The sequence below is a fragment of the Muricoprocola aceti genome (genome assembly GCF_025567005.1).
GTDB classification, from domain to species: Bacteria; Bacillota; Clostridia; order Lachnospirales; family Lachnospiraceae; genus Marvinbryantia; species Marvinbryantia aceti.
This window is the reverse complement of the sequence record NZ_JAOQKE010000017.1, coordinates 1-57671: the sequence shown is the minus strand read 5'-3', so window position 1 is coordinate 57671 and position 57671 is coordinate 1. Positions and strand designations below refer to the sequence as shown.

Genomic DNA, 57671 nt, shown 5'->3' with positions numbered 1-57671 from the left:
AAATAGCAGGCTCTGTAATCCCCAGTGCTGCTGATATACTGGCCGGAAGCGCCACTGCTTTTACTTTTCTGCTTCTGGTTTTGAAAAATACAGCAAGACATGCCATACACATGGCAAAATTTGCTGAGGAAGATACCTGTATCCACATATTTTTTCCGGTCTCAGCCAGCATGCCGGTCTCCAGTACACCAAACATATGATGCGTACCAAATACGACGGTAAGAGGATACGCCGCTCCACATAAAAAAGCTCCGATACCAAGTGGCAACCGCAACGTAAATCTGGTAATATCCACAATCAGATTTTCCATTTGCACAAAAAATGGTCCGATCATTGCCATCGTCAGAAACGCTGTCACAATTATCGTAACTAGAGGCGTCACGAACAGATCCAGTATTTCCGGTACATGGCGATGCATCCATTTTTCGATTTTACACATCAGCCAGACAGCAATGATCACCGGTATCACATGTCCCTGATAATTCACTCTGCGGATATGGAATCCCAGTATATTCCAATAATTGACCATGTTCGGTGAACTGGCTGCGCTCCATGAAACCAACAGTTCTCTGTGCATCAGTAATAATCCTAATGTACCGCCCAGATACAGATTGCCACCAAACAAACGGGCTGCACTGACTGCTACCAGCACCGGAAGATAGGTAACGGCAGTATTAGCCACCAGATTCAGCCAATTGTAAAAATCACTGGTGGTATAGTCCGGAACCAGTCTGCTCATGGCACCCAGGATCCCCATTAATAATCCGGATGCCACAATAGCCGGCAAAATTGGAATGAATACATTTCCCACTACCCGAATTATTCTGGTCACTGCACTGACTATGCCTTTTTTTTGTTCTTCCCTGCTCTCTGACAGCTCGGATAATCGGATAAAACGGTGCAGTTCGTGATAAACTTTATTTACCGTCCCGGCACCGATAACAATCTGCAGCTGACCGTTTCCCTCTATGACACCCTGCACACCTGGGATCTGTTCCAGTTTTTCCCGGTTCACTTTACCGATTTCTCTGAGTCGTACTCTCAGTCTGGTAGCACAGTGCTGTATATTGATCAGGTTTTCATTCTCTCCCAGAGCACTGTAGATACTTCCCGCACATTCTCTGTAATTTAGTGCCATTTTTTATCCTTCTTCAAATATATCTTTTTTCGTCCAGTTCTCAGGTATTCTGGTCAGCACTGCATCCTCGATCATCTCTTTTTCGAATACATCAAAGCTTTTATTCACGATTCCCATCTGAATCGCCTGCAGTGGCGAAAGGCCGGAACGCATCGTCCTGATTGCACCTGTCAGCCCACGGAAATCCAGTGATTTCGTGGATATCTCACCATTGGATGCTTTCGTCTGCAGATCCTGAAACAATCCTGCGAATTGTTCTGCCGCTGCTTTCTTCAGATCCGGGAAATATTCCGACAACAGGACATGCAATGTCTCTGCATCCAGTGGCGGCATATCAATCACCATAAATCTGGAGATCAGTGCCTCATTCAGTTCTTTCGTTCCCGCATATCCATAATTCATCGTACCAATAAAACGGGTCGCCGGGTGCAGCACGATTCTGGAATACCCTGGTACATCAATGCTTCTGCGGTAGTCCAATGTCGCATGCAATACCGATACCGCATCATTCTTCGCCATATTAATCTCATCCAGAATACCAAATCCACCATACTGAGCACACTCATAGATCGGTCCTTTTCGAAGCTGTACTTCGTTATTTTTAAATGTATCTGTTCCTATCAGTGCCGCACTGTCTGTGTTCACATGGAAAGAAACATTATAGGATGGTCTTCCAAACAGCCATGCTAAAGTCTCACAAAGTACATTCTTTCCGGTTGCCTTGGCTCCAGAGAGGAGAATGTTCTCTCCGTGAAGCAGTGCGGCAATCGCCATCTCCAGAATCTCTTTTCCGTAGAACAGCATCTCTGGTCTGCTGATCCGCTCTTTTACTGCCTCATCTGTCTCATACTGTTCCCGAAAGGCCAATAATTCTGCAACCAGTTCCCCGCCAATCTGCATCCCCTTCAGATACTTTGTAATCATCTGCTTTTCTGTCTCCATATTCCCCATCCTGTTATTTTTTCTTAAAGTGTGTGAATAAATCTCATAAATGCTTCTCTGCCCTGTGGTGTCACCTTGTACACACCGGCATCTTCCAGAACCTTCACAAATACTTTTCCGATCTCCTGTTCCAGAATACTGTCAATATTCTCTGCATTAATCTCCTGATAAGATGGCAGGAATTCTGCGACCCATTTTGCATGCTTTTCCAGTGTCTCATTGGATGCAATGTCTTTGCCTTCCAGAATATATTTTTTCAGCAGCTCCATCTCACCCTTTAAACGCGCCGGAAGAACAGCAAGTCCCATTACTTCAATTAGACCAATGTTCTCTTTCTTGATATGATGCAGTTCTGCATGTGGATGGTATACGCCAAGCGGATGTTCCTCTGTAGTGATATTGTTACGCAGAACCAGATCCAGCTCGTAGTTTTCTCCATTCTTACGGGCAATCGGTGTAATGGTATTGTGTGGTTCTCCATTGGTCTCGGCATAGATAAAGGCTGCCTCATCCGTATAGTCTCTCCACTGCTGCAGAATATGATCTGCCAGATCAATGATACGTTCTGTACTTCTTCCGCTGAGACGAATCACAGAAAGAGGCCACTTTACAATACCTGCCTTCACGGTCTCATAACCTGGTATGCTGATCTCCTTCTCTATTGGAGCTTTTGCCATAGCAAAGGTATAGTTTCCACCCTGGAAATGATCATGTGTCAGAATAGAACCGCCTACAATCGGTAAATCTGCATTAGATCCCAGCATATAATGTGGAAACTGCTTTACAAAATCAAACAACTTGATGAAGGTTTCTCTGTTAATCTTCATCGGTGTATGCTGCCCGTTAAAGACAATACAGTGTTCATTATAATATACATACGGAGAATACTGAAATCCCCACTTACTGTCATTGATCGTAATCGGGATAATCCGGTGATTCTCCCTGGCCGGATGATTCAGACGTCCTGCATATCCCTCGTTCTCAAAACAGAGCTGACACTTTGGATATGCGGTATTCACTGCCGTTCTTGCTGCAGCGATAGCTTTCGGATCCTTTTCCGGCTTAGAAAGATTGATCGTAATATCTATCTCACCATATGGACTGTCTGCCTTCCACTTCTGATCCTTCTTAATGCGGTAACGACGAATATAGTCATTATCCTGACTGAACTTATAAAACCAGTCAGTGGCTTCCTTCGGAGACACTGCATACTTGCTGCGAAATGTCTCCTGCACCTGTGCAGGTCTCGGTGTCAGACAATTCATCAGTCTGGTATCAAACAGATCTCGATAAGCGATACTGTCTGGAATCAGTTCCCGGCACACTGCTTCATCCAGTAAATCCTTCAATATCTCTTCCAGTGGACGTTCCGGTACTTCTTCCGGTTCTTCATAGCTGTCTTCCTTAAAAATATCCAGTAACAGATTGGTCGTATAAATGCGTTCACACTCTGGAACCAATCCTGTTCTGATTCCATATTCTACTAACTCGGCAATGCTTTTTGATAACATAGAGTATCCTCCCATCGGTCTGCGCTTCGATACATTTTCGCAGTTCTGTTACCATTTTAACATTTCCTGTACATATGTCAATAAATCTCTTTTATTCTCCTCGTTCTTCCCTGTCCTGATATTCTCGCTTCGTAACCAGTGACTTATAAGCCGGACGAATGATCTTATCCGTAGTCACCAGTTCTTCGATTCGATGTGCACTCCAGCCCACTATACGTGCAATTGCAAATAATGGTGTATATAATTCTCTTGGAATCCCCAGCATCTCATATACAAATCCACTGTAAAAGTCCACATTCGGGCTGACTCCTTTGTAAATCTTCCGCTTCTCGGCAATGATCTTCGGTGCTATTTTCTCGATATTATTATAAAGAGCCATGTCCTCATCTCGACCCTTTTCCTCTGCCAGCTGTTCTACGAAGTTCTTAAATACCACTTCTCTTGGATCAGAAAGAGAATAAACTGCATGTCCCATTCCATAGATCAGTCCCTTGTGATCAAAGGCTTCTTTCTCAAGGATTCTGGTCAGATAGCTCTCCACTTCTTCTTCATCACGGTAATCAGATACATGCGTACGGATATCATCCATCATCTTCATCACCATCAGGTTCGCCCCACCATGCTTGCGCCCCTTCAGAGAAGACATCGCCGCTGCGATTGCAGAATAGGTATCAGAACCAGAGGACGTCACTACTCTTGTGGTAAAAGTCGAGTTGTTACCACCTCCATGCTCCATATGAAGAAGCAGTGCTACGTCCAGCACTCTCGCCTCCAGCTTCGTATAGGACATATCCGGTCTGAGCATACGCAAAAAGTTTTCTGCTACCGACAATTCCGGATCTGGTCTGTGGATATACATACTGGAATCATTGGCATAATGATTGTACGCATGATAGCCATATACTGCCAGCATCGGAAATGTGCTGATCAGCATCATGCACTGCCGAAGGACATTGGATAATTCCAGATCATCTGCCTTCGGATCATAAGATGCAAGAGTCAGGATACTTCTTGTCATGGAGTTCATGATATCTGCACTTGGAGCCTTCATGATCACATCCCTGGTAAAATTCGTTGGCAAACTCATCTGGTCGGTAAGATTCGCCCGAAACTCTGTCAGCTGCTTCTCTGTAGGAAGTTCTCCGAATAACAGCAGATAGGCACCTTCTTCGAAAATATATTTTTTTCGAAAGCTTTCTCTGGCCAGTTCCTGCACATCAATCCCACGATACAGCAATTCACCGTCACATGGGACCTGTTTTCCATCTATTATGTCAAATGCTCTCACCGAAGAAATATTGGTCAGTCCTGTCAGGACACCATGACCATTCTCATCGCGCAGGCCCTTTTTTACCCCAAGCTCGGAATACAGCTTCAGATCAATGTTGTCATATCTGCGGCATACTTCTGCCTGTCTTACCGTATAGTCGTCTATCTGTCTCATGCGTGCTCCTCCTTCTTGCCATCTGTTTTTCTTTTCCATTTTTTCACCATTATATTCTTTGCAGACATTCCCGGTCAATTAAAAAAAAATAAACATTTCTTAAAATAGTATGCAAAACCGGTGACATTTATACAGGAAAAAAGACCCCGAAGGGTCTTGCATCATATATAATACATATCCTGTGAACTGGCAAGTTCCTGTTCATAAGTCTCCAACAGTGTCTGTAAGGTAAGATGCTCCAGGAACTGACTCATCCACTGATTCATCGGTTCAATCATCTTTTCCTGAATGACCCTGGATGCCAGATTCTCTCCATTCCCTGGATCTTCCTTTTCCAGGAGATAGTCGCCATCCAGTAGACGAATCACATCGGACAGAAAGATCTCTTCCGGTGTCCTGGCCAGAAGATATCCTCCCTGTGGTCCCTTAATGCTCCGAATCATGCCTCCCTTTCGCAGAGACATAAAGATCTGCTCCAGATATTTTACAGAAATATCATTGCGAACCGCAATGTCTCCCAACTGTATACAAGATTCTCTGGCATTCACCGCCAGATCAATTAGTGCTCGAATGCCATAGCGGCTGCGACTTGATAAATTCATGACAGATACTCCATTTCTTCTTACTTTTCCTGGTACTATACCAGTATTATATCATGTTTTCCTACTAGGTCAATAGGATATTGATTCTCCCGTTTGACATCTCTTTTCATTGGCTTATAATAAGTGTAGCTAATTTTCAAAGAAAAGAGGAGTTCTTATTATGAATATTATGATACGTGCCTATCAGACATCTGATTTACCGGATATGATCCGTATCTGGAATGAAGTCGTAGAAGATGGAGCAGCTTTTCCACAGGAAGATTTTTTAAATGAGCAGACTGGTTCCGCATTTTTCGCAGAACAGACCTGTACAGCAGTTGCTGCCGATTCTGATACCGGTAAAGTATATGGCTTGTACATTCTTCATCCCAATAATATTGGACGTTGTGGACATATCTGCAATGCCAGCTATGCAGTCAGCCGGGATTCCCGTGGACTCCATATCGGAGAAAAACTGGTTTCCGATTGTCTGAAACAGGGTGCTGTACACGGTTTTAGGGTGTTACAGTTTAACGCTGTTGTCGCATCTAATATCCATGCCAGACATCTGTATGAACGTCTGGGATTCCAGCAGCTTGGCGTAATCCCTGGAGGCTTTCGTATGAAAGATGGCCATTATGAGGATATCTGTCCATATTATCATACGTTATAATCATACTGGTCTACTCAATCCAGGTATACGAATTGACATAATATTTGTGTATAACAGAAGGCAATGCTGTCAGGAATTTCCTGACGGCACTGCCTTTTTTTACATATATCACGCTTTTGACCTGTTTTACTGTTATTTTTCCACGCTTTTCAAAAATTACTCTGTAAACAGTGGTGTTGAGTAGTATCTGTCTCCGCTGTCCGGAAGCAGTGCCACGATCACTTTTCCTTTATTTTCCGGTTTCTTTGCATACTGGATGGCTGCATAAAGGGAAGCACCGGAGGAAATACCCACCAGAATTCCTTCTTTGTGTGCCAGCAGCTTGGCTGTTGCAAATGCGTCCTCATTTTCTGCCTTGAAGACTTCATCGTATACCTTGGTGTTCAATACATCCGGTACGAATCCTGCTCCAATACCCTGAATCTTATGCGCGCCTGCTTTGCCTTCTGATAATACAGGAGAAGTTGCCGGCTCCAGTGCTACGACTTTCACATTTGGATTCTGTTCTTTCAGATATTCACCGGTTCCTGTTACGGTTCCGCCTGTACCTACACCTGCGATGAAGATATCTACTTTTCCATCTGTATCTCTCCAGATCTCCGGACCTGTGGTTGCTTTATGTACCGCCGGGTTCGCCGGGTTCACAAACTGTCCCGGGATGAAGCTGTTCGGGATCTCTTTTGCCAGTTCATCTGCCCTGGCAATGGCCCCTTTCATACCCTTTGCACCTTCTGTCAGAACAATCTCTGCACCATATGCTTTCAGGATGTTTCTTCTCTCAACGCTCATGGTCTCCGGCATCGTCAGAATGATGCGGTATCCTTTTGCTGCCGCAATGGATGCAAGACCAATTCCGGTATTACCAGAGGTCGGTTCGATGATCACAGAACCTTCTTTTAAGAGGCCTTTACTCTCTGCGTCCTCGATCATCGCCTTTGCGATTCTGTCCTTTACGCTTCCTGCCGGATTCAGATATTCCAGTTTTACCAGAACAGTTGCTTCCAGTCCCAGTTCTTTTTCAATATTGGTAACCTCTACCAGAGGTGTATTACCGATGAGATCCAGTGTTCCTTTGTAAATGTTTGCCATGTCATTCTCCTCGCTTTCTATTTTGTCCAGGTATTTTTTCACTTCCTGTTTTACTCGGTTTCTTAACTTGGCATCATAGTATCATTATATTCCTACTATGTCAATAGGTTTTTAGTAAAAACTAGGAAATATTTTATTATAAAGCATCTTCTGTCGATGATACGGACTCCACAGCCATCATTGGCGGAGCCGATGGGCCGACTAGTATCTTCCTTGCCGGAAAGCTTGACTCAGAGACAGAAGCCGAAGTGGGAAACTAAGCATCAGGGGGCTGTCCGAAAACAGCCCCCTGACTTTTTTATTCCACTATTCTATGCCAAATTCTTTCATAAGCTTCTCTCTGAATTCATCATCTTCCGTAGATCTCTGAAGATCTTCCAGCCTGTGTTCTTTCAAAAGCCTGGATGTCAGTGTTGAAATTCGCTGAGCTTCCTCTTCACGCCCTTTCTTCAATCCATCATCATACAGCATCTGTCCTAATCTCGTCATGGATAACGCCTCCTTCACTTCTTCTAATTCACCAGCACTTAAAAATTTGTCTGCCAGAGTATACAACATTGCCATCGTCTTTTCAGCAGTGACCTGTTTTTCCTGTTTGACTGTTTGTATTGCTTTTTTGATTACATCTTTTCTGCTCATCTTACTCTTCATCAATGGCGTAAGTGTCAGGTTTGCAAAATCTTCTTCACTTAACCTTTCTCCTGCTTCCAGCTTAACTTTTACCGTTCGGAAAATTTCATCTGCATCATGCCCTGTTAGATATATTGGATTCACCCTGTATGTATAAATTCCACAATCCAACTCAGTTTTTGCATTTTCAATTTCTCCCGAAAAGATAACATAAGTGATAACTTTCTTTTTCTCTTTTCGTGCCAATAAAGCTTCATATACCCGAAATCTCAGTAGGTCATCTATGATATGATCATTTGTTGTCTGAAACTCAATATGTACAATACGGTCTTCAGTCGTCAGAAAATTATAATCCATATACAAATTATCTATATGAATTTCTACTACTTCTGTTGGTGTACCATCAACAAATTCATAGTTGATATTTAAGGTTCTCAATATTCAAACCCCATTTTCATCACTGCATCTTCGTGTTTTGCTACGTTTGTCATAAGAATCTCCTTTCTGTTAATTTTGCTTTCCATCTCATAGACCAGAAAGGTTCTCTTATGTGTCTTTATATTTTATCTTCTGTAAGTTATTTTTGTGTCCTCCTGTTTATTAATTGTAACATATACTTGTCCAAATGGTATATATTATTTTTTTCATTTCATATCATTTACATTCTAAATTCTGAAACTTTCCAAACATAAATCAGGAGACAGAGATTCTTATTTCTTCTCTGTCTCCTGAAATTTATGCATCTACGATTTCTTTTACAAGTTCTTTCTTCTGGCTGCTGCCAAAAAAAGCACGCCCCATAATGATTCGGTCTGCACCGTTTCTGATACAGTCCAATGCTCTTTCCAGATTCAGCCCACCATCCACACTTAACATTGTGTTTCTCTCTTGCTCTGTTATCAGATGTTTGATACACCTGATCTTTTCGTATGTACTCTCTATAAATACAGATCCTTCTCTCCCTGGTACGGTACTCATCACCAGTATTTCTTCTGCTTCTTCCAGATAGGGCTTTATTTCTTTCCATTCACTTTCCGGTGATATGGCAATTCCGGCACGTATACCTTTTTCTTTTATTTGCTGAAGTATTTCCAGATTTTCTTTTTTCTTCCCTGCTTCCAGATGAATGGTGATTCCTACCGGTTCCAGTGAAAAATAAGGATCCAGCATTTCTTTTGTCATATATGCCATAAAATGAAAATCCTGATCAATGGAATAGACTTTTTTTATCTGTTTCAGCCAGACTGGATTCAATCCAAATAATGGTACAAAATGTCCGTCCATAATATCCACATGCAATGATGTAATTCCTGAACTTCTGGTCTGCTGCAGATCCTCATTCATTTGCAGAATATCTGCTGCGAACAGGGAAAGCGACAATTTTGCCATATTGTTCTCTCCCTTCTTTAATTTCCTGTCTGTGCGAAAAGTCTTTCTCCCACCTCTCCGCCCGGATGGATCACCAGAAATTCTTCTTTCGTATAACCATTATGATTTGCCAGAGTAATGGACATTGCATCAAATACTGCAATTACAGCCAGGGTACTTGCAGTTGCGAGCATATTGAAAGCATCTGGCTCTCTTTCAATCTTTATCTTTAATAAAAAATCACTTTTCTGTGCCAGATTACTTTCCTCCGTCTCCGTAACAAGTACCGTTCTAAGCCCCTTCTTTTTACAACTGTCTATCATTGATTCAAGTTCCACTGTATGCCCACCCTTTGAGAAAAGAATGATCAGATCATCTTCCTGAAGTACTCCCATACCGCCATGTAATGCATCAGAAGGAGAAAGAAAAAATGCAGGTCTGTTAATGCAATTCAACGTATGAGCTATTTTTTTTGCTGCAGCCCCGGAAGTCCCACATCCACAGGTAATTACTTTTCCATTGCATTCATTTAACAGTAACAGCATTTGGTTCACATCATCCTGATTCAAATGATCTGCCAGTTTCTGTATTTCTGCCGCTTCTTTTTGTAATACTGTTTTTACACTGTCAAATCCTGTTCTATTTTCTTCCCTGTCCATAGTATGCGTCTTCTCCAAATTTCCTGTTATAATGCTTATTTTTCAGTTCTTCCTGTATTCTGGAAAGCTTTCCGTCTGACATCGTATAATTGCAATATGCCATTTTCGAAATATATTCTAATACCTGGCTGTTTAATACCGCTCCCTTTGGTGAAGTTCCCCACACAAACGGTCCATGACTGTGTACCAGAACTGCATTCATTTTTCTGCAATCCAGTTCTGCAAACCTTTCCAGAATGACATCTCCGGTATTCTTTTCATATTCTCCGGCAATTTCTTCCGGCGTCATCAATCTGGTACACGGAATATCCCCATAAAAATAATCACAGTGAGTTGTTCCGTAAGCAGGTATGTCCTGACCAAACTGCGCCCACATCGTTGCATACTGAGAATGCGTATGCACAATTCCCCTGATACCATACTTTGCAAATGCCTTATACAACGCCACATGGGTTGCAGTGTCCGTGGATGGTGTATATTCCCCCTCAACTATTTTTCCTTCCAGATCCACCACCGTCATATGCTCCTGTTTCATTTCATCATAATGAACACCGCTTGCCTTGATTACTACCAGTCCTGTCTCCGGATCATACCCCGAAACATTTCCCCATGTGGAAATCACCAGCTGTTTTGTTACCAGATCCAGATTGGCTTCCAGTACTTCCTGCTTCAGTTTCTCTAACATATCATTTTTCCTCCGTTTCCCGAATACACTGATTCATACGTTTTTTCAGCCGTTTCATAACATCATTCTGTCCTCTTCCAAAATAATCATGCACCAGTTCGTATTCTCTGTATAATCTGTCATATTCTTTTTTATTTTCGGCATTTGGAAAATACGTCTTATCCTGAAGATTTCCCATCCGTTCTGCCGCTTCGTCTACACTGTCATAGCCACCGGATTCCTTTCCTGCTGCCAGTGCTCCCCAGATACAGGAAGATAATGCTGCGTTCTGTCTGGAACCGGCAATTCTGATCGGCCGTCCTGTTACATCTGCATAAATCTGCATCATAAACGGATTCTTCTGAGCAATTCCTCCTGCCACAATGATCTCATCCACTGGAATTTCATATTCTACGAATGTTTCAATAATCTTCTTTGTACCAAACGCAGTTGCTTCTATCAATGTCCGGTACATGTCTTCTATTCTGGTATTTAATGTAAATCCCAGCATCATTCCGGACAGGCTTCCATCCACCAGCACACTTCTGTTTCCATTCCACCAGTCCAGTGCCAGAAGTCCCGTTTCTCCCACTTTTTTCTTTGCGGCCAGTTTGTTTAAATATTCATAAATATGGATTCCCTGTTCATTTGCTGCTTTTTCATAAGACGCCGGGAGAAAATTCTCTGTCAGCCATGCGAAATGATCCCCTACACAGCTCTGTCCTGCCTCATATCCAAAATACCCAGGTACAATCCCATCTTCCACATAACCACAGATTCCTGGCACCATTTTTTCTTCTGTACACATCAGTTCATGACAGCTGCTGGTTCCCATCATAATCAGCATACGTCCTGGACCTGTTACTTTCGCTCCCACGGTCGCACCGTGAGCGTCAAAATGACCTACCGCCACCGGTGTTCCCTCCGGAAGCCCGGTCAGTTCTGCACTTGTTTTTGTCAAAACTCCTGCTCTGGTGCCAATAGACTGCACCGGTCCCCAGAATTTTTCCTCTATTACATGTTCCAGTCTCGGATCCAGTGCTTTAAAATAATCCGAAGATGGATATCCATCCTGTTTATGCCAGCAGGCTTTTGCGCCGGCAGCGCAGCTGTTCCGAATCAGCTTTCCTGTCAGCTGCATCACAATCCAGTCTGTCACTTCAAGAAATGCATCCGTATCTTTATAGATCTCCGGGCTTTCATCCAACACCTGCCATACTTTTGGAAACATCCATTCACTGGATATTTTTCCACCGTAGCGCTGAATAAATTTTTCATTTCTCGCCAGTGCTGCCTCTGTCATTTTATCTGCATAGGGTTGTGCAGCATGATGTTTCCACAGCTTCACATAAGCATTGGGACTGCCTTTCCATTTTTCCAGAAAGCAAAGCGGCGTTCCGTCCTTTTTTATTGGCAACATTGTACAGCCAGTTGTATCGATCCCGATTCCAATCACCTGTTCCGTCCTAATCCCTGCCTGTTTTATTACGTCCCTTATGGTAATCCTCAATACATCCAGATAATCTCCTGGATACTGTAAATGCCAGTCCACTCCAAGTCTGGTGCCATCCGGTAAAGTTTCACTCATCACCTTGTACTTGTATTCCAGTACACTGGTGGCTGTTTCCTCACCAGTCTCCACATCGGTCAGAAGACATCTCCCAGATAATGTTCCAAAATCAATTCCGATGGTATATTTTTTCAATATAATCCCTCCCCCTACTTCTGAACCATTCTCTGATTCCGCACCTTACCGGAGAATTCAGTAAATGCAACCGCCAGAATCAGTACGATACCTTTTACCAGTTTCTGTACATAATCATTGATACCACACATAATCATTCCGGTTGATAATACTCCCATCAGAACTACACCAATCATTACCTGGTTAATTCTTCCCTCACCTCCCGAAAGACTTACACCGCCAAGTACAACTGCCGTAATCGCATCCATTTCATATCCATCTCCGGCAGATGGCTGACCACTGCTGGTTCTGGAAAGTAATACCAACCCCGCAATACCCGATAAAAATCCGGCAAAAGCATATACAATCAGTTTTACTCTCATGACATTTACACCGGAAAGATGGGATGCTTCTTCATTTCCACCAACACCGTATACATAACGTCCAAATGTGGTTCTTTCCAAAATAAACTTTCCAACCAGAAATACCAGCAGCATCAGAAGTACCATAAGTGGAATTCCGGCTATGGATGTTTTTGCGAAATTACCATAGGTTTTGCTGAAACTGTGAACCGGTAATCCATCTGTAACGATATATGCCAGTCCTCTTAATGCTGTCTGAGTACCAAGTGTTGCAATCAATGCCGGCATATTTAACTTTGTTACACAAAATCCATTGAGCGCTCCTACTGCAAGCGCAACCAGTAAAGCAACAAGAGATCCTATGACGCCCGGTGCTCCAGCCTGCATTACAAGTGCTGCAATTACCGCACTCAGGCCCGCAATGGAACCAACTGATAAATCAATTCCTCCCGTAAGAATTACATAACACATTCCCACTGATGTAATTCCGGTAATGGACACCTGTTTTAAAATTGTCATACAGGTATTAATGCTGAGAAAATTGCTGGATGCAACAGAAAAAAAGATAATCAGAATTATCAGAACCATCAGGATTCCATAGTCCAGCATTTTTGTTAATACATCATTCTTCTTACTCATGTTCCTCTACTCCTTCTTTCTCTGTAGACGCCAGTTCCAGAATTCTTTCCTGTGTGTACTCTGTTCTTTCCAGCTCTCCTACAATTTTTCCATGGCTCATTACCAGAATCCGGTCTGACATGCCTATCAATTCCGGCATTTCACTGCTGATCATGATGATTCCTTTTCCCCGTTTTGCCAGTTCTGTCATCAATGCATAGATCTCCTGTTTCGCGCCCACATCAATTCCTCTGGTAGGTTCGTCAAAAATCAGCACATCGCAGTTTGTTGCCAGCATTTTTGCCAGAACAATTTTCTGCTGGTTTCCACCAGACAGGTTCTTTGCAATCTGTTCTCTGTTTGGTGTTTTTATTTTTAATTCTTTTATATAATCATCCACCAGACTTTCTACTTTTGATTTCTGTATGACTCCCACATTTGTACATTTATCATAGATGCTGAAAACAGTGTTCTCCTTTACTGACATTCCCAGAATCAGTCCCTGCCTCTTACGGTCTTCCGGTATCAGACCGATTCCATGCTTCAGACCATCTCTCGGACTTGCCGGACAGAAGGCTTCTCCATTCTTTTTCAGTCTCCCGGAAAGTATCCGGTCTGCACCATATATGGCTCTTGCCACCTCCGTACGTCCTGCTCCAACCAGTCCGCCAAATCCCAGTATTTCTCCTTTTCTCAGCTGAAAACTGATCTCTTTTATTCTCTTATTGGTCAAATGATCTGCTTCCAGCAGCACTTCTCCTTTTTCAGCGGTATTCACCGGGTAAGATTCCGTCAGTTCACGTCCTACCATATAAGAAATCAACTGCTGCTTAGTTACATCTTTTACATCTTTTGTAACAATATATCTTCCATCACAAAATACCGTCACACGATCACATAGTTCAAATACTTCCTCCAGTCTGTGCGATATAAAAATAATGGTAACTTTCTTTTCTCTGAGTTTTTCAATGATGTCGAAAAATATCTTTGTTTCATTGATGGTCAGTGGTGCTGTCGGTTCATCCATGATGATAAACCTGGCATTTTTCGATACAGCTTTCATAATTTCCACAATCTGCTGATAAGCCACTCCCAGTTCACATACTTTTGTTTTTACATCCAGATCAACGCCCATTTCCTTACACAGTTCTTCCGCACGCTGATTCATTTCTCTTATGTTCCTGATTCCATATTTCTGAATTTCTCTTCCATAGAAAATGTTTTCTGCAACTGTCAGATATGGAATCAGACTGAACTCCTGATAGATAACCGATATTCCCAAATCCATGGATAACTTCGGTGTCATTTTTTCATACGCCTTATGTTCAAATTCAATTGTTCCTTTTGTCGGTTCATAGGCACCCGTCAGTAATTTTATAAATGTTGACTTACCTGCTCCATTTTCTCCACAGAGCGCATGAACCTCTCCTCTTCGCACATCAAAAGAGATATCATCTAACGCTTTTACTAATGCAAAATATTTGGACAAATGATCTACTTTTAATATTATATCGTTCATTTGCGTCTCCTCTTTTTTAGAGAGAAAGGGGTATGCACCCTGGCATTTCCCCTTTCTCCGGATATATCGTTTTTTACTTTTTATTTTCCATCCCACTCATAGGTTCCGTCCAGCACATCAGCCTTTGGTACCTTCACATATGGAAGATATACGGTTTCCTGTTCTTCCGGGACGCCTTCTGTTGCGTATTTATATAAGTAGAATGCGGATTCATAACCACCCTTATACGGGAACAGATCTACGGTTCCCCGGTAGATGCTGTCTTCTTCTGCAATATAAGTCAGAGCTTCATCTGTTGCATCTCCGGAAAATACAGCATATTCTTCTCCTTCTTTTCCTGCATTTACCATAGCCTGGTATCCACCGATTGCACCGGAATCATTGGTTCCAACTACAACATTCAGATCCGGATACTGTGCCAGAACAGATTCTACAATCTTCATACCGCCTTCCAGCGTATCTCCAGCCTGTCTTGCAACAATCTCAACGTCCGGGCAGATCTCTTTTAACGCTTCTTCCACACCATCACCACGCGGAATAACGGATTCTACATTGTCCTGTGAAATGATACATACCTGTGCTTTTCCATCCAGTGTATCTTTAATCCATTCTGCCGCCTGTTCCCCAATGGTATGTCCATAATCATATTCGTCCAACGTATAACTGAGCTTTACATTTTCCTGTGTCTGAGCAATGCATGCAGTTGCAATGCCGCTTTCGTTAGCTTTATCTACAATTTCCATAGTTGCCTGTGTATCAATCGGAGTAAAGGTAAATCCGCTGTAACCATCATTTACCAGACTTTCCAGTGCATTTAACTGTGTGTCAACATTGTATTCCGAATCAATAACCTGATAAGTAACACCAAGATCCTCGCATCCTGCCTCGAATCCCTTCTTTACCATTGCATTCCATGGATTCGCAAGATTCATACTCACATATGCCAGTTTAATATCTTTGTTGTCTTTTTCAGCAGCTTCTTCTTTCATTGCCTCTACATCAATGGTCCAGTCATCATCTGCAAATGCTACTGCTCCCATGGATAACATCATACTTGCTGAAAGACCTGCACATAACAATCTTGATACTACATTTTTCTTCATCATAAAACCCTCCTGATCTCATAATTTGTTCAAATCAATTGCATTTTGCACCATTCGCATATGCTTGTTGTATTCTTTTCCTTTTCTCAAAGTCATTCCAAGAAACAACGCATCCAGTATGGCCTGATCTGCCACACGCCGTGCCACTTTGTCTCTTCCGCGAGTCAGATCACTGGTTGAAATAAACAGTGGGATGTCAGTCACTTTTAATAACGGAGATTTGTTCATCTTGGTGATACATATCGTAGTTGCACCCTGTTCTTTTGCAATACGCATTGCCTGCACCACATTCCTTGATCTGCCTTCATAGGATACAGCAAATGCCACATCTCCGGGTTTTAAGTTTGCTGCCGTCATTAACTGCATCATTACATCACTGTACGCAGAACAGTTGATACCCATTCGGCTGATTTTCGTATCCGTCAGCTGACACACTGCATAGGCATCTCCAACACCGAAAAAATGAATAGATTTTGCATTTGCCATAGCGTTTAATGCTTTTTCGTAATTGGGAGTTACCAATGACAATGTATCTGTCAGCGTCTGCATATTGCTGTGAAATACTTTCTTCAGTATCGTCACCATATCATCCTGTACTTCTATTTTTTCAGGACTTTCTGAACTTTCTTCATTTGCCACTGACATAAATGCCTGCTTAAATTCTGTGTATCCACTGTACCCCATTCTTTTACAAAATCTGACAATAGAAGCATCACTGCTTCCTGTTTCATGAGCCAGACCCGACAGTGTAAAATTGGCAATTGCTTCCGGATTTTCCAAAAGTGCTTCTGCCACAACCTTTTCTGCCCGAGGAAGAGATGGGAGTTGAAATCTGATGCGCACCATTATTTCATTCATACTTTTTCCTCCACATTTTCAGTAAGTTATTGATTTCTTACTTCATAATTAGAATAGCACGTTAAAATCATGGAGTAAATTTTGCAATTTTTTTTCATTATTTTGCACTATTTACACCATTTTTTACCATCCATGTCTTTGTTCCATTATTGTATTTGCATAGTTTTTTTATTTTTTCACTTCATTTTGAAAGTTTTACTTCGAAATAACGCTTCATTTCTATTTTCAAGCAAAAAAGTTCGGCAAATGTTTATCACATCTGCCGAACTTTTCATTCAAAATTTGCATGTCTCTTTCTTAGTTCTTTTTCCGATATTCCTCGTTCTCCCATCAGTTGAAGCACAAGTGCTTCAAGCGTAATAAACAAAGTTTCCTCAAATAACGACCCCATTGGCTGAACAGACTGTTTCTCTATACCGTCTTTGAACTTTGCATCCGCATGAATCACAACAGGAACCGTTGCATCTGCATACAATGCTGATTTTCTGCATGTCGTAAACACAACAATTGGTATCTGTAATTCTTTTGCTTTTTTTGTATATCCCCTGAGAGTTTCTGTCTCACCACTTCCGCTCCCAATGATGAGCAAATCTCCCTTTCGTGCTGCGGTGGTATTTGTATCGCCAATCCAATAAACCTCATACCCTGCCTGTGCAAGCCGCATGGCAAACCCTCTCATCACATACCCCGTTCTTCCCATTCCGGCTACAAATATCTTCTCTGCCAGATCTATATACTGGCATATAGTTGTAAATTCTACTGTTGATCCTCTACTCAGACACTCTTGAAGTTCCTTCAAAATCTCACTAGTATATTTATTAAACACTTTCCACTTCTTTCTCTATGGAAATGCAAAACCTATTCATCTTCTTTATATCAAGTTCAAAGAAAAAAGTAAAGAATATTTTATCCAAATCAAAGATTCTGCTTTTTTTATTTCGATTTCTGCGGTATAAATACAATTCCCACATGTTGAAGTCTATGATCATCAGATCGAATGCATCAGGGCCTGATCTCAGTGGGGAAACCATCTGAAGCATTGCTGGCACATAACGACATTCTCTGGTTTGAATTTCCTGTAGATGCAGAAGACTTCTACACCCATGCCATGCAGTACCACTGCAAACAGCTGAGTGAAAAATTCCCACAGTCCTGCGTCTTTGAACAGGAAAATCATATTGTGGTTTTGATGAATGCCTCTCTTTCTGACTGCAATGTCCAGCAGTTTCAAAATGAAATCGCTGTTTATCTACGGGATGGTCTGATGAAAGCCGGCATCAGTGCCATTGGTCATGATCTCAATGATTTCTTCTATTATCACCAACAGGCTCCGATGGCCTATGAGACCGGTCGCCAGAAACAGCCAACTTTCTGGAGCTACGCTTTTGATCAGTATCGTACTGACTTCATTCTTCAGCATGCAATGCAGACATTTCCGGTACGTTTTCTGTGTCGTCCGGAACTGGAGATTCTTCGTGCTTATGATCAGGCACATTCCAGTATGCTGGAAGAGACTCTTCGCTGCTATCTGACCAACGAACGGGCACTGCTCCATACTGCCGAGCTGATGGATATTCACCGAACCACACTGTTGTATCGGATTCGCAGGATCGAAGAACTGACCGGACTTCAGCTGGATGACGAGCAGACCAGATTTGACCTGCTGTTGTCTTTCCATCTGATTTTTCAGTGAATCTGTGTTTACCAGTAAAATCAAAAACTCCCATAGAAGTCATGCACTTTCACAGGAGTTATTGCTGCTTAAATACTTTGTAAATGTTCTGCTATCACACTGGCAAAAATCTGGTGGCTGTTCGCATTCATATGTTCCTGATCTTCTTCGCTGCTCTCTACGTAATCAGATGCACGAAGAAAATCTGTTCCATACTTTCTTGCAATTTTTTCATAGACACTTCCCAGTCTTTTTGAGATTTCCACCGATTCCGGAGAAAATTCCTGATCAAATCCTTCTTCCCATACTCGTTCCCCGAGAAAGATCGGGGATATCAGCAAAATTTTGCTGTCTGGTGAGAATCTCTTTGCCTGTTCCAGAAGACGTACTACGCCTTTTCCGATGACATCTGCTGATGCAGAAAATACCGTCTTACAGTCATTCGTTCCCAGCATCAGTACAATCTGTTCCGGCTGTCCATGTGTCTCCAAAAGCGTTGGAAAAAGCTCTGTTCCCTTTCGCCCCTGCCTTAATGGATCATTAAATATGGTAGTACGTCCACAGAGTCCTTCTTCGATCACCCGGACGCCCTGATCTTTTAACTGTTCCTGAAGGATGCTGGTCCATCTCACGCCCCATGGAAAACGGCTGCCATCCTTTGGATTATATCCCCATGTATTCGAATCGCCAAAACAAAGTACGTCTGTCATATCTTTTCTTTCACTCCTGTATTACATCTATGTTTTTCTATTATTCATACTAACATAGTAGGTTTATAAAGAAAAGTATCACTTTTTTATAACTGGTTATAGAAAAAAACAATAATTCACGTACTCAAAAAGCCAGAAAACACCGTCACCAATGGCTAGCGGCCTGCTGCCTTTGCCTCCAGATTGGCCAGACGATCCAGCGCACCCTGCAAGGTCTCATCCTGTTTTGCAAAATGGAATCGAATCAGATGGTTCACGTCTTCCCGGAAGAAACTGGATCCCGGTACTGCTCCTACGCCGACCTCTGCAGCCATCCATTCACAGAACTGTACATCCGTTTCTTCTTTTTTCTTCCATTTGCTGATATCCATCATCACATAGTAAGCCCCCTGCGGATCCGTAAAAGTAAATCCAAGATCCTTCAGTCCTCCGGTGAAGAGATCTTTCATATGCTGATAATGATTCTGCAGATCCACATAATAGGAGTCGGGCATATTCAGTCCCACTACAGCAGTCTCCATCAGTGGTGCCGCTGCTCCTACGGTCAGAAAATCATGGACTTTTTTCACACGATCGATGACTTCTTCCGGAGCGATCACATAGCCAAGGCGCCATCCTGTGATGGAATAAGTCTTGGAAAGAGAGTTACAGGTGATCGTTCTCTCACGCATACCAGGCAGCGTATTCATATAAATATGCTTATTTGGCTTGTACAAAATATGCTCGTACACTTCATCGGTAATGACAAAGGTATCATACTTAATGGCCAGATCGGCAATCAGCTTCATCTCTTCGTAAGTGAACACCTTTCCACATGGATTGGACGGATTGCAGAGAATCAGCGCCTTGACTCCCTGGCGAAAGGCATCTTCCAGCACTTCCGGATCGAAGTCAAAGGCTGGTGGATTCAACGGTACATAGATCGGTACTGCACCGGAGAGGATCGCATCTGCTCCATAATTCTCATAAAACGGAGAAAAGACAATGACTTTTTCTCCGGGATTTACCACTGACATGACTGCTGCCATCATGGCTTCCGTACTTCCGCAGGTTACCACGATCTCTTTGTTGGGATCTACAGACAGACCGGAAAAATGCTCCTGTTTTCTGGCCAACGCTTCACGGAAATTCTGTGCACCCCAGGTCAGTGCATACTGATGCGGGCCTTCATAGGCCACCTGAGCCAGGCGATCCAGCAGTTCCTTTGGTGGATCGAAGTCCGGGAATCCCTGAGACAGATTGATAGCTCCATATTTCGCTGAGATTCTGGTCATACGTCGAATGACCGAATCAGTAAACTGTTCTGTTCTTGTACTAAGTGATGGCATGTCTATTCCTTTCCTGATACCGCACGTACCATGGCTTCAATATGTTCATATGGAGTATCCGGTGTCAGATCACATCCAGGTGCCAGAATAAAGCCACCGGAAAGTCCTGCTGTCTGCACCAGATTCTGCGCTTTCTGATAAATCTCTTCCGGGCACTCCTGCTCCAGAACACGAACCGGACTTAACGTACCCATGATCGTGATCTTTCCATCTGCCCGTTTCAGCGCTTCTTCCAGATCCAGGCTGTCTACAGAAAAGATCGCAATGCCACTGTCCTTCAATGCACTGATTCGTTCCATGGTTTTTCCGCAGATATGAAGCAGCATATACGGACATTTTTCTGACAGCCGGTCATTTAACTGCTTCAGATATGGCAGAGAATAGGTTTCAAAGTAATCTTCACTAATCAGATCTCCAGAAGATACCGGTTCTGCAATATATACCAGATTGCCTCCCGATTCCAGAAAGTCCATAGTCAGATGATACACTACTTCCTCTGAGAATTCCAGCACTTCCCGTACCAGATCTTCTTCATCCTCATCACTGAGATACATCATGAACTCATTAACACCCACCAGCTGAGCCGCTGTGGTAAACGGGCCAAAGCTTCCCACGCCTGTAAATCGTTCTTTTCCGGTTTTCTCTGCAATGATTCTGGTCTGTTTTAACAGCAGCTGATACTCTTCATCCCTGCGCAGATTCTCCATGACCTGATCTACGGTCCAGTTACGAATCTCTTCCAGTTCCTGAATAGGCTTCTGGATCACTTCTCCCGGCAAGCCCACTCTGGAATTGTTGATCTCTCCGCCCATAGCCCTGAGGATAATATGGGGAATGGCTCTTCCTCCGTATACAATATCTACATTCAGTCTGTCACAGGTATCCAGAATAATCTGCGCTCCCGCATCCGGCAGGCGAAGCAGCTCCTCCGGAGAGATTCCTTCCTGTTTTATAGCCCAGGTGGCACCGGATAAGGTACTGACCGGCACCCTTGGAACTTCTTCAAAATTCATTGCCTTTATCAAAAGTTCTTTTCTTGTCATTTCACGTTCTCCTTAGTGCATCAGATTTGGTAAAAACATACTGAGCGGTTCGAAAAATACAATGAGAAGCAGAGTTATGATTCCAGCTGCCACAAATGGCACAATCTTTTTGCAGATCTCTGCTACCGGTATTTTAGAAATACTGCATCCCACATATAGATTGATTCCCACTGGAGGGGTAATCAACCCAATCGCCATATTGGTAGTCAGCATCACGCCCAGATGGATCGGATCTACATTCAGTGCATTGGCAATTGGCAGTACAATCGGAACCAGAATGTAAAATGCGGAGCTGGCATCCAGAAAACATCCCGCAATCAGGAAAATCAGGTTAATCAACAGTAACAATACATATTTATTACTGCTCAGAGCCATCAATGCAGATGACATGTCGGTTGCAATATGGCTGGTGGTCAGGATCCATGCAAAGACACTGGCACAGGCCACAATATACAATACGGTTCCGGAGGATACTGCCGCATCCACGAACAGTCTCCACAGATCCCGGATCTTGATTTCTCTGTAAACTACAATTCCCACAAACAGGCCATACACAATTGCCACGCCGGCAGATTCTGTAGCGGTAAAAATTCCTCCATAAATACCACCCAGAATGATAACCGGAGTCAAGAGCCCCCAGATAGCATCCTTGAATGCTGCCCAGATCTCTGCTTTCGATGCTTTCGGCTGCGGTTTGATATTGCTCTTTCTGGAGCAGATCATAGCTGCTACTACATAAGAAACTCCCATCAGAATACCAGGAATGATACCACCTGCAAACAGTTTTCCTACAGAACTGCCTGAAATCGAAGCGTAAATAACAAAAGCAATACTTGGCGGAATGACGATTCCGATGGCGCCGGATGCACTCATCAGTGCCGTAGACATTCCCACATCATAACCAGATTCCACCATGGCCGGAATCAGAATGGAACCCAGAGCTGCCACGGTAGCAGGGCCAGAGCCGGAGATCGCTGCAAAGAAACAGGATACAATCACTACTACAGAGATCAGGCCACCCTTGCGGTGTCCTACACATACCTTTGCAAACTGCACCAGTCTTCTGGAGATACCCGCATATTCCATAATCACGCCTGCCAGAATAAAAAATGGAATCGCCAGCAGAGTGAATTTTCCGATTGCAGAATACATAGTATCCGTCAATGTCGTCAACGGGAATCCACCCATAGTCAGTCCTGCCAGACTGGATACTCCCAGTGCCACTGCCACCGGAATGTTCAAAAATACCATCACAAAAAATAATCCAAACAATACTACTGCCATCATTTCTGCCTGCCCTCCTTTAACTGCTGATAAGCCGCCTGAATGGTGCGAATTCCCATAAAGACCGCTCCTGCCGGCAGGGCAAGTCCCTGTATATAAGTCGGCCAGCGAAGTGCTGTTGTTTTACTGTGGAACCGGATCTGGTTCTGCACCATCTCGATTCCATAACGCAGCATGAAGTAAATCAGAATCAGAGAACAAATGGATGAGATCACCAGTGCTGCTTTTTTCCCGTTCTCTGATAATTTATCCGTAATAAAACTCATACCAAGATGTGCGTTTCTTTTATAACCTGCTGAGATGCCCAGCATAGTCACCCACACAAATACAATCACCACTACTTCTTCTGTATACGAGATCGATTTGTGCAAAAAATATCTGCTGATTACATTGGCAAAATTCATCACCGTCATAAAGAGAAGGCCTGCTACGATCAGACCTTCCTCCAGATAATCGATGAGTTTTCCGAGTATTTTTCCAATCTGTTTCATCTTCTTATCCTTTCAGTGTTTTTGTTATCGCATTCACGATGTCATCCACATGAACACGTACTTTATTCTCCATAGAAGGTGCAAATGGTACCGGTGTAAATGGAGCTGCCAGACGCAGAACCGGCCCTTTTAAGCTGTCAAAAGCTTCTTCCGCTGCCGTTGCTGCAATCTCTGCTCCAAATCCTCCCTGTTTGACTGCTTCATGGCAGATACAGAGATGACCTGTCTTTTTCACAGATTCCAGCACGGTCTCTTTATCCCATGGGGATAAGGTTACCAGATCAATCACTTCTGCTGAAATTCCGGCATCTTCCAGCTGCTTCGCTGCTTCTAAAACAGTCAGCATCGTCTTAGAATAGGAAACCAGTGTAATATCGCTTCCCTTTTTACGGATTTTTGCCTTTCCGATCTGATATGGTTCTTCGTCTTCGATCTCCGGTACCTCAAAGGACATCTTAAACAGATTCTTATGTTCAAAATAAATGACCGGATTGTCGTCTTCAATGGCTGCTTTTAATACCGCTTTGGCATCTGCCGCATTAGAAGGCGCTACCACTTTCAGCCCGGGAATGTGTACAAACCAGGCTTCCACAGACTGGGAATGCTGTGCTGCACCCTGAGTAATCAGTCCATCCGGTGCTCTGAGCACCAGCGGAATCTTAGCCTGTCCACCTGACATATATCTTGCCTTTGCCATCTGGTTAAATATCTCATCCATACATACACTGCAAAAATCTGCATAATGCAGATCCACCACCGGTCTTGCCCCTGCAAGGGCTGCTCCTACACCGCCACCTGCCAGAAACGTTTCTGATATCGGCGTATCAATCACTCTTCCCGGAAATTCATCTGCCAGTCCGGTAAACTGTCCGAAGATACCGCCCTGACGTGCCAGATCCTCACCCATCACAAATACGGTAGGATCCTTCTTCATTTCTTCACTCATGGCTTCCAGAGTTGCCTGTCCAAATGTTATTGTTCTCATCTCGTTCTCCTTAGCTCCTCTTAACAGTATACGTCATCCAGATACTCTTCCGGATCCGGCACCGGACTTTCAAGCGCAAATTTCTGTGCAGCCAGTACTTTTTCATGGCTCTTCTGGTGAATCGCACTCAGTTCTTCCTTTGTGATTACTTCATCAACCTCTTCATTCGGCTGCAGTACAATCCGTTCAAATTCAGCAAATGGATCATTCTTTTTCTGCTCTTCTGCCACATATTCTCTGGTTCTGTATTTCTCTGCATCTCTTACAAAATGCCCTTCCACGCGGAATGTCTTTGCTTCGATGAAGGTCGGTCCTTCTCCTTTTCTTGCCCGTTCTACCGCCTCCGCAGCTGCCCGGTACACCTCAAATACATTTTTTCCAGATACAATCTTCGCTGGCATATGATAAGCTGCCGCATAATCAGAAATATTTTCTACCGCTGTAGTCGTCTGATACGGTGTAGTAGACGCCCATCCATTATTCTCATTAACAAAGATAATTGGAAGCTTCCAGGCACTGGATACATTGGCTGCTTCATGGAAGGTTCCTCTGTTGGAAGCACCATCTCCGAAAAATACAACCGATACCTTCTGGTTATGAAGAATTTTACTGTTGGCCAGTGCTGCTCCTGCAGCCAGATTGTAGCCTCCGCCGACAACTCCGTTGGCTCCCAGCATACCCACTTCAAAATCGGCAATATGCATGGATCCACCTTTTCCTTTACAAAGGCCGGTCTTTTTTCCATAGATCTCTGCCATCATCCGGTTCAGGTCTGCTCCTTTTGCAATGCAGTGACCATGTCCACGATGGGTACTTTCTATATAATCACATTCTTCCAGTGCGCCACAGATACCAGAAGCCACAGCTTCTTCTCCGATATACAAATGAACGAAGCCTGGCAGGTTGCCTGCCAGGTATTCCTTCTTTACTAACTCTTCAAATTCCCGTATGGTACACATTTTTTCATAAAGCTGTAATGCCTTTTCTTTTGTAATGCTCATATCGTTCCTCGCTTCTTTCTAATTGAATGTATAACCAAATTTTGCAAAGAGATCTTCTCCGATATCGTCTTTGTAAGATTCATAAATTGGTGCTGCCGCGTCTTTAAAGGTCTGAATCTGATCATCCGTCAGCTTTGTGATCTCCACTCCTGCCTCTTCAAATTCATCTGCAATAGAAGCCTCATTCTCACGGTAAGATTCGATCTCCTTCTGGCACGCTTCTTCTGCTGCTGTCTGGAAGATCTCTTTGTCTTCATCACTTAAGCTGTCCCAGAGTTTCTGACTCAGACTGAATACAAACATATCATAAGAATAGTTCCATTCCGTCAGGTACTTGGATACTTCCTGAATCTGAGCACTTCGGATGGTGTCGTATGGATTTTCCTGCCCATCAATGGTGCCATTCTGAAGAGAAGTATATACTTCGGAGAAGTTCATAGAAGTCGGGTCTGCTCCGAACAGAGTAAAGAGATCAATGTACATGCTGTTGGCAGGTGTACGGATCTTCAGGCCATCCAGATCTTCCGGGGTGGTAATCGGTCTGACATTGTTGGTAATCTGACGGAAGCCATTATCACCGATTGCCAACGGTACTGCACCCAGTTCTGTGAAAATGTCTTTGATGGCATCTGCACCTTCTCCGTTGAATACATATTCGTCCACACTGTCGTATCCATTTTCAAAGATCCATGGCATACTGGTGACAGTCAGTCTTGGATCAAAACTGGAAGTATTCATCACAGAATTCAGTGCAATATCTGTGGATCCGGTCAGCAGCATCTCCACGCCCTTTATCAGGTCTCCTCCTGCCAGCTGCTCACTTGGATATACAGAAATGGTGTATCGTCCGTCTGTCTTTTCTTCTACCTGTTCTTTAAAATAATCCACAGCTACCATCCAGACACTGCTCTCCGATGGGGTCAGGCTCAGCTTCAGATCGATGCTGTCATCTGCCAGTGCTCCTGTTGAAAAAAGTCCGGCCGCCAGTGATGCGGTAAATAATCCTGCTGCATACTTCTTCCAGTTCTTGTTCATAATCGTCTCCTCGTTTACTTTTGCCCTTTTTTCCTACTACAATAGTATGTTGATACACAATTTACCATCTCAGGGGAATTTCGTCAATGACTATCCGTCATTTTACATCTATGGAAAATTTATACACAGTTATAAAGAGAAGCTATAGCTGACTTTATTTTTCTACTTGACACGCTTTACTTTTTATGCTAGCTTATGTGTAGAATTTTTATATATAAAATTTTTATATATTAGGAGGTCATCGTATGTATTTTCCAGTATCTGCTCTCCTGATCGAATATCTGATCCTTACCATTGTGGAATCTCAGGATTCTTATGGTTATGAGATCAGTCAGACGATCAAGCTTGCCGCTGATATCAAAGAATCCACTTTATATCCTATTTTAAAAAAACTGGAAAAGGCCGGATTTCTTACCACTTATTCTCAGGAATATCAGGGACGGAAACGAAAGTATTATTCTATCACGCCAGAGGGGAAGGTGCAGATGACGCATTTAAAGGAAGAATGGTGTACTTATAAAGACACCATTGACAGCATTATTGAAGGGAGGCTTCGCAATTGAGTAAGACAGATTTGACAAAAACAGAATATCTGCTGCAGCTGCAAAAATATTTAAAAAAACTGCCAAAGGCAGATTATGAAGATGCTATGGAGTATTTCACCGAATATTTTGAAGACACAGACGACGAAGGTGCAAAAGCTCTGATGGAGGAACTTGGAACACCAAAGGAAGCTGCCCGGGATCTGATGGCTAATCTGCTGGATCGCAAACTGACCGATGCTTCGACTAATGCGAATATCTTCTCAGCTCCTGCCCCTGAGTTCGCCGGGACCAATGGTGCAGTCGGTTCTGCCCACACCACCGGACGTAAAGTGTGGAAATCGATCCTGTGGATTTCACTGTTACTTCTTTTTGCCATCCCAATCGGAGCACCTCTCCTGCTTTCTGCTGCGATTGTACTGTTATGCCTGATGATCTGTGCTATTATTCTGGATCTGTGTATCTTTATTGCTGCATTTTCCAGCTATCTCATTGGTGGAAAGCTGATTCTTCGTGGACTTCTGGCACTGCCGCTCTCTCTTTCCGGCTCTGCCATGATTGCGGGAAGCGGACTGCTGATCATCGGACTCGGGATTCTGATTATGTTGTTTGGGATTTTTGCTGCTTACAGTGGCTGCCGCTTTTTTGCTGCTTCCGTAAAATGGATTGTCAATCGAAAAAGAAAAGTAAACGAGGTGAAGTATGATGAAACAATCTCACTATAAATGGTTAAAAGCCGGTATTATCTGCAGTGTAACCGGAGCGATTCTGATCTTTGCCGGCTATCTGAATGACGGCCGTTCTTATGTGGCACATGCAGATCTCAACAGACTGGAATGGAGTGCACGCAGTGACGTTCCTGCCAGAGTGAGCACTCAGCCCCGGACAGACCTGGGGGCTCTGAACTCTGTGGACATTTCTTTCGCAGACCTTGACCTGGAGATTCTTCCATCCGAAGATGAGCATTGCGCCATTGCATGGGAAATCGCCAGTGTGAATGGGAAGTCGCCAGTTGACTATGAAGTAAAAAGCGGCACGCTCACCGTTACAGAAAGCAAACATACCGGAGACTCCTATATTCATATCGACATCAGTTTTCTGGCAGATCTGTTCTGCGGTAAAAATGCAGAACATCCAGCTGATACCGTTTATCTTTACGTACCGACCGAAAAGTTCCGGCAAATTTCTATTCACAATACTATGGGGGATGTGTCTGTCGATGGGCTTCAGGCTGCACATGGCAGCCTGTCACTGGATGATGGAGATGCTGTCTGCACAAACTGTCAGTTTTCCGATTTTTCTTTTCAAAATACATTAGGTGAACTGACCATCTCAGACAGCATGCTGGATACCTGTGATATCACCATGAGTGACGATGATCTGACATTGGATCATAATCAATATCAGGGATCCACCTCCATTACAGACAAACTCGGAGATGTTACCATTCAGAACTCCATAGAAGCATTGCAGTCCCTTGGCCTGCAGCTCTCCACCAGACTTGGAGAAATCAGCCTGCCAGAAGCACTCGCAAAGACACTGCAGAAAAATGATGATGATCTCAACCGTTACGCTCAGAAAAACGATGGCAATGCTACACTGACTGTTACCTGCACGGATGGGGATATTATTCTGAAATGAATAACTCTTCTTTTATAAAAAAGCAGAGATATGAAGTTTGAAACAAACTTACATCTCTGCTTTTTTGATTCAAATCGAGCCACAAGTGACACTAAAAGAGCCGGAAAACACCGTCCCCAATGGTTAGCGCTTGATATCGTAGTTCATATTCATCAGATTTCGAATAGTGTCTACGTCATCCGTAATGTTGGCATCTCCATGGATAGTATGCTTGATAGCGCTGCTGGCCACTGCAAAGTTGACAATATCCATCGGCTTATAGTCATGCATAATCGCATAGATCAGTCCGCTGGCGAATGCATCTCCACCGCCTACACGATCCAGAATATTGAAGGTGAACAGCTTACTTTCAAAGGTATGATCTTCATACCACATATAGGCTTTCAGACTGTTCTCACTACCGCTGTGTGCATAACGTACATGGCGGGCAATGCATTTCAGATTCGGATAACGATCCACAAATCTCTGGAACACTTCATCCTGCTGCTCATAGCTTGGCTGCATCGGAATGCCATCCTTCCAGTCTCCCTTACTGTGATCATCTTCATCTTTCCAGAGATGATATGGTTCAATACCAAGAAGTACATCCACATATGGAAGACATTCCGTACAGAAATCTCTGGCCTCTTCCCAGGTCCACATCTTACTGCGGAAGTTACCGTCAAAGCTGGTGGTGATTCCCTTCTCTTTTGCCACCTTCAGACTGTTCAGAATCAGATCTTTGCATTTTGGAGAAACTGCCGGGGTAATACCGCTTAAATGCAGCCAGGTAAAACCATCCAGCAGTGCATCCAGATCCACGTTATCAAAATCGTACTCTGCAAAAGCACTGTGCTTTCTGTCATAAGTCACTTTACTTGGGCGGATTCCATAACCGGTCTCCAGATAATAAGTACCCAGCCGGTGAGTCGGGGTCTGCTGTGGTGTGGATAAAATCATAGGTGTACAGTGAACATCGTTGCTTCGCAGCATACGGATCGCACTCTTTCCGATGCTGTTATTTGGTACAACAGAAAAGAATGTACTGTCCACATTCAGATTTGCCAGTGCCAGGGCAATGTTTGCCTCGCTTCCACCATAACTGGCTTCAAAGCTGGTCGCCATCCGGATCTTATCGTAATTCGGCGGTGTCAGTCGAAGCATGATCTCTCCGATTGTGATAAATTTCTGGGTTGTATCATTGTCTCGAAGTAATGGGTTATAATGTTCCATATGTGCCTCCTTATAAAAAGCCGTTTATGCCTCAGCAGACATACAGTCTCTGCCGATGCACAAACGGCTGCTTTTCTTATGCTTAGTCTATCATATTTTTTCTTTTTGTCCAGAATATTTTCTCTTGCAAATCTCTCCTACGTAAGATGGAAGGTCTGTATCAGCAGAATCCAGGCCAGTCCATAATAGGTAATTACTGCCACCAGATCATTCACGGTGGTAATCAGCGGACCGGAAGCCACTGCCGGGTCTACCTTGATCTTATGGAAAAACATTGGAATCAGGGTACCTACCAGGCTGGAAATCACCATGGCTGCCAGCAGCGATACTCCTACACATCCGGAAATCAGGAATGCATGATTCGCCGGATTCGGCTTAAAGAACCAGATATAACATCCAATGATAAGAAAAGATACAGTTCCAAGGAACAGACCATTCACAAATCCAACACGCATTTCTTTGATTACAAGATGCATTTTCTGTGCACCGGTCAATGTCTCATCCATCAGGACACGGATGGTCACAGCCAGGGACTGGGTTCCCACATTTCCTGCCATATCCAGGATCAGTGACTGAAAACACATAACGATCGGGAGTGTGGCTACTACTGTTTCAAATACACCTACCACGGAAGATACTCCAATTCCAAGAAATAACAGAATAATCAGCCATGGAAGCCTCTTTTTCATACTTTCCTTTGTGGTTTCATTCAAATCCTCTTCAGCGGTCAAACCAGCCAGCTTTGCATAATCATCACCCATCTCATCGTCTACTACTTCCACGATATCCTGGGATGTGATGACACCAATCAGCATTTTTTCCTCAGTCAGTACCGGAATGGAATCCTCTGCATAATCTTTGATACTTTCAATACAGTCGCTGATCTTCTCATGATCCGTCACATACGGGTAAGATGTACTGATAATATCATCCAGTGAATCCCTCTCCCGGGCAATGATCAGATCCTTTAAGTCAATTGCACCGTAAAACATGTCTTTGCGGTCAACTACATATACCGTTGAGATATTATCGTTATCTCCCGCCTGACGAACCAGTTCCCTCATGGCCTGCCGGATGGTCAGATCATGATAGATCACAATAAAGTTCGTGGTCATCTTGCTACCGATCTCATCATCCTCATAGGACTGGATCATCTTGATGTCATGGCTGGATTCCTCGTCCAGCATCTCAACCAGTTTTTCCTGGGTACTGTCATCAAACTCATCCAGCACATCTACTGCATCGTCTGAGTCCATAAACGAGATCACCTTTGCAACCTTGTCCAGATCCAGTTCCTTTAAGTATTCATCCGGATCATCAATATAAGTAAAGATCTCTGCCAGACGTTCTGCACCAAGGATCGGATACAATTTCTTACGTTCCTCTTCTGTCAACTGTGACAGTGCATCCGCAATATCATTCTCATGGTAATCAGAGATGCGGTCCAGCAACTCTTCATCAGATAAAGAGCTGTGCAAAATCTCCAGCAGCTCTTCTGCATAGTTTGGTTTTGTATTCATTTCTTTTGTCATATTGCCTCCTTCCTCCCAAAAATGGGCATAGAAAAACCACCGTTTTTCCATGTACTAAACTTTCCAACAGTTACATGCTGTGAAGTATAGGAGTGAAATACGATGGTTCAAAAACAATATGAACAAACGCAGTCCAGTCAGAAAACTCTTCTGGTAAGCTGCGTCTGTCTTTTTTCTTGTATGCCACCGTAACTGCTACTTCGTCCCGTACTGTCGCAACTGTCCATTTCGTTTTCCTCCTGTTTCTTATTTTTTTAATCCGTGTCTATTCTAGCCCTGTTTTTCTTCCTGTGTCAAGGTTAAATTTTGGAATTTCCATCTGGTATATCGTTCTTTTTCCCCAGCATTGGAATGTATTCATACCCCGGCTTGAAATCATTCTTTTCATACATCTTGTAATACTGCATGAAAATTCGTTCCATTACCTTCGGAATCTGACTCTCTTCCGGTTCAAAAAGAATAATAAGATACTGCATGGCGCTGTAACGGGTGCAAATATCTACCTTTCGGATCTTCTGACGAATAGACTTCTCCATGCAGTCCAGGGCCTGCTCGATGCTTTCCATATACATGGTCTGATCCGATATGGTATCCATGGTCACCATCACCAGATAACAGGCATATCTGTATCTGGCACCAAGACTGTTCATATATTCATAGATTCTGGCAAAACCTCGGAAATCCATATCCAGAGCCCCACTGTAGCTGCCACTTTCCTGAAGCGCATTTGCCACTTTTTTCAGATCTCTGCCAGTTGGTGTATCTGGTATTCCATTTTCTTCCATTTCATGATAAAAGCAGAATTGATCTTTTCCATTCTGTTTCACATAATACAATGCTTTATCTGCATTCAGATAGCAGGATTCAAATGTATCACCAGGGCTGGTCATACACATTCCTGCGGAAAGAGATGCACAGCGGATTTCCGCGTCTGCTTCCTTGTCTTCCCGGAATCGCCGAAAAAGCATCGCTATCTTATCTGTCACCTCTTCTTTATTCACATTCTGGAAAAACAATACGAACTCATCTCCGCCAAACCGGCACCCCACATGACCGCAGGTAACATCTGCGATCAGATTTCCCAGAAGCTTCAATGCACGGTCTCCGGCCTTATGGCCAAAGAGATCATTGATTTTTTTCAGATTATCCATATCCAGAAAAACCAGACATCCGGAATGCTCCTGCATCAGCTGGGCAATCACCATCTCTCCCTTACTGCGCATAGACAAACCAGTCAGATAGTCATAATTCTCGCTGTCTCCCTGACTTCTCATGGTAGCCATAACATCAGAAAGGAATTTTCCGGTTTCCCGTTCCAGATCTGCAACACCATCAGCATCTTCTGCTTCCAGACATTCTTCTTCTACTTCCACTTTTCCTTCTTTCAGCAAACGCAGAAACCGATCTGTGATCTCTGGATCAAACTGTGTTCCTCTGTTTTTGCGAAGTTCCTCCTCGATCATTTCTGCCGACAACGCATTTCGATAAATTCGTCTGGAATTCATTGCATCATAACTATCTGCCACAGCCACAACCCGTGCATAAATCGGGATCTCATTTCCCACCAGTCCATCCGGATATCCCTTGCCATCATATCGCTCATGATGATATCTGGTCACATCTGCCACATGCTCAATCATCGTAATATCCTTCAGAATATCTGCCCCGATCACCGTATGCGCTTTGATCAAAGCATATTCATCATCCGACAGTCTGGATGGCTTATTCAGAATGGTATCTGGAATACCGATTTTTCCCACATCATGAAGATAAGCTGCATTTTTCAGATTCAGAATCTCCTTCTTACTCCAGCCAAGCTCTCTGGCTATTAAAGCAGAATACTGAGCCACACGGTAAGAATGACCATTGGTATATTCATCCTTGGCTTCCAGCGTGGTAGACAAAGTACGGATCATCTGAAGCGCCATCTTCTCTGTCTGCTTCCGACGTTTTTCAACCTCTTCTTTCTGACGCTGCAGCTCCATATCCCGTACACTTTTCATTGTCTGGATGATATTCACAAACAGCAGCACCAACAGACCGATACCGATAAATATGCCGGAAATAGATACTACAAAATAAGCTGAAACTGCTTCAATGAGCGTTGCAATCATGGCTACAATCACGCCCACCAGCACCAGATGATAAGAACGACTTTTATTCTGGTGCATATCCCTGATAAAGGTTCCTAGTATCAGGAAAAACGTAAGCCCCATGATCACATGTCCGACAGGCATGATTTCAATATAATCCAGTTTTCCAGAAAGCTGCAATATGGTTGATATCAGGAAATTCAGGAATGCCATTCCCTCCATGATATGATACAGTTTCGTATATCTGCCCTTTTGTACACTGTCAATGTACAAAAGAATCGGGATCGGGCACAACATAATCACAATAAAGCACATGCCTGCCAGTACGGAGGCATTTGATATCCACAGCTGACGCAGCTTGGATTCTCCAAGCATCCAGATGGCTCCCATCATAATGCACCATCCCAAATATTCCATATCAAAGGTCGTATGATATACCACGCCCAGAGCCAGGCTGAACAAAATCGTGATGATACCCGCAAACAAAATAAAGAATGCGATAATGGTTTCTGTACCGTATTCGCTGAAAATATGAGTCCAGACATCCACCTTGTCTCCGCACCAGACCTCATTTATAACTCCGGAGTAATTATCCGTGTAGGTCGTCATCTCAATCCGCAGTTCTTTGCCTGCATCTTTTTCCGATGTCTCACAGAACACATACCGGCTGGCTGAATTCTTTCCAAACGGTCTGGTTTTCCTGGTATTGTAATCACCTCTAAGCTGTCCATCTATATAAAACTTTACATCCTGCAGTGAAGATCGCAGAGCAATAGAACTCTCATTATAATCTGCCGGAAGCTGTGTCGTAATCACCATCGTTTCACCGACAGGCACCTCATACTTTCCAGGTACTGAAATGATTTCCTCTGTTCCATCTGGCTTTTCCCAGACAAATGTTCCTGTATAACAAATGCTGGCCTCCATAGATCGCTCAGTCCGTTCACTTGGATACACACACTCCACAATTAAAAAACCTGCCAGAATGGTCAGCATCACAATATAAAATATGATTCTTCTTTTTTTACTGATTGTATTCTCCATATCTAACATACTTTCTCTTTTGCACCCTCCGGGAGCTGTCTGTCCTTCTCTCTACGCTTCCTTCATGTTTCCTCCCTACAGATCCCCATTTTTCAACCTAAACTTCATACAAACCGGATCATGATCAGAATAACGATATCCGATATTGATATTCTCATAAGAAACACACTCCACATTATCGGAAATCAGGAATCCATCCAGTGTAACCGTATAAGTAACACCTTCTACGTACGCCATATCTGCATTACGTGAACTGTTCCATAATCCGTCACGCTCTTCCTTTGTCAGGAAATCCATAGCAAAAGAAAAATGTTCAGACAGACGGCTTCTCGGGAACGGATAAGCCCAGGACTCACATTCTTCTCCGGAAGCTTCATCCGCCTTCAGGTCATGGTTGAAATCTCCTCCACAGATGACATAATTCCCTGCTGCATATTCCTGCTCCATATCCTCTGTCAGCATGGTAATCTGAGCCTCCCGGATCGCATCGCTGTTGCTGTAAGCAGATGTATGCAGAGCATAAAGTACCAGTTCTTTTCCATTGTCCACCGGTATCCTGGATACGCTGTAGCAACGATCCAGATCCAGGAACTTACTCACAGATGTAGAGATCGGCAGACTTCTTCGTACAGAGCTTTTAATCTCATACCGGGAAAAAAGACCGATTCCTGAATTGCTGCTGCCGTGAGGCTGCGTAAATGGGTAAAACAGGAACGCAGAATGATAGTTCTTTGCAAACACGGTGTAGTCCTGTGACAGACAGTCCTTTAAGATCTGATATTCATTCACATGATAGCTTCTGGTCGAATCCAGATCAATCTCCTCAATTATGGCAAAATCGGGATCCAGAGAAGCCACCAGGTCACCTGCTCCCTGCACGGTCTGGATGACACTTTCCTTGCTCTTCGCCCAGGAGGACTTGCCCCCATCCATGAAAAAGCTGAAATCCGGAGTGTAGGCACCAAATCCAATATTATAAGTAACTGCGGAATATTCTTTTCCGGTGGTCAGCTGCCCCGCTTCTGCGATTTCTGCCGGTGCCTCCACTTCCAGTGCCAGATTATCCTCAATTCTGTCGTAGCTGACAAACAGATAAATGATATAGACTGCCAGCGCCGCAATCAAAACGCCTGTCAGGATACCGAATATTTTTAAACATTTTTTTATCATGCTGCTTCTCCTCTGTGGGTATTCTTCTCACCAGTATAGCATAAAACTCCTGTAACATCTATAAAAAATACGGTAACCAGAACACTTTTACAGATACAAAAGAGCCGTTATCTACGGTCTTTCTTCCGCAAACAACGACTCTTCTTCCTGATCTTCTGTCTCAGTTTTATGCTTCTGCCAGTATCTGCTCCTTACGTTCCAGCAGTTCATCTGACAGCAGCTGCTTTTCTGCCTTTTCAAATCCGATCCGGTCAATGGTCTCGGCAAAACGTTCGCCCTTTTCTCCCTGTTCTTTGAACAACAGGATTGCTTTTTCGATGACATCCAGTGCTTCTTCTTTGGTAGTGAAGATCTTGCCCAGTGCTTTTCCCTTTGCCACCTTCTTTCCCCAGCGACCGCCTACATAAATCTTGTATCCATAGATTCCGTCCGGAATAGAATCAAACGGACATTTGCCTACGCATCGTCCGCAATGGCGACAGGCTTCTTCATCGATATGAAGCTTTCCATCTGTTACTTTTGCCACCTTATTTGGACAGACTGCTTCGATCGCACATTTCTTACATCCCTTGCATTTTTCCAGATCCTGCTGTGGAATTCGCTGTCCGATGATACCCACATCATTCAGATTTGGCTTTACACAGTTATTCGGGCATCCGCCGACTGCGATCTTGAACTTGTGTGGCAACGCCACCTGACGGTATCCTTCATAAAATCTGTGGAAAATCTCTTCTGAGATACCATAGGAATCCAGCAGTCCGTACTGGCATGTGGTCCCCTTACAGGAAACTACCGGGCGTACCTTTGCTCCGGTTCCCCCTGTCATCAGGCCTTCTTTTGCAATAAATGCCTGAAATTCTTCAATCTTCTCATATGGGATACCCGGAATCTCTACGGAAAGTCTGGTGGTGTAGGCCAATTTGCCGTTTCCGTATTTTTCCGCTGCATCTGCCATACATCTGTGTTGAGCGGCCGTTACTTTCCCGTTCACCGTAATCACGCGTGCGGAAAATTCATCCGTTCCTCTGTTATTCAGGAATCCCTGTCCTTTTAATCGTTTTTCTTCCTCTTTGCTGACTGTCAGTGCCGACATGGTTCTCCTCCTGTTCTGTGAACATTCACTTTTGTTTTCCTATATCTATATCTTATCACTTGTCGATATATTTGAAAAGTGATATTATTTTATAAAAATCATAGGAATTATCTATACATAACAGGAAATTTCAACCATTCCAATCCATATATACCAATTTGCGAGTGGTTTTATTGATTTTTCAAAGGAGATGCATTATGACCCTTCGTCACCTTACTATTTTTCTTACAGTAGCACAGCAGGGATCCATGAGTGGTGCTGCCCGGGCACTATATCTGTCGCAGCCGACCGTCAGCCAGGCCATCGGCGAACTGGAGAAACACTATAACGGACTTCTATTCGAACGTCTTGGCAAAAAGCTGTATCTCACCGACCGTGGAAAGCTTTTGCTTCCTCATGCAGAACAGCTGGTACAGCAATTTCGACAGGTGGAGGAACTGATGCTGAATCAGGGACAGTCTTCGACCCTGAAGCTTGGTTCTACCATTACCGTTGGCACCTGCCTGACTCCCTCTGTTGTAGTCGCACTTCAGGAACATTTTCCTGAAATGTCCGTTTATTCCTATGTCAGCAATACCAGAGATATCGAAGAAAAGCTGCTAAAGTCCGAACTGGATGCCGCTGTTGTAGAAGGTGAGATCTTGTCCTCGGATCTGATTGTGCTGCCTGTCATTGATGACAGTCTGGTACTGGCCGTTGGAAAGAAGCATCCCTTTTATACTCGTCAGGAACTGACTGTTTCCGATCTTCAGGGGCAGTCCTTTTCCATGAGAGAATCCGGCAGCGGCACCCGGCAGCTCTTTGAAGATTACGCTTCCAGACATCAACTGTCCTATATCACTGCCTGGGAAGCCAACAGTCCCCGGGTACTGCTTAATGCGGTACTCTATAATCAGGTACTTTCCGTCATGTCCCTGCGGCTCATGCAGCATGAATTACAGCATGGCGCTATCCGTGCCTTTTATCAGGCTGACGGAGAATGGAACCGGAAGTTTAAGCTGGTATACCATAAAAACAAATTCCTGACACCGGCCATCTATGAACTGGAAAAGATTCTGCATACCTATCAGCACATGGACCTACCGAAAAAAATGGGGATGCTGCACTAGCATCCCCCACTCTAACGATTCAAATAATTCTCTGCCGTATTCTTTTTCACATCATCTTCTGTTGACATGGTTGCTGATTTCCCATTAAAATGCAATGCATATTCTTCCAGTATACGAATGCGCTTTTCTGTTGACGTCACAATGCTGTCTACTCTTTTTTCATTGATAAATTGCACTGCTCTTTCATCATCAAATGCACTTCGAATCAGTTCTCCTGCATCTTTCAGCTTTTCAAATTCAATCCATTCAAAAGAGGATACCAGCTTCAGTTGTTCTTCGTGATGATTTTTGAATGGCTTGCAGGTAATATGCTTTCCGGAAAGTATCTCAAATGGCAGTTTGTCATATCCAAAGGAAGAGCCGCTGTCAAAAATCGGTGCTGCCCCAAGCCACTTTAAGCTTTCTGCCTCTCGCACCAAACCAAAATTATTCAAATGCCGATCTTCATTCGCGATGATATAGTCTACCACTATCATACGATTCATGGCTGGTATGATGTCGATGCCAAGTTCGGCGCAGCAATCTACATAATGCTGATATACTGAAACACTATTTGCTTTTTTCTGTGTCTGGAAAATGCGCCAGGCACCGATCAATTCCGTATCTCTGGTCACAAAATCCCTGCATATACTATATGGCATCTCTTCATCCCATACCAGTTCATATGGAATATGTTCTATTCCCAGTCTGTTCATAATTCCTGATGCAATCACTTCGTTAAAAGGCTGCTGTCTGAATGGATTGCTGCCGCCTTTTATCAGACATCTTTGACCATTCAGAATCTTCCATCGTTTTTTCAGGCATCCGTCTGATGTATTATCCGGAGAACTGAAGTCAAATTCAACTTTCTCTTTTTTGGATCCCAGAAGAATATCTCCAATATCGTCAGAAAATGCATGATCAAAGAAATTGATATCTTCCCATTTCAAATCCATTCCAACCGGACAAATCCAATACTGATCAGAAAGGCTCAGGCCATAACAACGAACAAGAAGCAGCTTCGTATCTGTAATATCCAACTGTTCCAGAGCCTCCCGGATACCGGAACGGCTGCCTGGAATCGAACGGTCCATCCACCAGGCATTCAACGCTGACCGATCTGCCATGCCCTTTTTCACCGGGACTCCCACAGGAAGATGTTCTGGTGCATACACTTCATATAATCCGCTGATAAATCCGGTTGCATCATCCAATTCCAGCTCCACTACTGGGATTCTCTTATGCATCAAAGTACATCTCATTAGTTTCACCTCCTGCAGTCTTTTTCATTCTTTGCCTGTTATAATATTATACTTTTTCCCTGTATGCAGGTCAACTTTAGACACTATACAGATTCCAGTTTATTTTTGAAACAGATACTGATATCGGTGTTTCTGCCATCTGAGTATGGTACTGACTCGTTCTTTTATGTCTTGTGGATAACCTGCTTCTTCGTTTAACAGTCTGTCTGCTTCTTTATCGTCGAACATGAACTGTATCTGCTGTCCATACAATTCTTCTGCAATATCCAGCTGCTCATCGAAATTCCCGCAAAAAGTTTTCGGTTTTGCATTCTCAATTAATGCATATACATCTCCTGTCATGGGATAGACTAAGGTTGTATCGGAAAGTAATGCCCCACCATGGTCAAACATCGGACAGTAATGATATTCTCCATATTCATCCAGCAATACTGCCAGATTATGCGTGTGTCGGTCTTCATTGAGAAAAAAAGTATCTACCGCTAATACTTTTCCCATATATTTTCCAAACTCTTCTAATCCCGTGATCCGCACAGTCTATTCTACCAGAAACTGCAGTCTGTCTCTTGCTTCTGGCAAACGGTATAAAGACCGATTCAGACTCTCACCATAATAACTTTGAAATAAACGTTCCAGAGTAATCAGCTGCCAACCTTTTTTCAAAAAATTCGCACTGACACATCCTGTAAATTCTGTATTTTTATATTGTATTTTTTCTGTCTTATAATCTATAAATTCATCGTTCCTTGACTATGGTTTCTATCATGGCTTTATATAACTTTGTGTTCCACATTTTGTTTCCTCCTTTCTGACACCGATTATAATTTATCAGATTCCAACATTCAATGTAACGGTTCTAAATACACAGAATACACAACTTTCAACATATTTTTAAAAAGGGTGAAGCCGCACTGACTTCACCCTGACCTTTTTGTTGATTATTTGCATTACCAGTATTTTTTCATATATTCATTTGCTTCTTCTTCTGATAATGCAAATTCCTTCATGATATTTTTTACTGCTGCTTCTTTACTGATTTTAAAATTCTTGCAGGTTCGTATATTTGCCACGATTCCCTGCTGCATTCCTTGCTGGATTCCTTCCTGCATCCCTTCCTGTTTTAATTCTTCTAAAGCACTGCACATATTAACCTGCCCTCCTTTTCCTTCTGATGCTAAAGCATGGTCAATTAATTCCTGTGATTCTGTTATGGCACCGATCACAACTCCAAGTTCAGATGATATAAACCTGTTCCTGTATACAGTATTGATCTTATCATAATTCCGTTCATAAATCGAACGGCTCACATCAAATACCGTATCTACATCTGAATCATGAAAGCTGAGACTTCCACTGTCTCTTATCTGTAACAAATTCATTTTATAATCTGATACCAGAAGCTTTAACTTATCCGGTACTTCCAGCATGTCTGTCAGAATAAACGGTCCATATACAACTATACCATAGTCACCCTTTCTTTTCTATGAAAAGAGAATAAAATTATTACATTTTAAAATCACTACAAAACAAAAAAGCCGAAAACCCTTGTATTTACAAAGTTTTTCGACTTATCGGAGCAGGGGATGAGAGAATCGAACCATTCAGGGAAGTCCTACAAACCTTGAAAAATAAAGGATTTTTCCATTCTGGCTTAATTAGATTTGACTGAGTCTCTACAATTCAAATGAAAGGAGAGCTTTCAGCATTGTACCTTTTTAGCATCAAAAAATATTCTATTTGGAGGTACTACGATGAAAGAATTGGAAAGAATTTTTCAGGAATGGAGTTTAAACAGCGAAGATACCGCTGATATTGCTGCTTTGTGGCTGAAAGTTGAAGCAAATCTTCCAGAAGACTCGGAAGATATCTTTGCAAAAGATATCCATGATTTTATTCTGGATTACACATCAGCAGTAGAAAAACATGCCTTTATGGAAGGTTACAAAAAAGCCGTCCAGCTTATGACAGAGATTTTCTTTGATACTCTTCTGTAAAGGCAGCAAAATGGCTTCAGTCAAAATCCTATGTTCAGCCAGTACGAACCCCCAGAGTTACCGCTCTGAGGGTTTCTATAATTAAAGCTTAGATTTCTCACATCCAGATAGTAACTAACCCTCCAAGAATTATACTATAATAAGTATACCACACTTCCTAGTGCAATTAAACCCTAAAGATATAAAATGGGGCTGTAGCATCTAAGGTCTACTTAACCTTTGATGCGACAGCCCCTTCCTATAAAGTAAAAAAAGAACAATGCCAAACGGCATTGCCTTTATACATAGCTTTTAAAGAAACTACATTCATCATCATTACATACTTTCGCCACCGGATGTTTTATATTCACATGGAATACATGATCCAGCTGCTGGTCTTTACTGCCGTAAATCCGCACCGCATAGCTAACCTGTTTTTTTACCAGCTCCTCTACCAACCATGGAACTTCAACCAACAGGAAATCTCCATAGGCATCCATAATAAATGTTGGCGGAAAGTCAGGATTAATATGATCCACAACGTTTATCAATGACCGTTCCTTTTCATCTCCGCCATTTGGAAGATAATCCTGCATCAGAATCTTATCATTTTCCCAGATTACACTGCCATCCGGTTGAAAGATTCGAAATGCGCCACAGTTCATGGCGATTGCTTTCGGTCGGAAAACATTCGGTACAACAAAAGGAAATTCCATTGCATATTCATGATCTGTACAGATAGAACAGTACATTCCCAGGATATTACAACCTGCCGAATCTCCCACCGCAAAGACATGATCCATATCCAGCTTATATTCTTCTGCATGATCATACATCCACTGAATTACCTGATTCATATCTTCCAGCGGACCCGGAAACTTGGTCTCGGGAGCCAGGCGATAGGAAAAATTCACAACCGCAAATCCTCTCTGCGCCAGATTCATTCCATAGAACTGATAGGTCTCTTTTGTTCCGTATACCCATCCGCCGCCATGTACATTGACGATCACCGGAAGATATCCGTCCTCTTTTTTCGGACGATACACATCCAGTACATGATAGACAGGATCCGGTCCGTATGACAGATTATCATAACGAACCACATCCTCCGGGGTAACCAGGCCCTCATCGCGCCTGTTATCCCCGGCCAAAAATTCAATTTGCATTTTCCTGCTTAATTCTGACATACTTATCCTTCTCTATTTAAACCAGATGGTTTCATTTTTCTTTGCAGATTCATAAATTGCATCCAGAATCTGTGTTACCACAAATGCCTGTTCCGGTTTTACCAACGGTTCTCTGTCTTCAATAATAGAAGTCAGCCATTCTTTTGCTTCCAGGAACGCTGCATCATTACGTGCGCCAAAGAAATCCCATGGTTCGCTTCCTGCTGTAAATTTCTCTTCCATCAGTCTTCCGTGAATTCCTCTGTTATATACCACTTCTGACTGATTTCTAAGATCTGCACCTGCTTTGGTTCCGCAAAGTGTTACTTCTGCTTCACGTACATCCAGAGTATTCAGCGCCCAGCTGGATTCCAGAATGATCAGTGCTCCGTTTTTCATCTTAATATATCCGATTGCAGAATCTTCCACATCGTATTTTTCGGTATCCCATGCGCCCCACATATTACCTTCTGTAGCTTCCGGTAATCTGCCCATTTTATTAAATACCGTTCCGGTAACAGATTCCACTTCATAGTTGCCCATCAGCCATAAAGCCAGATCCAGAGAATGTGTTCCGATATCGATGAGCGGACCGCCGCCCTGTGCACTTCCCTGAATGAAGCTGCCCCAGGTCGGTACACCTCTTCTTCTTACCGCATGTGCCTTTGCATAATAAATATCTCCCAGATCACCATTGCGGCAAGCTTCATATAAATGCTGTACATCTCCACGGAAACGGTTCTGGTATCCGATGGAAAAATGTTTGCCGGAAGCTTTCCATGCGTCCATCATTTTCTGTGCTTCTTCTGTATTTACTGCCATCGGCTTTTCGCACATTACATGCTTGCTTGCTTCAAATGCTGCTACCGCGATCGGACTGTGACTGATATTTGGTGTCAGAATGTAAACCACATCCACGTCCGGATTTGCCAGTAATTCTTTATAATCTGTACAAACCTGTGCACCTTCTACACCAAACTTTTCAGCAGCAGCTTCTGCTCTCTCTACAAAACCATCGCAAAATGCAACGATCTCACATAAATCTCCATTATCTTTCAAAGCGGAAAGATGCTTTCCTGTAGCAATTCCTCCACATCCAACGATTCCAATTCTTAATTTCATCCTATTATCCTTTCACCGCACCCATGATCAGTGCTTTCTGTACCTGTTTACTTAAAAGAAGATAAATAACCAATACCGGAGCGGTTGCAACAACCATTCCTGCTCCAATCGGACCCCATTCTGTGTAATACATACCTGACAAACTCTGAAGACCAACGGTCAGTGTCTTCCAGAATGGATCACTGATAAATGTCATCGCAAACATCAATTCATTCCAGGAAGAAAGGAATGTGAAAAGTGCGATAGCTGCCAGAGTTGGTTTTACCAGCGGGAACATGATTTTCCAGAACATCTGATAAATATTGCATCCATCGATACACGCCGATTCTTCCAGTTCACCAGGAAGCGTCGCATATGCATTGGACAAAATTAAAATTCCGGTTGGAAGCGCAAACACAATATAAGGGAATATGATCGCCATTGGATTATTCATAATTCCCATATTACGAAACAGAATAAATAACGGAAGCAGTGTTGCATGCAGCGGAATAGTCATACCGGATATAAATACCCAATAAGCTGCTTTTTTTAATTTCCATCGCATTCTGCTAAGCGCATATCCCGTTGTCGCAATGAGAACGGAGGTAACAAAAACAACTACAACCGATACCCATACACTGTTAAACAAATATCTGAATACATTACCGCCCATCAATGCATTGGAGTAATTCTCCACTTTCCATACCAATGGAGGTCCCATAATATTGCCTCCAAAGATTTCTTCATTGCTTTTAAAGGAAAAAAACACCAGCCACACAAGGGGATAAATCTGTACTGTAGCCCAGAACACCAAAAAAATGGTAACAAGGAGGCGGACAATACGATTTCCTTTTCTTGACCCTAATTTTATGGACATCTTCAGTCTCCTCCTATTCGTAAGAATCATCTTTAACACGGATTAGTTTCTGCAGCACCATTGCCATAACAATACATTCCACTACAATGAAAATCGAAATACTGCTTCCATATCCATATTTGTTCAAATTAAAAATACTGCTAAACATCAGGGAACTTGGTACTTCCGTCACATGCACCGGTCCTCCGTTAGTCAATACATAGATCATATCAAAGGCTTTTAAGGAACCTATGACTACAAAGATTGCACAGGTACGGATCATCGGCTTCACCAGCGGAATCGTAATATAAATTGCTGTTTTAAATCCGGTTGCTCCATCCAGTTTTGCAGCTTCCATGATATCTTTCGAAATTCCATTAATGGAGGTATAGAACAGCAGCATATGATATCCCACATTCTGCCATATGATCGGAACAAAGGCACTTAACAATGCCGTATCCACATCGCCCAGCCAGTTTCTCTGCAGAGATTCCACCCCAATTGCTCCCAACAAAGAGTTTAAAATACCATAATTGGGATTGTAAACTTTCAGCCAGAGCTGACCGATTACAACAGAAGAAAGGGTCATTGGAATAAAAAATACTGTACGATAAAAATTTTCTCCCTTTATATTACTTGTTAAAAGTAGCGCCAGAAAAAGTGCCAGAGGAAGCTGAGTCAGCAATGTAACTCCGCCAAGCAGCAGGGAATTTCCTGCTGATCTTAAAAACACTTTATCCTGAAACATTTTTACATAATTTGTAAGTCCTATAAAAGTACCCTCGCCGAATCCGGTCCAGTCAAGTAAACTATAATGAAATGACATGACAATGGAATAAAGTATGATGCCGCCAAACAAAAGAAGCGATGGCACTGTAAATAAGACGATTGCAACTTTATTTCCCAATATTTTTTTCATACTTATCCTTTATGAGCGAAGACTGTCTCTAAAATGATACAACAGGCCCTGATATACCTGTTGACATATCAGGGCCCAATAGTTGTTTTTTAGACAGCCCGACTTCTACCTAATAAACTATCTTGTAGCTACCATTGCTGAAATGTAATCATCCGCTGTCATCTGTTTTGCATAGATACCCTGGAGAGATGTAGAATGTACATCTGCCGGTTCCGGATCAAGGAGTGTATCCCATGCCAGACAGAATCCATCTGCACTGTTCATGAGTTCAAGCAGTCTTTCCTGGAACGGCTGCAGTTCCATTTCACCTTCATATTTCCATGTCGGAAGGATTGCGCCTTCTTCATAAGCATAATCTGAGAAATACTGGCTCATGAATGCTGCAAGTTCAACTGCTGCATCTTTGTGTTCGCTACTTTCACTTACAACGAGACAAGCACTTGCGCCACCAACAAATGCGTTCTGGTCGCCTGCTGCACCGTCAATTGCCGGCCAGTTAACCAGTGTCAGTTTGCCTGCCAGCGGAGAATTTGTTGACAGATCGCCTACCTGCCAGTTTCCACTGTACCACATAGCTGCACGACCCTGTTTGAATTCTTCGATTGCTTCATCATTTGTAAGAGCCACGCTATCATCAGCAAATATGCCAAGTTCTACCATTTTCTGAAGTTCCTGTGCGGACTGAACTACGAATTCCTGATCGAAGTTGCCTTCGCCATTCAGTAATGCTGTAGTTGTTTCAACTCCACCGTATCTCAGAGCAATAACACCAAACGGGAACAGACCCGGCCATTTGTCTTTTTCACCCATAGCGATCGGAGTGATTCCATTTTCAATAAATACTTCTGCTGCTGCATACATTTCTTCCATAGTTGTCGGAACTGTTACACCGTATGTATCAAACAGTTCCTGGTTGCACATCAGAACACCAATGAAGCTGTCCAGCGGAAGTCCATACAGAGAATCATTGTAATAGAAGTTGTTGCAGATACCCGGCATCATAGCGTCCATATTGATTGTGCCGTTTTCTACATAAGCATCCAGATTTGCAACGATACCAGCGTCAACGAACGGTGCTGTAAATCCGCCGCCCCATGCACAGAAAACATCCGGAACAGATCCTGCTGCTAACTGAGTTTTCAGTTTTGTCTTGTATGCATCATTATCTGCTGTGTCTTCTACAACGGTTACGTTTGGATGAGCTTCTTTGTACGCATCCAGTGCTCTCTTGAATCCGATTGCCTGTCCGTCTGACTCATTTACATAAATGTGAGCGAGGTTCAATGTGATTTCTTCCTCAGCTGATACTGTGCTCATTGCTCCCAGCATACCGATTGCTGCTAAAGCCAATGCTGCTGCTTTTTTGAAAGTTCCTTTCATAATTTGTTTTGTTATTATCCAACGCCCGGATAATAACTCCTCCTTCCTCAGGTTTTTTAGTATCTCCATTATACAAAAATGTTCTTTCAGAAACCCTCACACTTTTTACTTTTTTCAATATTAATTTTACTTTTTTGTTCGACATTACCAATTTTTTTGTGTTTTTTCATTTTATTTACGCACTTTTCACAACAAAAGTAAAAAAATAGGTTTGATGTAAAAAAATAAAGAGTTATTTCACAAGGGGTTGAGTACAATTAAAATATCAATTTTCTCATTCCCACAGAAAGGAGATTCTATGATTCCAAAAATCCGTTCTATACATACCATTGAAACTGCACCCGCCGGTATCAATCTGCTGGTGGTAAAAGTAGAAACAACAGAACCGGGATTGTACGGCCTTGGATGTGCTACCTTTGCATATCGTATTACAACCGTAAAGCATCTGATTGACAATTATATCGCTCCATTAGTCATCGGAAAAGAAGTGGATAAGATTACTGATTTATGGCAGCTGTGTCATCAGAATGCCTACTGGCGTTCCGGTCCCATTGAAAATAATGCAATCTCAGGCATTGATATGGCGCTCTGGGACATCAAGGGAAAAATGGCTAACATGCCTTTGTATCAGCTGCTTGGCGGAAAAGTTCGAGCAGGTGTGCCAATCTACACCCACGCTGATGGAAATTATCCCGATAAGGTCATCGAAAGTGTAGAAGCATTTCGATCAATCGGACTAAAATACATCCGCTGCCAATATGGTTCTTACGGCGGTACACCTTTTGGCGAAATACCAAAAGACGCTGCAATCGGGTCTCTTCCAGGCACTTACCTTGACTCCAGGGAATATATGTATAATACGATACAGCTGTTTGAAAAACTCCGTCTGCATTTTGGCAATGCCATGGAATTTGTTCATGATGTGCACGAAAGAATCCATCCTGCTCAGGCCAGAGAGTTTTGTCATGAAATGGATCCGTTCCACCTCTTCTTTTTGGAAGGTGTTGTCTCTCCGGAAAATATCGACTGGCTCAGAGAAATTCATAATTACTGCACAACCCCGCTAAGTCATGGCGAACTGAATGTGAACATCAATGAGTGGAAACGTCCTCTGATAGAGAAAAGCATTGATTTTGTCCGTGCTCATCTTTCTGACATCGGAGGTATTACACCTGCACTGAAAATGGCTGCCTTCGCTGATCTGTGCGGCGTACGCACTTGCTGGCACAGTCCCGGCGACATGTCACCGATTGCATGCGCTGCTGTGATTCATCTGGATCTTGCTTCCACCAATTTTGGTCTTCAGGAATAGAGCAATCTCTACTCTTATTTTAAATCCTCCAAACCGGATGATCCTCTCCACGAAGTATTCTCCGGAATTCCGGAATATAGACTGGATGGATATGTTTATGCCAATGACAAACCGGGATTGGGCATCACGATCAATGAGAAAACTGCCGCAAAATATCCCTGTCAGCACACCGTAACAACCTGGACACAGACAAGAAACAAGGATGGTTCTTTACAGACACCATAACTATATAATATCAAAAGCCAAAAAGGTCCTTGATAGAGTCATTTCTATCAAGGGTTTCCTTTTATTTTCCGAATTGTTTTCTATATTCCACGGGAGTAACTCCCACCTTCTTTTTAAACAGGATGCCAAAGTAGTTGGCATTATAGATTCCAATCCGTTCTCCCACTTCATATATTTTCATATCACTGTACTGAAGCAGCTGCTTTGCTTTATCAATTCGCTGGTCTGTCAGATATTCTATAAACGAGCTTTTTATTTCTTTTTTAAATATTCTGCTGAGATAGCTGCTGTTCATATAATACTCTTTTGCAAGGGTCCCCAAAGAAAAATCCGGGTCATCCAGATTTTCATTTATATACTGTTTCATGGAATAAATCAGGTTTGACGTATCCGTCGTCTGATTTCCCTGTTTTAATATTCCGCTGAATTCACCGCAGGCTTCCATAAAAATGTTCTTTAATTCCCTGATATTTTTTGTCCGCTTACTTTTATCATAAAACCTTATATAGACAGGCTGCAATAGCTCTTCATACTGATTTCCTGAAAACATATATACATAAAAAAGCGTATTCATAAGCTGCATTCTCAGCAGCTCCATATCTTCTGTCGTTACCGGATTCCATTCTTCAAACCATTCATCCGCTAATTTATCCCATCGAACAGGTTCGCTGGATTCCATGCTGTACTGCAATTGCTTTAACTTATCTGCTGAAAGAAGCTGCGAATACTTTTCCCGGTTGCGTAATCGTCCCGCTGCCTTATCCAGTTCATTATTACTGTTTATCAGCGCCGCATTTAATTTTGCCACCGCACTCTCATAAGCCTGATGAATACTTTTTTGTCGTTTTCGGATCACATCACTTCCATAATAGATCGGACTGTCAAAGTTTTTTCTCCAATTTGTCTCCAGCTTTCTCAAAAAATCCGAATAATCCGTCTCCGGATTCTGATCAAGCATTACAAACCGATCAAACCTGTCTTTTAACCACAAAATATTTCCCAGCTGCTTTATACAGTAATCCCGGATCCATTCCTCCCTATGCTTACGGTTCTGCTGTGAGATTCCATTTTCCAGACTGCCCACATTATATTCCAATACACCGATCCAGATAAAATCGCTTTTATCCACTGACAATTCCTGTTTTAACTGCTCACTCAGGATGTCTTCTTGAACATCGGATTCCAAAAGCCTTGTCAGATAGTACTCTCGAACTACTTTTTCTGTCCCTTTTTTGAAATCTGACAGCTTCTTTATTTCCACATCTCTGCTACGCTCCGACCGGATCTTATCCCGTACCTGTGTAACAGTCTCTTCCAGTTCTTCCATACTGATTGGTTTTAAAATATAGCCGTCTATTCCGATACGAATCCCTCTTCTGGCATATTCAAAAAGCTCGTGTCCCGTAACAGTTATAATTTTTATCCCCGGATACTGTTCTTTTAATTGCTCAGCAAATTCCAGACCATCTACATCCGGCATGCAGATATCCGTCAGGACAATATCCGGTTTCAATATGGGAATCTGTCTCATAGCTTCTTTTGCAGAAGCCATCTCCCCCACCACTTCGATTCCCAGCTTTTTCCACTCCACACCATTACGTATTAATTGGCGAATCAGATATTCATCATCTACAATTATCAGCTTTATTATCATCTAACCCCCTCCAGTATAAGGTCTATTGTTATCGTTGTTCCACAATTTTCCTTAGAATCTATTTTCCAAACCATTCGGTCTCCATAACAATATTGCAGTCGACTCAAAGTAGCAAATAATCCGAATGATTTTCCATGTTCTCCTTCCTCTCCGGAAAGAGCCTTGCTCAAAGTTTCTTCTGACATTCCGCGTCCATTATCCGACAGAGTGATCTGAATCTTCTGTTTACCAACACGCACAATATCCAGTTCAATAACACCCTTTGTTGTGTATCCATGAATTCCGTGATTAATTGCATTTTCCACCAGAGGCTGCAAGGTCAGCTTTAATATTTTCCACTGCAAAATATCCGGATCCACATTGGCAATATATTGGAACTCTCCCCCGAAACGCATCTGCTGAATATCCACATAGCTTTTCAGCATGGAAAGATTTTTCTCTATCGTAATAAAGTCATCACCTTTACTAAGGTTTATTTTGTAAAAACGCGACAGGGCATCCATCATACGATACGCATCCTCATATCGTTTCAATACAAATAATGACTTAATAGAGTCAAAGGTATTGTATAAAAAATGAGGATTGATCTGTGCCGTTAATGCCTTTAAATCTGCCCTTCCTTTTAACCGTTCCGCTTCTTTGGTCTGTTCGATCAGTTCATTGATCGTTCCTATCATCTCATTATAAACATTGATAAGCTCCTGAATCTCATAATGCCCGGATTCCATATTCAAAGGCTTAAAGTTTCCTTTCTGCACTTCGCTCATGGCTTCCATCATCTTTCGGATCGGCCAGGTATACCATCTTGAGATTAAAACAATTCCAAACAGCGTCGCCGCCATCTGCAGAATTACCAGGATGATTTCCATCATATTTCTCTGACTGTCTCTCTGGTAAGCATCATCCACAGAGATTGCATCCATATAGTACCCATATTCAGACTGAAGAATGCAGAACATATATCTTTGACCCTCCATACTTCTCATGGTCATCGTCTGTCCATCCTCAATCATGCGATTCCCGATTTCCTGCATCTGCACACTGTATGCTTCATCTGATGTAACAATCATCTTTCTCTGATCATTCATCATTCCAAAGATACTTTCATATTTATCCACATCTTCAATAACCAGAAGATCTCGCAAAACATCCGGTGAAACCGTCATCAGCAGATATCCGATCTGCTTAAATGTATTCATACTTCGAATCGGTCTTCGGAAACAGATTTCTGTCATTCTGTCCTTATTGGTATAAAAGTCTTCACAGGAAAAGTCCACATCATACTCTCCCGTTTCTTTTTCATCATACCATTCAAAATTCCGAACGGACCTGTGTTTTGGAAAATGCTGCGCTACCAGGTCTGCAGAGGCAACCAGTTCCTCATTGCTGTATATGTAAATAGACTCCACCTGTTTAATATTTGCTACCAATTCACTCAGATAATTATTCACATCGTCCTGCAAATTAAAATCCATTTGATCATTTGCCCGTTTTTCCAATACCTCCTGTACGGAGGCATTAGAAAAACAGATACGCGAATAACTGTCTAACGTACCTACCATATTATCTATCAGCTTCTCGATACTTTCCAGGTATGTCATGGAAGCATCTTCCACTTTTTCATATAGCGATATCGAATTATAATACTGGGTAAAATTCAGGAACAGAACCATGATCAATGCCGCTCCCATAGTCATAACAAGAGGAATTTTAGCCGAAATACTGATTTTCCTGAATTTATTTTTATAAATATTAAACCATTTACGCATAAAGACTAATCTGATATACCTCTTCCGCCGTTCTATATAACACCTGTTCCATATCTTTTTCCGGAATTACCGTTCTCAATGTTTCGTACTGTACCGCCACATTGTTGACATGATCAGAAGAAAACATCATTTTTTCTGCACCAAGCTCTGTGTAAATTCCTTTCATATTTGCCACACCGATCCAGGTCGGTTCCAGATATACATTGGGACAAAGCTTTGCCAGAATCACCGCTTCTCTTGTCATAATCCCCATTCCTGCATGTGCCAGAACGATCTTCAATTCCGGAAATTCCTTCGCCGCTTTCATCACATGCATCGGACTGGAAAACGGAATTCCGGATCCCGTATGCACCATCATGGGAACACCAAGTTCATTAGCCACCGCAAAGGCATGCATTCCATCCTCAGACTCTGGATCACAGGCATGCCCGATGGGTGTCAGTTTCAGTCCTACAAATCCCAGCTCTTTTACACAGCGATACGCTTCTGCTTTATATTCTTCATGAGTAAAATGTGGATATATCGAAGCCATTCCCCAGATTTTCATTTCCTTACATTCACAAAACCGGGCGATCCTGTCATGAATCTCCCGGTTAGCTTCTACAGAGAATCTGGGAAGAGATGGCTGTACGATCGCACCACGAACGATGGTATCCTGATACCCGTCCAATAAATCTTTCTCGGTGATGGAATGGCCAAAAACCACGTCATCTCCCAAGTGTGCATGTACATCAATTGCTCTCATATTATTCTCCTTCACAGGAAGGAATCGCAGCACCCAAAGATGCAGATTTTACATTCTTCGCATACTGATACAGATACCCTTCCACTTTTCTTCTATATGTATACGGTTCCTTTCTTCTAGCATCGAAATCAACAAACGGAGCATCAATTGTTCCATTCTTTACGTCAACAATTATTTCATCGCCATCTTTCAGATATGCAATCGGTCCGTCATTGGCTGCTTCCGGACAAATATGTCCTACAAAACATCCGTTATTAGAACCGGAAAATCTTCCATCTGTGATCAGACACACTTTAGATCCCAGACCCATTCCAACAAGAAGTTTCATTGCCTTATACATCTCCGGCATGCCCGGACCGCCTTTTGGTCCTTCATTACGAATAACCACTACCTGTCCTTCACTGACGTCTCCGCTTCGAATACTCTTCAAAGCTTCCTCTTCGCCCTCATATACCTTTGCTTTTCCGCAAAAATACAATGCATCATCCGGGATCGCAGACGGCTTTGTTACAGATCCTTCCGGCGCAATATTTCCATAAAGAATTCCAATTCCCGACCGGGTATGCACAGGATCTTTTCCTGCTCTGATTACTTCCGGTCGAAGATTTTTCGCTCTCTTCAGATTCGTTTCCAATGTTTCTCCTGTGCAGGTAAGTACATCCAGCGCCAGATTGTCTGCGATTCCCTGCATCAAAGCAGGCACTCCACCTGCTTCATAAAAATCAAGCAGTGTATATTGTCCTGCCGGAATCATCGCCACCAGATGGGCAACTTCTTTGCTTACCTCTCCAAATTCACGGATATCCAGATCTATTTTTCCTTCTCTGGCAATGGCAAGAATATGAAGCACCGCATTTGTGGATCCGCCGATGGCAGAATTAATACGAATCGCATTTTTCAGAGCTTCTTTTGTCATTATATCACGGACTCTTATGTTTTTCATTACCAATTCTACGATGGCTTTTCCTGTATCGTATGCAGCCGCCATACGTTTGCTGTATACTGCCGGGATGGAAGACACTCCCGGAAGCATAATTCCCATCGCTTCCGCCAGACATCCCATCGTATTCGCTGTTCCGAGCATTGCGCAGGAACCCACTGTGGGTACTGCATTATTCTCAATCCAGTCAAACTCTTCCTGTGTAATATCTCCTGACCGCAATGCACCCTCTGACTGCTGAATAAAAGAATGATCAATATATTCGCCGCCGTAAGGATTGCCCTGACCCATGTGTCCGGGAAGCGCAGGTCCTCCATTAACCAGTATGGTCGGCAGATTTACACGCATTGCTCCAATCAGCATACCCGGTATAATCTTATCACAGCTGCCCAAAAGCACAATTCCATCCAATCGATGCGCCTGAACCATCGCTTCCACATCATTCGCAATCATTTCACGGGCAGGTAGAATATAACGCATCCCATTATGCCCCATGGCAATTCCGTCACAAGCACCAATGGTTCCAAATTCAATCGGCATACCGCCTGCTGCCTGAATACCTTCTTTAATGCGGTCTGCCATCTGCCGGAACACAATGTGTCCCGGACAAATGGAGTTATAGGAGTTAGCAATAGCAATTATGGGTCTTTTCAATTCATCATCAGTAAAACCATCTGCCTTATATAAGGCTCTTACATTTGCAAAACCAGCTCCTCTTAATATATCCTGACTCCTGTAATTCATATATTTTCTCCTTTACAGCAGGTAACGAAACTTATAACTGCCAGATCCTACCAGTTTACTTTCCTGATTCGGAATACAGATTTCAGCCGTAGTATTTGCCGGAACAACAACGCTCAATAACAGTTCATCGTCATTCTTTTCCCAATCCACACATACTTTTCCATACGGTGTCTCTACATCTGCAGATACATAACGCAACTCACCGATCATATTCGGTGCAATACGAATCTTCTTATATGCCGGTTCTACTGGCATGATGCCTGCCAGTTTTTCATAGAAGCATCCTGTAATGCTGCCGAACATCGGCTGATTGTGGTTTGCCGGGCACTGATAGAAACCGTATTCTTTTTCCCAGTACTCCCACAGAGTCGTTGCACCATTGGTAATCATGTAACCATAACTTGGATAGGTTACACTGGTGATCATCTTATAGGCAATATCTCCCAGACCAAACTCTACCAGTGTTTCAAAAAGGAACGGTGTTCCAAAAATACCGGTGTCCAGATTTCCTTCGCATTCTCTTACCACATGATATGCCAGATATTCTTTTACCTGTTCCAATTCACGTTCACGAATACTTCCCAGCTTATTGGCAAATGCCTCAGAGCCCTGTGCTCCAATGCTGTATTTGCCGCTTACAGAATTATAGAATTCATTTCTAAATGCCTGTACTGTTTTCTGATATTCTTCTTCAAAATAACGTACATCCTCAGATCTTCCCAGTACTTCTGCCATCTCTGCCATGAGTTTTGCACTGTATCCATAGAAGAAGGTATTTACAAAACGTGGCGGAATCAAAATTTCGCCCGGTGTGGACCATTCACCAAGACAGCCTTTGTCAGCACCTTCGCCTTCTACAATACCGTTTTCCATACCGGTCTGCAGGAAGCTCATCCAATGTGCCATACTGTCAAAATGTTCTGAAGCTGTTCTTGTATCACCATAATACTGGTAAAGAAGCCATGTGATCACAACCATAGCACATCCCCAGGCCGGACCGCCACCACCATCCTGACACGGAACAGTATGCGGTATAAATCCGGTTTCTTTATCCTGTGCATCTGCAAAATCATCCATCCAGTCAGAGAAAAATCCCTGCATGTCATAGCTGTACATCAATGCTTTCGCAATAGCAAGCGCATCTCCGCCATAGCCCTGACGCTCACGATGTGGTGAATCCAGCGGAATTCCTCCATGCAGACCGCTCTCCATTGTCCAGAGGCTGGCTTTTGTAATCTGATTTATCAATGCATTGGAACACATGAATTTACCTGTACGTTCTACTGCAGAACGTACAAATACTGCTGTAAAATCATCCAGCTGAGGTCTTCCCGGATACCCCTGCACTTCTACATAACGGAATCCATGCCAGGTAAACGCCGGTTCATACCACTCTTCATCTTTTCCACTTAAGATATAAATATCCTTCTGCTGACTCCAACCGCTGCCTGTACTATAGTAATTAATCTTTCTATCCGGCCACAGTTCTTCTCCAAAACGAAGCTGCACTTTCTGACCTGCCGTACCAGATACTCTCATACGTACCCAGCCGGTCATATCCTGACCAAAATCAATGACATACATTCCCGGTTTTACTTCATTTACAGATTTTGCACGCAGTGTACAGATTTCTTCATCTGATGGAGATTTCTGTTCTACCAGTTTTCCACCCGGAGCCTCTGCCAACGCTGCCGGTGTCCAGTCTGATGCATCGAATCCCGGTTTATTCCAGTTCGAAATCTCTTTTCTCGCATCATAGATTTCACCAAAATAAATATTATTGTAATCACGGGGACTTTCTTTCCAAAGGAAACTTTCATCACCTGCTATAATCTCTTTTTTACCATCTGTGTATGTCAGCTCTACCTGTACCAGAAGCTTCGGATAACCATACCATAATTTCTTTTCATTAATCTTATCTTTTTGGTTGTACCATCCGTTACCCAGTGCGATGCCAACCACATTTTCTCCGCTTCCCAACATATCGGTAACATCGTATGTATGGTAAAAAGCACGTTCTACATAATCTGTACGGTTCGGAGTCAGAAGCTTTGTGCCGCATCTGCCGCCATTTATATAAAGTTCATAATATCCTAAACCGCAGATGTACACACGACCGCTTACCGGTACCGTTTCAGACTGCCATGCTTTTCTAAAATACGGTGCTGTTACTTCATTGGGTGCGCAGATCCATTTTGCACTCCAGTCTTTCTCATTCAAAAGGCCCATTTCGAAAAATGCACATTCGCTCCAGCTGGATTCCACATCATTTTCATCCCAGATCTGTACCTTCCAGTACACTCTGTCCCTGGAAGACAATGACGGTCCGCCATAAATAATGCCCACGGATTTATCACAGGACATTTTTCCACTGTCCCACAACAGATTACTATAAAATCCATCTTCCGAAGCTGCTGCCAGAATACGATACGCACTCTGAGCTCTGTCCTGACCATATGCTTTCATCTTCCAGGATAAACGAGGAGCAACATTATCAATTCCTATCGGATTTACTCTATAATCACAACGCAAAGATATTGCTTTAAATTCTTTTAATCTTTCTTCCATCTTATCTCCAATCCAGGACTACTCCCATGGCCTGTGTACGGTCATTCAGTAACATCTGATACATTTCCGGTGCTTCTTTATAGGACGCTCTGTGAGTAACCATTCCGGACATATCAATCTGACCATTATGAATCATTTTAAAGAATGTCTCACTGTTACGTTCACATGTCCACGGATTATCATATGTAGCAACCGGTGCCTGTGAAGAAGTATGTGCACCAATAATATTTACACTGATCGCATTGCTGCAATCATGGAAGTCAATAAGGGTTTTCTTCTTCGGTGAACTCAGCATACAGAATTTACCCTGCTGATGAAGTACCAGGAACTCTTCCGGAATGACATCTGCATTTCCGGTGGTTTCAATTACGATATCTGCCATCTCGCCTTTTGTAACTCTGCGAACCACTTCTACCGGATCTTCTTTTGAAGAACAGATCGGAATAATCGCCGGAGATTTCGGAAGGATTTCCAGACGTTTTTCGCTTCTGTTCACTACGAAAATCTCTGTACATCCGCCTGCCAGAAGCAGTCTTGCTGCAAGCTGACCAACAATTCCTGCACCATATACTACTACTCTGTTGCCAAATTCGATTCCGGTTCTGCGGATACCATTAATGGTGGTCTCTGCTAATGCAAAGAAGGTTGCATGTTCCGGATCAATATCATAATTGATCATACGAAGTTCTTCTGCTTTCGCAATCACGTACTGCGCATGTCCACTGAAGCTGGCAACACGTTTGCCCACAAGTTCTTCCACTACTCCTTCGCCCACATCTTCAATTACACCAATATTAGAATATCCGCTGGACATCGGATAATTAATATAGGTAGACCATTTGGAGTTTTCCGGATATTCTCCTTTCAGGAAAGTTAATTCTGTTCCTGTACTGATTAAAGACTGCTCCGTTCTGATAAGAACTTCTCCTGCACCTGGACAAGGACGTTCTTTTTCCTGCATCTCAACCTGACATGGTCCTGTAAAAATCACTGTGCTGTTACCCATAATCGTTACCTCCTGAAAATAAAAAATATCATTTAATAAGAATATATACATTTTTTCATTTTCATTATATAAAAGAGGTTTCGGATAACCCTTTACTATTTTTACTAAATTCTTATTTTTTTTTACTCCTTTTTCGTACATTATCACGAACAAAACAGAACAAGTAGAGTAGGTTAGAGGGCTTTGCCCTCTTTCCCCTCATCAAACCGTGCATGAGGTTCTCCCTCACACGGCTTTCCGACAT

At 42.8% G+C, this 57671-nt stretch carries 51 protein-coding genes (1 of these 51 running past the window's edge); 8 read left to right on the top strand and 43 right to left on the bottom strand.

Translation table 11 applies throughout. The features are described from left to right. From OCV47_RS12070 to OCV47_RS12050, 5 genes are all read right to left on the bottom strand, one after another. Positions 1 to 1138: the 5' portion of a glucose PTS transporter subunit IIA gene (locus OCV47_RS12070; protein WP_262655320.1), read on the bottom strand. The gene continues 701 nt to the left of window position 1, outside the view; 1138 of the gene's 1839 nt are visible here — the first part of the coding sequence; it begins with the start codon at positions 1136 to 1138; its stop codon lies beyond the left edge, outside the window. Between the two features lie 3 nt (positions 1139 to 1141). Next, positions 1142 to 2080 carry an AAA family ATPase gene (locus OCV47_RS12065; RefSeq protein WP_262655319.1) on the bottom strand — a complete coding sequence of 313 codons (939 nt, stop codon included), beginning with the start codon at positions 2078 to 2080 and terminating at the stop codon, positions 1142 to 1144. Positions 2081 to 2103: 23 nt separating this feature from the next. After that, the gene (gene galT / locus OCV47_RS12060; protein WP_262655318.1) at positions 2104 to 3591 is read right to left on the bottom strand and encodes a UDP-glucose--hexose-1-phosphate uridylyltransferase; all 1488 of its coding nucleotides are present in this window, start codon (positions 3589 to 3591) and stop codon (positions 2104 to 2106) included. A 91-nt stretch (positions 3592 to 3682) separates the two neighbouring features. Next, the gene (locus OCV47_RS12055) at positions 3683 to 5035 is read right to left on the bottom strand and encodes a citrate/2-methylcitrate synthase (protein ID WP_262655317.1); all 1353 of its coding nucleotides are present in this window, start codon (positions 5033 to 5035) and stop codon (positions 3683 to 3685) included. 161 nt (positions 5036 to 5196) lie between these two features. Continuing rightward, positions 5197 to 5637: an RrF2 family transcriptional regulator gene (locus OCV47_RS12050; protein WP_256300399.1), complete on the bottom strand. Its 441-nt coding sequence runs from the start codon at positions 5635 to 5637 to the stop codon at positions 5197 to 5199. Positions 5638 to 5797: 160 nt separating this feature from the next. Here OCV47_RS12050 and OCV47_RS12045 point away from each other — a divergent pair, with 160 nt between their 5' ends. Next, entirely contained in the window at positions 5798 to 6289 is a 492-nt protein-coding gene (locus OCV47_RS12045; RefSeq protein ID WP_256300397.1) for a GNAT family N-acetyltransferase, read from the top strand. A 156-nt stretch (positions 6290 to 6445) separates the two neighbouring features. Here the strand turns inward: OCV47_RS12045 and cysK are convergent, their stop codons facing one another. From cysK to hxlB, 11 genes are all read right to left on the bottom strand, one after another. Next, complete coding sequence (gene cysK, locus OCV47_RS12040) at positions 6446 to 7378, bottom strand: cysteine synthase A (protein WP_256300391.1); 933 nt, start codon at positions 7376 to 7378, stop codon at positions 6446 to 6448. 306 nt (positions 7379 to 7684) lie between these two features. Continuing rightward, on the bottom strand, positions 7685 to 8446 hold the full coding sequence (locus OCV47_RS12035) for an RpnC/YadD family protein (protein WP_262655316.1): 762 nt from the start codon (positions 8444 to 8446) through the stop codon (positions 7685 to 7687). 297 nt (positions 8447 to 8743) lie between these two features. Continuing rightward, positions 8744 to 9397, bottom strand: a complete 654-nt coding sequence (locus tag OCV47_RS12030; RefSeq protein WP_262655315.1) for a ribulose-phosphate 3-epimerase — start codon at positions 9395 to 9397, stop codon at positions 8744 to 8746. Positions 9398 to 9414: 17 nt separating this feature from the next. Next, the gene (locus OCV47_RS12025) at positions 9415 to 10035 is read right to left on the bottom strand and encodes a KpsF/GutQ family sugar-phosphate isomerase (protein ID WP_117448659.1); all 621 of its coding nucleotides are present in this window, start codon (positions 10033 to 10035) and stop codon (positions 9415 to 9417) included. Further along, positions 10016 to 10720, bottom strand: coding sequence for an L-ribulose-5-phosphate 4-epimerase AraD (araD, locus tag OCV47_RS12020; protein WP_117448658.1), 705 nt, complete (start codon positions 10718 to 10720; stop codon positions 10016 to 10018). Before araD ends, OCV47_RS12025 begins: the two co-directional genes overlap by 20 nt. Before the next feature lies 1 nt (position 10721). Next, a complete protein-coding gene (locus tag OCV47_RS12015) occupies positions 10722 to 12404 on the bottom strand; it encodes a ribulokinase (protein WP_262655314.1) in 1683 nt (560 codons plus the stop codon). A gap of 14 nt (positions 12405 to 12418) precedes the next feature. Beyond that, entirely contained in the window at positions 12419 to 13384 is a 966-nt protein-coding gene (locus tag OCV47_RS12010) for an ABC transporter permease (protein WP_117448656.1), read from the bottom strand. Continuing rightward, entirely contained in the window at positions 13377 to 14882 is a 1506-nt protein-coding gene (locus OCV47_RS12005; protein WP_262655313.1) for a sugar ABC transporter ATP-binding protein, read from the bottom strand. The genes OCV47_RS12010 and OCV47_RS12005 overlap by 8 nt, the downstream gene beginning before the upstream one ends. 80 nt (positions 14883 to 14962) lie before the next feature. Next, positions 14963 to 15988 (bottom strand): sugar ABC transporter substrate-binding protein, encoded by a 1026-nt coding sequence (locus OCV47_RS12000; RefSeq protein WP_262655312.1) that lies wholly within the window; start codon positions 15986 to 15988, stop codon positions 14963 to 14965. A gap of 15 nt (positions 15989 to 16003) precedes the next feature. Further along, positions 16004 to 16843 carry a MurR/RpiR family transcriptional regulator gene (locus OCV47_RS11995; protein WP_262655310.1) on the bottom strand — a complete coding sequence of 280 codons (840 nt, stop codon included), beginning with the start codon at positions 16841 to 16843 and terminating at the stop codon, positions 16004 to 16006. Positions 16844 to 17114: 271 nt separating this feature from the next. Then, the gene (hxlB, locus tag OCV47_RS11990; RefSeq protein WP_262655307.1) at positions 17115 to 17669 is read right to left on the bottom strand and encodes a 6-phospho-3-hexuloisomerase; all 555 of its coding nucleotides are present in this window, start codon (positions 17667 to 17669) and stop codon (positions 17115 to 17117) included. Between the two features lie 171 nt (positions 17670 to 17840). Between hxlB and OCV47_RS11985 the strand changes: the two genes are divergently transcribed. Next, entirely contained in the window at positions 17841 to 18536 is a 696-nt protein-coding gene (locus OCV47_RS11985; RefSeq protein WP_262655306.1) for a helix-turn-helix domain-containing protein, read from the top strand. Positions 18537 to 18604: 68 nt separating this feature from the next. Here the strand turns inward: OCV47_RS11985 and OCV47_RS11980 are convergent, their stop codons facing one another. From OCV47_RS11980 to OCV47_RS11945, 8 genes are all read right to left on the bottom strand, one after another. After that, a complete protein-coding gene (locus OCV47_RS11980; RefSeq protein WP_262655304.1) occupies positions 18605 to 19225 on the bottom strand; it encodes a GDSL-type esterase/lipase family protein in 621 nt (206 codons plus the stop codon). A gap of 155 nt (positions 19226 to 19380) precedes the next feature. After that, the gene (locus OCV47_RS11975; RefSeq protein ID WP_262655303.1) at positions 19381 to 20553 is read right to left on the bottom strand and encodes a pyridoxal phosphate-dependent aminotransferase; all 1173 of its coding nucleotides are present in this window, start codon (positions 20551 to 20553) and stop codon (positions 19381 to 19383) included. Between the two features lie 2 nt (positions 20554 to 20555). Beyond that, positions 20556 to 21596, bottom strand: a complete 1041-nt coding sequence (locus OCV47_RS11970; RefSeq protein ID WP_262655301.1) for a uroporphyrinogen decarboxylase family protein — start codon at positions 21594 to 21596, stop codon at positions 20556 to 20558. A gap of 12 nt (positions 21597 to 21608) precedes the next feature. Continuing rightward, complete coding sequence (locus OCV47_RS11965) at positions 21609 to 22883, bottom strand: TRAP transporter large permease (protein WP_256298984.1); 1275 nt, start codon at positions 22881 to 22883, stop codon at positions 21609 to 21611. Then, positions 22880 to 23371, bottom strand: coding sequence for a TRAP transporter small permease (locus OCV47_RS11960; RefSeq protein ID WP_262655300.1), 492 nt, complete (start codon positions 23369 to 23371; stop codon positions 22880 to 22882). The genes OCV47_RS11965 and OCV47_RS11960 overlap by 4 nt, the downstream gene beginning before the upstream one ends. 4 nt (positions 23372 to 23375) lie before the next feature. Beyond that, positions 23376 to 24356 (bottom strand): alpha-ketoacid dehydrogenase subunit beta, encoded by a 981-nt coding sequence (locus tag OCV47_RS11955; RefSeq protein ID WP_256298980.1) that lies wholly within the window; start codon positions 24354 to 24356, stop codon positions 23376 to 23378. 20 nt (positions 24357 to 24376) lie between these two features. Continuing rightward, positions 24377 to 25357 carry a thiamine pyrophosphate-dependent dehydrogenase E1 component subunit alpha gene (locus OCV47_RS11950; RefSeq protein WP_262655298.1) on the bottom strand — a complete coding sequence of 327 codons (981 nt, stop codon included), beginning with the start codon at positions 25355 to 25357 and terminating at the stop codon, positions 24377 to 24379. A gap of 18 nt (positions 25358 to 25375) precedes the next feature. After that, complete coding sequence (locus OCV47_RS11945) at positions 25376 to 26392, bottom strand: DctP family TRAP transporter solute-binding subunit (RefSeq protein ID WP_262655297.1); 1017 nt, start codon at positions 26390 to 26392, stop codon at positions 25376 to 25378. A gap of 245 nt (positions 26393 to 26637) precedes the next feature. On the opposite strand from OCV47_RS11945, the gene OCV47_RS11940 reads away from it, so the two are divergent. The 3 genes from OCV47_RS11940 to OCV47_RS11930 are packed head-to-tail and all read left to right on the top strand — an operon-like array spanning position 26638 to position 28575. Further along, positions 26638 to 26955, top strand: a complete 318-nt coding sequence (locus OCV47_RS11940) for a PadR family transcriptional regulator (RefSeq protein WP_256298974.1) — start codon at positions 26638 to 26640, stop codon at positions 26953 to 26955. Next, the gene (locus OCV47_RS11935; protein WP_262655295.1) at positions 26952 to 27659 is read left to right on the top strand and encodes a DUF1700 domain-containing protein; all 708 of its coding nucleotides are present in this window, start codon (positions 26952 to 26954) and stop codon (positions 27657 to 27659) included. Before OCV47_RS11940 ends, OCV47_RS11935 begins: the two co-directional genes overlap by 4 nt. Then, a complete protein-coding gene (locus tag OCV47_RS11930) occupies positions 27637 to 28575 on the top strand; it encodes a DUF4097 family beta strand repeat-containing protein (RefSeq protein ID WP_262655294.1) in 939 nt (312 codons plus the stop codon). Before OCV47_RS11935 ends, OCV47_RS11930 begins: the two co-directional genes overlap by 23 nt. Before the next feature lie 123 nt (positions 28576 to 28698). Here OCV47_RS11930 and OCV47_RS11925 read toward each other — a convergent pair whose 3' ends face one another. The 5 genes from OCV47_RS11925 to OCV47_RS11905 all read right to left on the bottom strand — a co-directional run bounded on the left by OCV47_RS11925 (position 28699) and on the right by OCV47_RS11905 (position 36719). Next, on the bottom strand, positions 28699 to 29787 hold the full coding sequence (locus tag OCV47_RS11925; RefSeq protein ID WP_262655293.1) for a sugar kinase: 1089 nt from the start codon (positions 29785 to 29787) through the stop codon (positions 28699 to 28701). 137 nt (positions 29788 to 29924) lie between these two features. Beyond that, a complete protein-coding gene (mgtE, locus tag OCV47_RS11920; RefSeq protein WP_262655291.1) occupies positions 29925 to 31319 on the bottom strand; it encodes a magnesium transporter in 1395 nt (464 codons plus the stop codon). A 299-nt stretch (positions 31320 to 31618) separates the two neighbouring features. Then, the gene (locus tag OCV47_RS11915; protein WP_262655290.1) at positions 31619 to 34465 is read right to left on the bottom strand and encodes an HD domain-containing phosphohydrolase; all 2847 of its coding nucleotides are present in this window, start codon (positions 34463 to 34465) and stop codon (positions 31619 to 31621) included. Between the two features lie 66 nt (positions 34466 to 34531). Continuing rightward, a complete protein-coding gene (locus OCV47_RS11910) occupies positions 34532 to 35626 on the bottom strand; it encodes an endonuclease/exonuclease/phosphatase family protein (RefSeq protein ID WP_262655288.1) in 1095 nt (364 codons plus the stop codon). Positions 35627 to 35792: 166 nt separating this feature from the next. Further along, the gene (locus OCV47_RS11905) at positions 35793 to 36719 is read right to left on the bottom strand and encodes a 4Fe-4S dicluster domain-containing protein (protein ID WP_262655287.1); all 927 of its coding nucleotides are present in this window, start codon (positions 36717 to 36719) and stop codon (positions 35793 to 35795) included. Between the two features lie 197 nt (positions 36720 to 36916). On the opposite strand from OCV47_RS11905, the gene OCV47_RS11900 reads away from it, so the two are divergent. Continuing rightward, on the top strand, positions 36917 to 37828 hold the full coding sequence (locus OCV47_RS11900) for a LysR family transcriptional regulator (protein ID WP_262655286.1): 912 nt from the start codon (positions 36917 to 36919) through the stop codon (positions 37826 to 37828). 11 nt (positions 37829 to 37839) lie between these two features. On the opposite strand, the gene OCV47_RS11895 is transcribed toward OCV47_RS11900, so the two are convergent. The 3 genes from OCV47_RS11895 to OCV47_RS11885 all read right to left on the bottom strand — a co-directional run bounded on the left by OCV47_RS11895 (position 37840) and on the right by OCV47_RS11885 (position 40448). Beyond that, complete coding sequence (locus tag OCV47_RS11895; protein ID WP_262655285.1) at positions 37840 to 39069, bottom strand: HipA domain-containing protein; 1230 nt, start codon at positions 39067 to 39069, stop codon at positions 37840 to 37842. Positions 39070 to 39168: 99 nt separating this feature from the next. After that, positions 39169 to 39567 carry a hypothetical protein gene (locus OCV47_RS11890; protein ID WP_262655283.1) on the bottom strand — a complete coding sequence of 133 codons (399 nt, stop codon included), beginning with the start codon at positions 39565 to 39567 and terminating at the stop codon, positions 39169 to 39171. A 449-nt stretch (positions 39568 to 40016) separates the two neighbouring features. Continuing rightward, a complete protein-coding gene (locus OCV47_RS11885) occupies positions 40017 to 40448 on the bottom strand; it encodes a hypothetical protein (RefSeq protein ID WP_262655282.1) in 432 nt (143 codons plus the stop codon). 372 nt (positions 40449 to 40820) lie between these two features. On the opposite strand from OCV47_RS11885, the gene OCV47_RS11880 reads away from it, so the two are divergent. Next, the gene (locus OCV47_RS11880; protein ID WP_262655281.1) at positions 40821 to 41063 is read left to right on the top strand and encodes a hypothetical protein; all 243 of its coding nucleotides are present in this window, start codon (positions 40821 to 40823) and stop codon (positions 41061 to 41063) included. A gap of 278 nt (positions 41064 to 41341) precedes the next feature. Here OCV47_RS11880 and OCV47_RS11875 read toward each other — a convergent pair whose 3' ends face one another. From OCV47_RS11875 to OCV47_RS11855, 5 genes are all read right to left on the bottom strand, one after another. Then, complete coding sequence (locus tag OCV47_RS11875) at positions 41342 to 42229, bottom strand: alpha/beta hydrolase (protein WP_262655280.1); 888 nt, start codon at positions 42227 to 42229, stop codon at positions 41342 to 41344. 12 nt (positions 42230 to 42241) lie between these two features. Continuing rightward, positions 42242 to 43330 carry a Gfo/Idh/MocA family protein gene (locus tag OCV47_RS11870; protein WP_262655279.1) on the bottom strand — a complete coding sequence of 363 codons (1089 nt, stop codon included), beginning with the start codon at positions 43328 to 43330 and terminating at the stop codon, positions 42242 to 42244. 4 nt (positions 43331 to 43334) lie between these two features. Next, a complete protein-coding gene (locus OCV47_RS11865; RefSeq protein ID WP_317244366.1) occupies positions 43335 to 44030 on the bottom strand; it encodes a carbohydrate ABC transporter permease in 696 nt (231 codons plus the stop codon). Positions 44031 to 44199: 169 nt separating this feature from the next. Next, the gene (locus OCV47_RS11860) at positions 44200 to 45084 is read right to left on the bottom strand and encodes a carbohydrate ABC transporter permease (protein ID WP_262655277.1); all 885 of its coding nucleotides are present in this window, start codon (positions 45082 to 45084) and stop codon (positions 44200 to 44202) included. A gap of 117 nt (positions 45085 to 45201) precedes the next feature. Beyond that, positions 45202 to 46464: an ABC transporter substrate-binding protein gene (locus tag OCV47_RS11855; RefSeq protein WP_262655275.1), complete on the bottom strand. Its 1263-nt coding sequence runs from the start codon at positions 46462 to 46464 to the stop codon at positions 45202 to 45204. Between the two features lie 298 nt (positions 46465 to 46762). Between OCV47_RS11855 and OCV47_RS11850 the strand changes: the two genes are divergently transcribed. Further along, a complete protein-coding gene (locus tag OCV47_RS11850) occupies positions 46763 to 47776 on the top strand; it encodes an enolase C-terminal domain-like protein (protein WP_331481303.1) in 1014 nt (337 codons plus the stop codon). A 286-nt stretch (positions 47777 to 48062) separates the two neighbouring features. Here OCV47_RS11850 and OCV47_RS11845 read toward each other — a convergent pair whose 3' ends face one another. Genes OCV47_RS11845 through OCV47_RS11820 form a run of 6 tightly spaced genes read right to left on the bottom strand, consistent with a single transcriptional unit; the run spans position 48063 to position 57427 of the window. Further along, a complete protein-coding gene (locus tag OCV47_RS11845) occupies positions 48063 to 49655 on the bottom strand; it encodes a response regulator transcription factor (RefSeq protein WP_262655274.1) in 1593 nt (530 codons plus the stop codon). Then, complete coding sequence (locus tag OCV47_RS11840; protein ID WP_262655273.1) at positions 49652 to 51424, bottom strand: sensor histidine kinase; 1773 nt, start codon at positions 51422 to 51424, stop codon at positions 49652 to 49654. The genes OCV47_RS11845 and OCV47_RS11840 overlap by 4 nt, the downstream gene beginning before the upstream one ends. Then, entirely contained in the window at positions 51417 to 52169 is a 753-nt protein-coding gene (locus OCV47_RS11835) for an amidohydrolase family protein (protein WP_262655272.1), read from the bottom strand. Before OCV47_RS11835 ends, OCV47_RS11840 begins: the two co-directional genes overlap by 8 nt. Position 52170: 1 nt before the next feature. Then, positions 52171 to 53853: a dihydroxy-acid dehydratase gene (gene ilvD / locus OCV47_RS11830; RefSeq protein ID WP_262655271.1), complete on the bottom strand. Its 1683-nt coding sequence runs from the start codon at positions 53851 to 53853 to the stop codon at positions 52171 to 52173. Between the two features lie 12 nt (positions 53854 to 53865). After that, positions 53866 to 56421, bottom strand: coding sequence for a glycoside hydrolase family 78 protein (locus OCV47_RS11825; RefSeq protein ID WP_262655270.1), 2556 nt, complete (start codon positions 56419 to 56421; stop codon positions 53866 to 53868). 1 nt (position 56422) lies between these two features. Next, complete coding sequence (locus OCV47_RS11820; protein ID WP_262655269.1) at positions 56423 to 57427, bottom strand: zinc-binding dehydrogenase; 1005 nt, start codon at positions 57425 to 57427, stop codon at positions 56423 to 56425. Positions 57428 to 57671 lie beyond the last annotated feature (244 nt).

Bases quoted from the DNA above. Each gene is read 5' to 3' on its own strand.
- OCV47_RS11945 (WP_262655297.1), bottom strand. From the start codon at position 26,392: ATGAACAAGAACTGGAAGAAGTATGCAGCAGGATTATTTACCGCATCA.
- OCV47_RS11865 (WP_317244366.1), bottom strand. From the start codon at position 44,030: ATGGGACCTCCATTGGTATGGAAAGTGGAGAATTACTCCAATGCATTG.
- araD (WP_117448658.1), bottom strand. From the start codon at position 10,720: ATGTTAGAGAAACTGAAGCAGGAAGTACTGGAAGCCAATCTGGATCTG.
- OCV47_RS11855 (WP_262655275.1), bottom strand. From the start codon at position 46,464: ATGAAAGGAACTTTCAAAAAAGCAGCAGCATTGGCTTTAGCAGCAATC.
- OCV47_RS11995 (WP_262655310.1), bottom strand. From the start codon at position 16,843: ATGAATGAAATAATGGTGCGCATCAGATTTCAACTCCCATCTCTTCCT.
- OCV47_RS12030 (WP_262655315.1), bottom strand. From the start codon at position 9,397: ATGGCAAAATTGTCGCTTTCCCTGTTCGCAGCAGATATTCTGCAAATG.
- OCV47_RS11975 (WP_262655303.1), bottom strand. From the start codon at position 20,553: ATGCCATCACTTAGTACAAGAACAGAACAGTTTACTGATTCGGTCATT.
- OCV47_RS11955 (WP_256298980.1), bottom strand. From the start codon at position 24,356: ATGAGAACAATAACATTTGGACAGGCAACTCTGGAAGCCATGAGTGAA.
- OCV47_RS12045 (WP_256300397.1), top strand. From the start codon at position 5,798: ATGAATATTATGATACGTGCCTATCAGACATCTGATTTACCGGATATG.
- OCV47_RS11835 (WP_262655272.1), bottom strand. From the start codon at position 52,169: ATGAGAGCAATTGATGTACATGCACACTTGGGAGATGACGTGGTTTTT.
- OCV47_RS11915 (WP_262655290.1), bottom strand. From the start codon at position 34,465: ATGTTAGATATGGAGAATACAATCAGTAAAAAAAGAAGAATCATATTT.
- OCV47_RS11845 (WP_262655274.1), bottom strand. From the start codon at position 49,655: ATGATAATAAAGCTGATAATTGTAGATGATGAATATCTGATTCGCCAA.
- OCV47_RS11875 (WP_262655280.1), bottom strand. From the start codon at position 42,229: ATGTCAGAATTAAGCAGGAAAATGCAAATTGAATTTTTGGCCGGGGAT.
- OCV47_RS11880 (WP_262655281.1), top strand. From the start codon at position 40,821: ATGAAAGAATTGGAAAGAATTTTTCAGGAATGGAGTTTAAACAGCGAA.
- OCV47_RS11925 (WP_262655293.1), bottom strand. From the start codon at position 29,787: ATGGAACATTATAACCCATTACTTCGAGACAATGATACAACCCAGAAA.
- OCV47_RS11910 (WP_262655288.1), bottom strand. From the start codon at position 35,626: ATGATAAAAAAATGTTTAAAAATATTCGGTATCCTGACAGGCGTTTTG.
- OCV47_RS11850 (WP_331481303.1), top strand. From the start codon at position 46,763: ATGATTCCAAAAATCCGTTCTATACATACCATTGAAACTGCACCCGCC.
- OCV47_RS11960 (WP_262655300.1), bottom strand. From the start codon at position 23,371: ATGAAACAGATTGGAAAAATACTCGGAAAACTCATCGATTATCTGGAG.
- OCV47_RS11860 (WP_262655277.1), bottom strand. From the start codon at position 45,084: ATGAAAAAAATATTGGGAAATAAAGTTGCAATCGTCTTATTTACAGTG.
- OCV47_RS12050 (WP_256300399.1), bottom strand. From the start codon at position 5,637: ATGAATTTATCAAGTCGCAGCCGCTATGGCATTCGAGCACTAATTGAT.
- OCV47_RS12005 (WP_262655313.1), bottom strand. From the start codon at position 14,882: ATGAACGATATAATATTAAAAGTAGATCATTTGTCCAAATATTTTGCA.
- OCV47_RS12010 (WP_117448656.1), bottom strand. From the start codon at position 13,384: ATGAGTAAGAAGAATGATGTATTAACAAAAATGCTGGACTATGGAATC.
- OCV47_RS12000 (WP_262655312.1), bottom strand. From the start codon at position 15,988: ATGATGAAGAAAAATGTAGTATCAAGATTGTTATGTGCAGGTCTTTCA.
- OCV47_RS11950 (WP_262655298.1), bottom strand. From the start codon at position 25,357: ATGAGCATTACAAAAGAAAAGGCATTACAGCTTTATGAAAAAATGTGT.
- ilvD (WP_262655271.1), bottom strand. From the start codon at position 53,853: ATGAATTACAGGAGTCAGGATATATTAAGAGGAGCTGGTTTTGCAAAT.
- galT (WP_262655318.1), bottom strand. From the start codon at position 3,591: ATGTTATCAAAAAGCATTGCCGAGTTAGTAGAATATGGAATCAGAACA.
- OCV47_RS11980 (WP_262655304.1), bottom strand. From the start codon at position 19,225: ATGACAGACGTACTTTGTTTTGGCGATTCGAATACATGGGGATATAAT.
- OCV47_RS11985 (WP_262655306.1), top strand. From the start codon at position 17,841: ATGCATCAGGGCCTGATCTCAGTGGGGAAACCATCTGAAGCATTGCTG.
- OCV47_RS11970 (WP_262655301.1), bottom strand. From the start codon at position 21,596: ATGACAAGAAAAGAACTTTTGATAAAGGCAATGAATTTTGAAGAAGTT.
- OCV47_RS11900 (WP_262655286.1), top strand. From the start codon at position 36,917: ATGACCCTTCGTCACCTTACTATTTTTCTTACAGTAGCACAGCAGGGA.
- OCV47_RS11825 (WP_262655270.1), bottom strand. From the start codon at position 56,421: ATGGAAGAAAGATTAAAAGAATTTAAAGCAATATCTTTGCGTTGTGAT.
- OCV47_RS11820 (WP_262655269.1), bottom strand. From the start codon at position 57,427: ATGGGTAACAGCACAGTGATTTTTACAGGACCATGTCAGGTTGAGATG.
- OCV47_RS11890 (WP_262655283.1), bottom strand. From the start codon at position 39,567: ATGGGAAAAGTATTAGCGGTAGATACTTTTTTTCTCAATGAAGACCGA.
- OCV47_RS11940 (WP_256298974.1), top strand. From the start codon at position 26,638: ATGTATTTTCCAGTATCTGCTCTCCTGATCGAATATCTGATCCTTACC.
- mgtE (WP_262655291.1), bottom strand. From the start codon at position 31,319: ATGACAAAAGAAATGAATACAAAACCAAACTATGCAGAAGAGCTGCTG.
- OCV47_RS11905 (WP_262655287.1), bottom strand. From the start codon at position 36,719: ATGTCGGCACTGACAGTCAGCAAAGAGGAAGAAAAACGATTAAAAGGA.
- OCV47_RS11840 (WP_262655273.1), bottom strand. From the start codon at position 51,424: ATGCGTAAATGGTTTAATATTTATAAAAATAAATTCAGGAAAATCAGT.
- OCV47_RS11885 (WP_262655282.1), bottom strand. From the start codon at position 40,448: ATGAATTTGTTACAGATAAGAGACAGTGGAAGTCTCAGCTTTCATGAT.
- cysK (WP_256300391.1), bottom strand. From the start codon at position 7,378: ATGGCAAACATTTACAAAGGAACACTGGATCTCATCGGTAATACACCT.
- OCV47_RS12065 (WP_262655319.1), bottom strand. From the start codon at position 2,080: ATGGAGACAGAAAAGCAGATGATTACAAAGTATCTGAAGGGGATGCAG.
- OCV47_RS12025 (WP_117448659.1), bottom strand. From the start codon at position 10,035: ATGGACAGGGAAGAAAATAGAACAGGATTTGACAGTGTAAAAACAGTA.
- OCV47_RS11895 (WP_262655285.1), bottom strand. From the start codon at position 39,069: ATGAGATGTACTTTGATGCATAAGAGAATCCCAGTAGTGGAGCTGGAA.
- OCV47_RS11870 (WP_262655279.1), bottom strand. From the start codon at position 43,330: ATGAAATTAAGAATTGGAATCGTTGGATGTGGAGGAATTGCTACAGGA.
- OCV47_RS12055 (WP_262655317.1), bottom strand. From the start codon at position 5,035: ATGAGACAGATAGACGACTATACGGTAAGACAGGCAGAAGTATGCCGC.
- OCV47_RS11930 (WP_262655294.1), top strand. From the start codon at position 27,637: ATGATGAAACAATCTCACTATAAATGGTTAAAAGCCGGTATTATCTGC.
- OCV47_RS11965 (WP_256298984.1), bottom strand. From the start codon at position 22,883: ATGATGGCAGTAGTATTGTTTGGATTATTTTTTGTGATGGTATTTTTG.